Below are 57,671 nucleotides of genomic sequence, written 5' to 3' on the forward strand. Positions count from 1 at the left end.
GCCCTTGGGCGCACCGTTCATCAAACGAGCGGATCACATCGCCGAGCAGCTGCACGGACTGAATGGCGTTATAGGCGATGACCGGCTTGAACACATTTAATTGGAAGTTGCCTTGGCTCGCCGCAAAGCCGATCGTGGCGTCATTGCCGAACACTTGCACAGCGACCATCGTCATCGCTTCGCTTTGCGTTGGATTCACTTTCCCCGGCATGATCGAGCTTCCGGGTTCATTGGCTGGAATCGTGATCTCCCCGAGCCCGGAGCGCGGCCCGCTCGCCAGCCAGCGGATATCGTTGGCGATTTTCATCAAATCGGCGGCGAGCGCTTTCAACGCTCCGTGGACATACACGATCTCATCATGGCTTGTCAGCGCATGGAATTTATTGGTTGAAGAACGGAACGGATAGCCCGTCTGCGTTTTTAGCTGCTCGGCCACTTGCTCGCCAAATCCCGGCGGCGCATTGATTCCGGTGCCAACCGCCGTGCCGCCGATCGCCAAATCAAGCAGCTTCTCACTCGCCTCCATGATCATCGCCTTGCTTTTCTCAAGCATCGCCCGCCAACCGGAAATCTCCTGCCCAAATGTGAGCGGCGTCGCGTCTTGCAAGTGGGTGCGCCCGATTTTGATCGTCTTCCCATATTGGCGTTCTTTGGTCGCGAATGTCCCGATCAAGCCATCAAGCGCTGGCAGGAGGTGCGTTTGGATCTTCGTGAAGATCGCGATATGCATCACAGTTGGGAATGTGTCGTTCGAGCTTTGCGACATGTTCACATCATCGTTCGGGTGAATGCGCCCTTCCCCCTCATCCAGCAGCTCGCTCGCCCGTCTCGCCACGACTTCATTGACGTTCATGTTCGTCTGCGTCCCGCTTCCCGTCTGCCAGACGACGAGCGGAAAATGGTCATCCCATTGGCCCACCAAAATTTCCTCGCACGCGGCCACAATCGCCCGCTGCTTCGCTTCGCTCAGTTTCCCGGCTCGATGGTTGACGATGGCCGCCGCTTTTTTCAACTCGGCATAGGCGTAAATGAGTTCAAGCGGCATCGTTTCTTTGCCGATGCGGAAGTTTTGCCGGCTCCGCTCCGTCTGCGCCCCCCAGTATTTATCGGCCGGCACCCGCACCTCGCCGAGCGAGTCGCGTTCAATCCGTTTATTCATCGTGTTGTCCTCCCTCTAGAAATGTTGATTTATCAAGGCTTTTCGGCCCCTCAGGGGTGTCCAAAAAATATTTTTCGACAAAATCCCTTACATCCTTTTTCATTTTTGTGGATATCTTACAGACCTAGGGTGCGCTTCGCGGCCACGGCTGGGGATATTTTCCTTCCGCGGGAGGAAGCGTATTCGATGCACCCTTGGATCTCCGCGTCGCTGATGAGGACGAACCCTCCCATGTCTCCGGGCGTCTTGGGGCCAACATTCCCTCGTTCGGTCTCGTCATCAGGCGGAGGCCGGCCAAGCTCCTTTGGGGACTCAAGGTCGAATGGATCAGATCACGCCAGCTTCTCCGGTGTCATCCTGTTGTCCAACGATTCTTCCGTTCGCAGGGGGAGGCCTTAGGCCGCCCGGTGCACCTGGGACAAGACGTCCTGCTTCATTCGCTCGGCGTCAAAGGCTTGTTTCTTCGTACAAATCGCAAACAGCACATTCAACAGCTTTCGGCATAACGCGACGATGGACTGCTTTCCGGTCAGCGGATTGACGGGGCGCGTCGTGTAATAGTCGTGCAGCTCGCGAAACGCCTCGTTGTGCCGGATCAGCGGAATCATCGCCCGAAACAGCACCGATCGCAGCCGTTTCCGTCCCCGTTTGGAGATCTGCTTTTGCCCTTTGCGCTGGCCGGAGGAATTCTCCTTGAGCGTCAGGCCCGCCAACTTCACCAATTGACGCGGGTCCCGATAATGGGCGAAGCTGCCAATCTCCGCCAGCAGATCGATGATCGTGGCGTCTCCCAACCCGTCGACCGTTTTCAGCCATTGATACTCCATCGTCGTTTGAACCAACGCCTTCAACTCGGCGTCCAACGCGGCGATCTCAGCCTCCAATTGGCGGTATCGGCGGACGAGCGCGGCGATTTCAAACCGGGCCATCGTCGTCCCTTCCGTCACCCCAATCGAGTCCTTCGCGGCGTCGATCAACGCCTGAATTTTGGCCTTCTGCGGGCATTTCAGCCCTTCGCTTTGCCGGTGCACCTCGATGAGCTCCTCGGCGGATCGGCTGGCCATATCGGCCGGAAGCGGCGTCCACTCCAGCACCGAAAGCGCCGTTTTTCCCACGTCGCGAAACACCGTCCAAAACTCCGGAAAATACCGGTCGGTCCAGCGGATGATCGCGTTTTTCACCGCTGCCTGTTCCTTGCGGAGCTTCTCTTTGAGCGTGCTCCCGACGCGCAAATCGGCTTCGATCTCGTGCAACAGCCGGGGGACGAGGAATCGTCCGTCTTTCGCCAGTCTGGCGATGACCAGGGCGTCTTTGGCGTCATGTTTCGTCGGCAGGTTGTCATCGAGTTCTTTCGACCGGCACACATGCGCCGGGTTGACCATCACCAACGGGATCCCTTTTTCCTCGAGGAAGTAGGCCAGGTTCAACCAGTAGTGCCCGGTCGGTTCCACCGCGACGATCACCTGCGGCTTTCCGAACGCTTGCATCGCCTCCTGAATCGCTTCATACAGCTGGCGAAAGCCCTCTTTCGACTGGAAGATCGGGAACGATTTGCGAAGCACGCGCCCCCGGTCATCCACGAAGCAGGCGTAGTGGGTTCGTTTCGCGATATCGATGCCCACCACAAGCGTTTGTTCGGTTACTTGATCAATTTTATAGTTTTGTGTACAATGCATTTGAAGTCCTCCTTGGTATGGTGAGTGATGTGTTTGACACCCCTGCATCATACCAAGAGGGCTTTTTTTGATCAAGTCCCCGGAAAAGCTCCTAACGGGAATGCTCCTTTCAAATGTTGGGTGACACTTTCATTCTAGTAGGGGGTTCACCAGCAATGGCTATTTTATGCTTGTTTGAGTTTATCTAGCGCCGCGGGTTGTGATTTAATACTTGGAAATAAGTTGTTATAGCTGTTGCAGTACACAAAGAGCCACTCACTAACCAAATATAAAAAAAGATTTTTCCACCTGTTGTGGTAGAATCCATAAAAAAGCAACCAAGCAGGAATAAGCCTCCTCCTAAAATGAATAGAAAACAAGCAAATTTCTTATTCTGTGGTTTTAAGAAATAGTATCCAATAAGAATTAATAAGTATAAACTGCTTATTGCCATGATAATCGGAAAAAAGGGGTGAAATTTAGCGGAGTATACAAAGTAGTCAAGTTGTGAAATATGACTTTTACTATGTACTTGACCATACATCATTTGGGAAAACGGTGTTGAATGCTTCCATTCCCAAGGATTATCTAATATTGCACTGCCTTCATACCAAGCAGCTAGAGTAGAAAATAAAAGTAAAATAGCGGCTAATCCAAATTGAATAATAATCCACAAAACAACAATACCTCCCTTAATGTATATCAAGCTAGGCGTGTTGATTATCCAATAAAATCCAAAAGACAGAAGAGTGCCTTTGCTGTAGAAGATGAGTAACGATTCAAACAAACCCGGGCGGTGCTCTATAAACAAGCATAGCACACCTCCAAGTTTGATGCAAAAACTTGTTTCTGATGAAGAAATTCAACGGATGGCTGAAGTGGTTAGGGATCGTGATTTGGTCCGAAACTTTGCGTTGCGCAAGTTGATTCATTTGTTCTTGTTGGTTACGCATTAATGGTTTTGCCTATCCTCCTGTAGGAAATTGCATTGCTTGTCAAGCATATGTTCCTGGTGAAGAGTCAATTTTTAAATAAATGCTAATGTTGTGGAGATAAATGTTCAAAGATGAATGAAAGGATGAGAAAAATATGAGAATGATGAAAAAGATTCATCATATTATAATTACATTGGCGACTATTCTTTTGTTTATATTCGAATCAAACGCCGTAAATGCTCAAGTAAATGATCAAGCAATTAACCGAGATAAAGCTCCAAGAGTTGAAATTTATGATGAAAATAATAATCTTATCAAAACGATTAATCTTGAAGAGAAATCCATCGAAACAGATGACCCTAAAACAAAATCTATTATAGCAGAACAAACAGTAACTGCTCAGAGCATTAAAAAATACTCCTTTGGCAATACCACCTTTTCAAATTACGTTTGGATTAATGGTGGATACTATTTTTATAATCCTGGGATTTTTGAATTTGAACTAATTAATAGACCTGAGGCAGTTGCAGTAGAAGTTTATAAACTAGGTCAAGTATATACTGGTAAAGTTGTATGGAGAGATGTGGCTGGCTGGGCTGCACTTGATTGGAGAGACACTACACTGGTAAAGCATCCCGGTAGTTATGCATTTAGATTTAAAAATGACGGTTCTGGTACAGTACAAATTAAACATGGTAATTTAAAATATAATTATTAACCCGTGGTGCTATAGACATGCTTTTTCCGCACATACGCCATCCGTTTTTGTCATTCTTCCGCCGTCAGACGGCGGAAAACCAACCGTGGAACGTACAAGCGTTCATGTCCGATGTACACATGTTCCATGTTTTTGACGATGCACAAAGATCAAAATTCGTAACTTGATGGGTATGGGTGTGGACCTCTTTCTTCACTGGGATTTCGCGCCCGGACGCGAGCTGTTTCTCACGGAAGAACAGTAGAAAGAGATCAAGCGGCTCGTGCTCACCAAGACTCCCGCCGAACTGGGGTGGGATGTGGCTTCGGCGTGGAACACCAAACCCCAAACGAAGCCCATCATAAGGCGACCTGCCGGCTGCGTTCCCATCCGTCCTACGGAAAATACTTGCGCCAGTTGAAGGACGGAACCCTTCGCATCGACAAGCAGGCGGTTCGTGGCGCGGAAAAGTACGACGGCAAATATCTCATCCGGACATCTGACGACACCTTGTCTGCCGAAGATGTCGCCATCGGGTATAAGCAGCTGGTGAATATTGAGCAGGCCTTCCGAACATTGAAGTCTACATTGGAATTGCGACCTATGTATCATCGCTTGGAAGACCGCATTCGGGCGCATGTGCTGCTCAGTTGGCTGGCGCTCTTACTGGTTCGGATCGTAGAGATCCGAACTCATGAATCATGGCCAAAAGTAAGAGACGAATGTGAGCGTCTCATGCTTGGACATTTTTCTTCAAAAAAACGGAGACCTTTATCAACGAACCGAACTGACGGCCAAACAAGCGCAACTCTTTGCGGCTCTAGGGCTGGAGCCTCCTCCGAAGATCCTAGGCATCCATCCTCGCGCCTAGATACACGCCCAAAGTGTGCCCAAATGTCTCTCGTCCCTTTTGCATCAAGGGGCGAGAGGCATTTTGTTTGCCTAGTGACTGTCGGACTCGGGTCAAAGGGCGGCATCCCAACCGGATCATGGCGCTTATTCTAGAGGGCTGGTGAAAAACGACCGATTTCGCCGAACCCGTTGCTTTCGGCTGAAAGAGAAGCGTTGATTTTACAGGACTTCTCAATTTGAGAAGAGATTCCGTTTTCCGCGACCTTTCACTAAATCACCAGCCTTCTAGACAATGCCCGGATTCATCACGCTCGAATGGTGAAGGAGTTTTTGCGGGAAGAAGGACCATGTTTTCATTTCTTGTATCTCCCGCCCTACTCGCCGCAGCTCAACCCGATCGAGCGTTTGTGGAAATGGCTGAAGGATACGGTGTTCGCCAACGCCTTTCACAAAGACCGTCATGAGATCCTGCAAGCGGTTCAACGATTTGTTCATTCCATTCAGGAACGCCCGGAAGACGTGTTGCGACGCTTGGGGTGTGTTGCGTAATCGAGAAGTTAACTTTTCAAGGTGCATTTATATAGCTATTATAGCTATTTACAATATAACCGAAAAAAGTGCTCCGCAAACTCTTGACTGACTCAAAAGTAAAAAATGTGTTGACAAAAAAAGGTGATATATTGTAAGAGTCACTTTCGAGGAGGTAAGTTCCTCGAACGAAGAAAGGATAGCTCGTTCCTTGAAAACTGAACGAAACGAAGCGCAATAGAAAGGCTGAGGCGCCGCAATTTCGCCTAAAGGCAGTCCGCGTCCTGCGGGCGACGGCGAAATATCGCCATCCTGGCGATCTCGAAGCCAAATGTTCTTCACCCGCAGGGGTGCTTGCACCCCGAGGGGGAAGGTTATTTGGCAGAAGAGAGCTAGGCGCTGGAACTGGACAGCAAGAAAAGTGGAGGCCGCCCGCTTATCGGCGAGGTGCGCTGGAGGGCCTGCGAGGAGGCTGTCGCCGCCGCAGCAGGACCGAAGCGTCGCGAGCCGATGGCGGCCGGAACTAGACAGTGAAAAGCGCAGGCGAGCGGGTCGCCGCGACGGGCAAATGTTCTTCGCCTGCAGGGATGTTCACATCCCGAAGGCGAAGGTTATTTGACCCCGAGCGGCGGCGAGCCGGAGCTGGACAATGCGAAAAGCGCAGGCGAGCGGCTTCTTCCGACAGTTATCTAGTTTTGAAGGAATGAATTTCCTTCTTGACATTGTTTGTTTTTCAAGTTATAATAAATGATGTCAAAATCCAACCGCTTGCCTAGTGGCTATGGCGGAGGGGAAACACCCGTTCCCATCCCGAACACGGAAGTTAAGCCCTCCAGCGCCGATGGTAGTTGGGGCCAGCGCCCCTGCAAGAGTAGGTCGCTGCTAGGCAGGCAAAAAAATGAGGGAGCTGAATGGTTCTCTCATTATTTTTGCCTAATGGGAAATGAGTCATTTTGAATGACGCCATTTTCAATCCTCTCCCCCAAAATGTAAAGCGTGATCATCGTTTCCTAGACCCCCTTTTTCATAAAAGCGATAGGAAACGGAAACTCGCGTAAGGGTGTCCTGTACGGCATGGACACCCTCTTTTTTTATTTTTTTCGGAAAGGCAGGTATCTCCTTTTTTGGACTCGTGGGGGAGATTATTCGCTTTTTTTGATGACAATTTTCTTTTTCGGCTCGTCAGGGATGAGTCGATGCAGGTGGATGAACAACAGGCCGTTATGGTATGTTGCTTCGATGCGGTCCTCTTTGACGGCGAACGGCAGTGGGATTGTTTTTTGGAATTGGCCTTGGAAAAGGCCTTCTTCTACTAGCTCAAACCCTTTGAAGTTTAGATTAATGGTTGCCTTCACTTCCAACGTTTTGTATGATACATACACTTCTGCATCTTCGATTTTTTCGAGCCCCGGGAGGCTGATGACAACGAGCAGCTCGTTGTCTTTTTTGTAAATGTTCATACCGGATGATGGCTTGTTCGATGACGGCAGCAACGGCTGGATGCTTCCCCAAAAATCATTTTGAAAAAATTGCTGCCAATGTTTTGTCCAATCGGAAAACGGCGTAAACGGATTTTCTTTGGCCATCGTGTCTCTCCTCCTCCGCTCATTCATCATATGCCGCCTTCTTCGTTTGGTGATTCAAAAAACACGAACATTTGCTTTGATGAAATACTAAATGTTCGATTTTTCCTTGACACGCCGAAAAAAAACCTGCTACTATAAAGGTAACTTCATAGTGTATGAGAAGATCCCTCATATAATTTTGGGAATATGGCCCAAAAGTTTCTACCCAATCACCGTAAATGATTGGACTATGAGGGAAAGGATCGGTTTTGGCTTTTTTTCGATCAGCAACTGTCAAAGCCCGGAACGATGCTTTCCCTCGTTTACGGATGGGAACGCATGTTCTGGGTTTTGTTGTGCTAGCAAAAGGAGTGAAACGGTATGAGCCCGCTCGTTGGGGTGATCATGGGAAGCCATTCGGATTGGGAAACGATGAAACATGCTTGCGCCATTTTGGAGGAATTGGGTGTTCCGTTTGAGAAAAAAGTCGTATCGGCGCACCGGACGCCGGATGAGATGTTTCGGTATGCGGAGACAGCCGAGGAGCGCGGCATCCGCGTGATCATTGCCGGCGCTGGCGGGGCGGCTCATTTGCCGGGGATGATCGCGGCGAAAACGACGCTGCCGGTGATTGGGGTGCCCGTGCAGTCAAAAGCATTGAATGGACTTGATTCGTTATTGTCGATTGTGCAAATGCCAGGCGGGGTGCCGGTGGCGACGGTGGCGATCGGCAAGGCGGGGGCGACCAACGCCGGACTGCTCGCCGCATCGATTCTTGGACTGCTTGAGACACGCTATATGGAGGCGCTCAAAGCGCGGCGGGAAGCGATTCGCAAACAAATCGTAGAAAGCAGTGATCAATTTGACTAAGCAACGGATCGTTCCTGGGCAGACGATCGGCATCATCGGCGGGGGGCAGCTCGGGCGGATGATGGCTTTGGCGGCGCGCGAGATGGGTTTTCGCATTGCCGTGCTCGACCCAACGCCTGACTCCCCGTGCGGGCAAGTGGCCGATGTGGAGATTACGGCGCCTTATCATGATTTGGACGCCATCGCTGAACTGGCCTGCGTGAGCGATGTCATTACGTACGAATTTGAAAATATCGATGCGCGAGCGCTTGAGTGGCTGGAGGCAAACGCCTATGTCCCGCAAGGAAGCCGACTGCTTGCGGTGACGCAAGACCGGGCGCTGGAGAAAGCGGCGATCGTTGATGCCAGCTTGCCGGTGGCGCCCTATGTCGAAGTGAATGGAGCGGAGGAACTTGAACAGGCCGTTCAGACGATCGGTTTCCCGTGCGTCTTGAAAACGCGGCGCGGCGGCTACGACGGCAAAGGGCAATATGTGCTGCGCGGCGAAGGCGATCTAGCCAAAGCGGCTGATTTGCTTGGGCTTGGCCCATGCATTTTGGAAGGCTGGGTGCCGTTTGTGAAGGAAATGTCGGTCATTGTCGCCCGCAACCTCGATGGTGAGACGGCTGTTTTTCCAGTGGCGGAAAATGTTCATGTCGAGAACATTTTGCATCAAACGATCGTTCCGGCCCGAATTCCGGAAAGCGTGCAAGAGCGGGCCATTCGCTACGCGGAAGTGTTGGCCGCATCGTTTTCGCTCGTTGGGACGCTGGCGGTGGAAATGTTTTTGACTGCGGACGGGGATATTTATATTAATGAGCTGGCCCCTAGACCGCACAACTCCGGACATTATACAATCAATGCATGCGCGACGTCGCAGTTTGCCCAGCACATCCGCGCTGTTTGCAACTGGCCGCTCGGATCGACCGAATTGTTGAAGCCGGCGGTGATGGTCAATATTTTAGGCGAGCACGTCGAGCCGGTCATTCGGCATATCGGTGCGTTCGACGGGGGGACCTACGTCCATCTGTACGGCAAACACGAAGCGAAGCCGAAGCGGAAAATGGGGCATGTGACGGTGCTGGCAGACGATGTCGAGGCGGCGTTGGCGCGAATCGAATCGTGGCAAATTTGGCATGATCGGAGGCTGGAACGAGGATGATTGAACGTTACACAAGACCGGAAATGGGAGCGATTTGGACCGAGGAAAACCGCTTTAAGGCATGGCTTGAGGTGGAACTGCTCGCGTGCGAGGCGTGGGCCGAGCTTGGCGTCATCCCAAAAGAAGATGTCCGCCGCCTGCGTGAAAACGCGTCGTTTGACGTCAACCGCATTAAGGAAATCGAAGAAGAAACGCGCCACGATGTCGTCGCCTTCACCCGCGCCGTTTCTGAGACGCTTGGGGAAGAACGAAAATGGGTGCATTATGGTCTCACGTCGACCGATGTTGTCGATACGGCGCTCGGCTACTTGTTAAAGCAGGCGAACGCGATTTTGCGGCGTGATTTGGAAAACTTCATTCAAGTGCTGAAAGAGAAAGCGCGCGAACATAAATACACGGTCATGATGGGGCGCACGCACGGCGTTCATGCCGAACCGACGACGTTCGGGCTGAAGCTGGCGCTTTGGTATGCCGAGATGGTACGGAACTTGGAGCGGTTTGAACAAGCAGCCAAGATGGTGGAAGTAGGGAAAATTTCCGGCGCAGTCGGCACGTACGCCAACGTGGATCCGTTTGTGGAGCAGTATGTTTGTGAAAAACTCGGCTTGACGCCGGCGCCGATTTCGACGCAGACGCTGCAGCGCGACCGCCACGCTTACTATATGGCGACATTGGCCTTAATTGCGACATCGATTGAAAAATTTGCCGTCGAGATTCGCGGCTTGCAAAAAAGCGAAGTCCGCGAAGTCGAAGAGTTTTTTGCCAAAGGACAAAAAGGCTCATCAGCGATGCCGCATAAGCGCAATCCGATCGGTTCGGAAAACATGACCGGCATGGCGCGCGTCATCCGCGGGTATATGGTGACAGCGTACGAAAACGTGCCGCTTTGGCATGAACGCGACATTTCCCATTCGTCGGCCGAGCGCATCATTTTGCCGGATGCGACGATTGCGTTGAATTATATGTTGAACCGATTCGCGAATATCGTGAAACATTTGCTTGTGTACCCGGAAAACATGAAAAAAAATATGGAGCGCACGTTCGGGCTCATTTATTCACAGCGAGTCTTGCTTGCCTTGATCGACAAGGGGATGACGCGCGAGGAGGCGTACGATTTGGTGCAGCCGAAAGCGATGGAAGCGTGGGAGAGACAAGTGCCGTTCCGCTCGCTTCTTGAAGCGGATGAGCGGATCATGAGCCGGCTGACGAAAGAGGAACTCGATGATTGTTTTGATTATCGTCATCATTTGAAACATGTCGATACGATTTTTGCCCGCTTAGGGTTGGAGTGAGCGGCTGCCGGCTGGTCGAAGCCGGCCGGCTATACAAAAGATTTTCAATCTTCTGGATAAACGGAGGCGTTGATCGTGCCGACGAAACAACAGCTGTTATATGAAGGGAAAGCGAAAAAAATTTACGCGACTGACGAGCCAGATGTGCTTTGGGTCGAGTACAAAGACAGCGCAACGGCGTTTAACGGCGAAAAAAAGGCGACGATCGCCGGCAAAGGGCGGCTCAATAACGAGATTTCCAGCTTGTTGTTTTTGAAGCTGCGCGAAGCAGGCATTGCCAATCATTTTATTGAAAAGCTGTCGCCAACGGAACAATTGGTCCGGCGCGTGACGATCATCCCGCTTGAAGTCGTTGTCCGCAATGTGGTAGCGGGAAGTTTAGCCAAGCGGATCGGTCTAGAGGAAGGGACGCCGCTTGAGGCGCCGCTTGTTGAGTTTTATTACAAAAACGACGACCTTGGCGACCCGTTGTTGTTGGAAGATCATATCTTCATTTTAAAACTCGCCAGCCGCGAGGAAATCGCCGCGCTGAAGCAGGCCGCGCTGGCGGTGAATGACGTGCTGCGCCTCCATTTTGCCGAGCGGAACGTGCGGTTGATTGATTTTAAGCTTGAGTTCGGCCGTACAGCAGACGGAGCCATCCTCTTGGCGGATGAGATTTCACCGGACACGTGCCGGTTATGGGACGCAAAGACGAACGAAAAGCTCGACAAAGACGTGTTCCGCCGCGACTTGGGCAGTTTGACGGACGCATACGAAGTCATTTTACAACGGTTAGGGGGAGAATCGGCATGTACAAAGTAAAAGTGTATGTCACGTTGCGAGAGAGTGTGTTGGATCCGCAAGGGATCGCTGTAAAAGGGGCGCTGCACAGCTTATCGTATACGGAAGTGAAAGATGTACGAATCGGGAAGTTTATGGAGCTCGTGATTGAAGAGAGCGACCGCGACATCAACGAGCTCGTTCGCGAGATGTGTGAAAAACTGCTTGCCAACCCGGTGATTGAAGACTACCGCTATGAAATCGAGGAGGCCGTCGCCCGATGAAGTTTGCCGTCGTTGTGTTTCCGGGATCGAATTGCGATGTCGATATGTATCATGCGATCGCCGATGAACTTGGCGAAGAGGTCGAATACGTTTGGCATGACGAGGACGATCTAGACCGTTTTGACGCCATTTTGCTTCCAGGCGGCTTTTCGTACGGCGATTACTTGCGTTCGGGGGCGATCGCCCGCTTTTCGAAAGTAATGGCTGCCGTCAAACAGGCAGCTGACGCCGGAAAACCGGTGCTTGGGGTGTGCAACGGGTTTCAAATTTTGCTTGAAGCCGGCTTGCTTCCTGGGGCGATGCGCCGCAATCAAGGGTTGAAATTCATCTGCCGGCCGGTCCAGCTGACGGTGGAAAATCATGAAACGATGTTTACGTCTGCCTACGAAAAAGGCGAAGTCATTACAATTCCAATCGCCCATGGTGAAGGGAATTATTATTGCGATGAACAGACGCTCGAGCGCCTTGTCAAGAACCGGCAAATCGTGTTCCGTTACCATGGAGAAAATCCGAACGGCAGCTTGGCGGATATTGCCGGCATCGTCAATGAACAGGGCAATGTGCTCGGCATGATGCCGCATCCGGAGCGGGCGGTCGACGCCTTGCTCGGCAGCGCGGACGGATTGAAACTATTCCGATCGATCGTCAACTATTGGAGGGAGACGCATGTCGTTACTGCTTGAGCCGAGCGCGGCGATGATCAAAGAACAAAAGTTGTACCGTGAGATGGGGTTAACAGATGAAGAGTTTGCGCGCATTGAAGCGATTTTGGGGAGACTGCCGAACTACACGGAAACCGGCATTTTTGCCGTCATGTGGTCGGAGCATTGCAGCTACAAAAACTCGAAGCCGGTGCTGAAAAAATTCCCGACTGATGGTCCGCACGTGCTGCAAGGGCCGGGTGAGGGTGCGGGCATTGTCGATATTGGGGACGGGCTGGCGGTGGCGTTTAAAATCGAAAGCCATAACCATCCGTCAGCGATCGAGCCGTATCAAGGGGCGGCGACCGGGGTCGGCGGCATCATCCGCGACGTCTTTTCGATGGGGGCGCGGCCGATCGCGCTTTTGAACTCGCTTCGGTTTGGCGAACTGACGTCGCCGCGCGTCAAATATTTGTTTGAGCAGGTCGTCGCTGGCATTGCCGGGTACGGCAACTGCGTCGGCATCCCAACTGTCGGCGGCGAGGTGCAGTTCGACCCGGCGTATGAAGGCAACCCATTGGTCAACGCCATGTGCGTCGGGATCATCCGCCATGAGGACGTTCAGCGCGGCGTGGCGACCGGGGTCGGCAACACGGTCATGTACGTCGGGGCGAAAACGGGCCGCGACGGCATCCACGGGGCGACGTTTGCTTCGGAAGAGTTGAGCGAACAGTCGGAAGCAAAGCGTCCGGCCGTGCAAGTCGGCGACCCGTTTATGGAAAAACTGCTGCTTGAGGCGTGTCTTGAAGCAGTCAAGTCCGATGCGTTAGTCGGCATTCAAGATATGGGGGCGGCAGGACTCACGAGTTCATCCGCCGAGATGGCAAGCAAAGGCGGATTTGGCATTGAAATGAATTTGGATCTCGTCCCGCAGCGTGAGGCAGGCATGACGCCGTACGAAATGATGCTGTCCGAATCGCAGGAACGGATGTTGCTTGTTGTCAAGCAAGGTTGTGAAGACGAAATCGCCGCGATTTTTGCCAAATACGGCCTAGAGGCCAAAGCAATCGGAAAAGTAACCGATGACAAAATGCTTCGTCTGTTTTTCCGCGGCGAGGTGGCGGCGGAAATTCCAGTGGACGCCTTGGCGAAAGACGCGCCGGTGTATCATAAACCGTCTGCGGAGCCGGCTTATTACCGCGAGTTTCAAGCGATGCCGCCGTATATTCCGCACATCGAAGACTACAACCAAACATTGCTCGGGCTGCTCGCCCAGCCGACGATTGCGAGCAAAGAATGGGTGTACGACCAGTACGACTATATGGTGCGGACGAATACGGTCGTCGCCCCCGGATCGGACGCGGCGGTCGTGCGCATCCGCGGCACGAACAAGGCGCTCGCGCTGACGACGGATTGCAACTCGCGCTACTTGTATTTGGATCCAGAAACGGGCGGGAAAATCGCCGTCGCCGAGGCGGCGCGCAATGTCGTCTGCTCCGGAGCGAAGCCGCTCGCCATTACGGACTGCCTCAACTTTGGCAGCCCGGAAAAGCCGGAGATTTTCTGGCAGCTCGAAAAAGCAGTCGACGGGATGAGCGAAGCGTGCCGGGCGCTCGGGACGCCGGTCGTGAGCGGCAACGTCTCGCTGTACAATGAAACGAACGGCGAGGCCGTGTACCCAACCCCGGTCGTTGGCATGGTCGGTCTCATTGATGATCTTTCCCATATTACGACTCAGTCGTTTAAGCAAGCGGGCGACCTCATTTACGTGATCGGCGAGGCGAAGCCGGAGTTTGGCGGCAGCGAGTTGCAAAAATGGCTGGAAGGCCGCATTTTTGGAAAAGCACCGGAGATTGACTTAGAGGTGGAAGCAAGCCGCCAGCGCCAGCTGCTTGCAGCGATCCGCGCGGGGGTGGTGGCGTCAGCGCATGATATTGCCGAAGGAGGATTAGCCGTTGCGCTTGCTGAGTGTGTCATGGGTGCCTCGGGGCTTGGCGCCAAGGTGACGATCGGCGGTGACCTCGTCAGTGAACTGTTCAGCGAAACGCAATCACGCTTTGTTGTCTCGGTGAAAAAAGAGCAAAAAGAGGCGTTTGAGCAACTGGTTGAAGCGAAACAAATTGGCGAAGTGACAGACGATGGCGCATTCGTGGTGAACGGGGAGCACGGTGAGACGCTCATTCACCTTTCCGTTGCCAAGATGCGAAATGTCTGGAAAGGGGCTATTCCATGCTTGCTGAAATCAAAGGATTGAACGAGGAGTGCGGCATTTTCGGCATTTGGGGGCATGAAGACGCCGCCCGGCTCACATACTACGGGCTTCACAGCCTGCAACACCGTGGGCAGGAAGGGGCCGGCATCGTGGCGGCGCATAACGGGAGCTTATCCGGTCATAAAGGGCTGGGGCTGGTGACCGATGTGTTTCAAAGCGGCACGCTCGATGCACTCAAAGGGGCGGCGGCCATCGGTCATGTCCGCTATTCGACGGCGGGTGGGGGCGGCTATGAAAACGTGCAGCCGCTCTTGTTCCGCTCGCAAACCGGCGCGATGGCGTTGGCCCATAACGGCAACTTGACAAACGCCATCGAGTTGAAGCTCGCGCTTGAAGGACAAGGAAGCATTTTTCAGACGACATCGGATACGGAAGTGTTCGCCCATCTCATCCGCCGCAGCCAAGCGCCGACGTTTGTCGAGCAAATGAAAGAGGCGCTCAGTCAGATCGAAGGGGCGTTTGCGTTTTTGCTGCTGACGGAAAAGGCGCTCTATGCGGCGCTTGATCCGCACGGGTTTCGGCCGCTGTCGCTCGGCCGGCTCGGCTCGGCGTATGTCGTGGCGTCGGAAACGTGCGCGTTTGACGTCATCGGCGCCACATACGAGCGGGAAGTGGCGCCTGGGGAATTGCTCATCATCAGCCGCGAAGGGGTGCGTTCAGAACGGTTCGCTTCTAGGCAGCCGCGGTCGATTTGCAGCATGGAGTACATTTATTTCGCTCGTCCGGACAGCCATGTCGACGGCATCAATGTCCATACGGCCCGAAAAAACTTAGGAAAGCGGCTGGCTTTGGAAGCGCCAGCAGAGGCCGACATCGTCACCGGCGTGCCGGACTCAAGCATCTCTGTTGCCATCGGCTACGCTGAGGCGAGCGGCATTCCATACGAATTGGGGTTGATTAAAAACCGATATGTCGGCCGGACGTTCATCCAGCCGTCGCAGGCGTTGCGCGAGCAAGGAGTGAAAATGAAGCTGTCGCCGGTGCGCGGGGTTGTGGCCGGCAAACGGGTTGTGATGGTGGATGATTCGATCGTGCGCGGGACGACGAGCCGGCGCATCGTCTCGATGCTCCGCGAAGCGGGAGCGGTCGAAGTGCACGTGCGCATCAGCGCGCCGCCGATCACCCATCCTTGCTTTTACGGCATTGATACGTCGTCAAAGGAAGAATTGATCGCGGCGAATCGCACTGTTGAAGAGATTCGGCGCTTGATTGGCGCTGATTCCCTCGCCTTTATCAGCCAGGAAGGGATGCTTGAGGCCATCGGGCGTCCGGACGTCTCGCCGCAGCGCGGGCAATGTTTGGCGTGTTTCACTGGCCAATATCCGACCCGCCTCAGTCAAGCGGCGCGGCCATGTCTGACGATGAAATGATGGAGGAAGTATAACCGGTGCAGCTGACGAGTGTGGTGGCGCGTTTCCGCGAGAGAAACGCTGCGCAACAAGAGCGTCGCCTGGCGTCCTGAGCGTGATGGGCGGCGAAAAGGAGGAGTTGACGTGGCAAAGGCATACAAACAAGCAGGGGTCGACATCGAGGCTGGTTATCAGGCCGTCGCCCTCATGAAAGAGCACGTGCAAAAAACGATGCGTCCCGAAGTGCTGGGCGGGATCGGCGGGTTTGGCGGCTTGTTTGATCTATCCGCGCTTGGTTACCGCCAGCCGGTGCTCATCTCCGGCACGGACGGTGTCGGAACGAAGTTGAAACTAGCGTTTTTGCTTGACCGGCATGATACGATCGGCATCGACTGTGTCGCTATGTGTGTCAACGATATTATTGTCCAAGGGGCGGAGCCGCTCTTTTTCCTCGACTATATCGCTTGCGGCAAGGCGGTGCCGGAGAAAATCGCCGCCATCGTCAAAGGGGTGGCCGACGGCTGCGTCGAAGCCGGCTGCGCCTTGATCGGCGGGGAGACCGCGGAAATGCCAGGAATGTATGATGAAGATGAGTATGATTTGGCTGGGTTTGCGGTCGGCGTTGCGGAAAAAGAGCGACTCATAACCGGAGAGACGATTCAAGTGGGCGATGCGCTTGTCGGCCTGCCATCAAGCGGCCTTCACAGCAACGGCTATTCGCTTGTGCGCCGCATTGTGTTTGAACAAGCGAAATTGTCGCTTAATGAGATTTACGAGCCGCTTGATGTTCCGCTCGGCGAGGAGTTATTGAAGCCGACGCGCATTTATGCGAAACTGTTGCGCTCTGTGCGCGAGCGGTTTACGATCAAAGGGATGGCGCATATTACCGGCGGCGGGTTGATCGAAAACATTCCGCGCATGCTGCCGCCAGGAATCGGCGCGCGCATTCAGCTTGGTTCATGGCCGATTTTGCCGATTTTTGACTTGTTGCGCCAAAAAGGCGAGCTTGAGGAAGAAGAGATGTTTTCCGTCTTTAATATGGGCATCGGCCTTGTGCTCGCTGTCAGTCCGGAAACGGCGGCGCCTCTTGTTGAGTGGCTTTCGGAACGAGGCGAACCGGCGTACATCATCGGCGAAGTGGCCGAAGGAGCGGGCGTGTCGTTTGCTGGAGGGGGCCGGGCATGAAGCGGCTGGCGGTGTTCGCCTCAGGAAGCGGCACGAACTTTCAAGCGATCGTGGACGCGGCCAAGCGCGGCGAGGTGCCCGCGGAAGTAGCGCTTTTGGTCTGCGACCGCCCAGGTGCGAAAGTCATTGAACGAGCGGCGCGCGAAAACGTGCCGGCGTTTGTGTTTTCTCCAAAAGACTACCCGTCCAAAGCGGCGTTTGAGAGCGAGATTTTGCGTGAGCTAAAGGAACGCCAAATCGACTGGATTGCGTTGGCCGGCTATATGCGCTTGATCGGGCCGACTTTGCTTTCCGCCTATGAAGGGAAAATCGTCAACATTCATCCGTCGCTGCTGCCGGCGTTTCCGGGCAAGGATGCGATCGGCCAAGCGTATCGGGCTGGCGTTTTGGAAACAGGGGTCACCGTTCATTACGTTGATGAAGGGATGGACACCGGGCCGGTCATCGCCCAGCGCGTTGTTCCGATCGTGCCGGGCGAGCCGATCGAGGCGCTTGAGGCGCGCATCCATCAAGTCGAACACGAGCTGTACCCGACGGTGTTGCGCATGCTGCTAGGGGAAAAGGAACAACAGGAAGAAAGGATCGAGAACGATGGCAGTGAAACGAGCATTGATCAGCGTGTCCAATAAGGAAGGCATCATTCCGTTTGCGAAGCAGCTGGCTGAACTTGGCATTGATATCATTTCGACCGGTGGGACAAAACGAGCGCTTGAAGACGCCGGCGTTCCCGTCATTTCGATTTCCGATGTCACCGGCTTTCCGGAAATTTTGGACGGGCGCGTCAAAACATTGCATCCGGCCATTCACGGCGGCATTTTGGCGGTGCGCAGCGATGAGCGCCACCAAGCAGCGCTTAAAGAGCACGGCATTCGCCCGATCGATTTGGTCGTCGTCAACTTGTATCCGTTCCAACAAACGATCGCCAAACCGGATGTGACGCTCGCCGAGGCGATTGAAAACATCGATATCGGCGGCCCGACGATGGTGCGGGCGGCGGCGAAAAACTATGCTGATGTCGCGATTGTCGTCGATCCAGCCGACTATCCGATAGTGATTGAAGAACTGAAAATGACCGGTTCGATCCAAGCAAAAACGCGGCAACAACTGGCGGCGAAAGCGTTCCGCCATACGGCGGCGTATGACGCGATGATTGCGGAGTATTTGACAAACCTCACCGGAGAGAACTATCCGGAAACGCTCACGGTCACGTATACGAAAAAACAATCATTGCGCTATGGCGAGAATCCGCATCAATCGGCAGCGTTTTATGCCAAGCCGCTCGGTGCGGCGTTCTCGATTGCCAACGCGACACAGCTGCATGGCAAAGAGTTGTCGTACAACAACATTAACGACGCCAATGCGGCGATCAACCTCATTCGCGAATTTCAAGAGCCGGCTGTGGCCGCCATCAAACATATGAACCCATGCGGCGTCGGCGTCGGCGCGACGCTTCTTGAGGCGTTTACGAAAGCGTATGAAGCGGATCCAGTCTCGATTTTCGGCGGCATTATTGCGGTCAACCGTGAAGTGGACAAAGAAACAGCCGAACGGATGCACGACATCTTTTTGGAAATCGTCATCGCTCCGTCATTCAGCGACGAGGCGCTTGCCATTTTGACGAAAAAGAAAAACATCCGTCTGTTGACGCTTGATTTTACCGGGCCGGACGTCAAGGAAAACATGCTCGTTTCCGTCAATGGCGGCTTGCTCGTCCAAGAGGCCGATACGTTCACGCTTGAAGACGCCGAATGGAATGTCGTAACGAAGCGCGAGCCGACCGAGGCTGAGCGCGAACAGCTTCGGTTTGCTTGGAAGGTTGTCAAACATGTGAAATCGAATGCGATTGTACTGGCCAAAAACGGGATGACGGTCGGCGTTGGCACCGGGCAAATGAACCGGGTCGGCGCGGCCAAAATTGCGATTGAACAGGCTGGGGAACAGGCGGTTGGCGCCGTGTTGGCGTCCGATGCGTTCTTCCCGATGGACGATACGGTCGAGGCGGCGGCGAAAGCCGGCATTACCGCGATCATTCAGCCGGGCGGCTCGATTCGCGACGCCGACTCGATCCGCAAAGCGGATGAATACGGCATCGCCATGGTCTTCACCGGCGTGCGCCACTTTAAACATTAAGTGTGGCAAAGGAGAGGGAGACGATGAATGTACTGGTCATCGGACGAGGCGGGCGCGAGCACGCCATCGCCTGGAAAGCGGCGCAAAGCCCGCTTGTTGGCAAGCTGTATGTAGCGCCGGGAAACCCGGGCATCGCGGACGTGGCGGAACTGATTCCTATTGATGAGCTCGATATTGAGGCATTGGTGCAGTTTGCGAAACAACAGGCGATCGATTTGACGATCGTCGGGCCGGAAGCGCCGCTTGCTTCCGGCATTGTTGACCGTTTTATGGCCGAGGGGCTTCGCATTTTCGGCCCAAGCCAGAGGGCGGCGCTCATCGAAGGAAGCAAGGCGTTTGCCAAAGAGCTGATGAAGAAATACGGCATCCCAACGGCGGACCATGCGACCTTTACGTCATACGAAGAAGCGAAAGCGTACATTGAACAAAAAGGCGCGCCGATCGTCGTGAAAGCGGACGGATTGGCCGCCGGAAAAGGCGTCACCGTCGCCCAAACGGTGGAAGACGCGCTTGCCGCGGCGAAGGCAGCGCTTGTCGACGGACAATTCGGCACAGCCGGCAGTCAAGTTGTCATTGAGGAGTATTTAGAAGGGGAAGAATTTTCGTTTATGGCGTTCGTTAACGGCGAGAAGGTGTATCCGCTCTCCATCGCCCAAGACCATAAGCGGGCGTATGACGGAGACGAAGGACCGAACACCGGCGGCATGGGAGCCTACTCGCCGGTGCCGCAAATCTCGGCGGAGACGGTGGAAACAGCGCTGGAGACGATCTTGCGTCCGGCCGCCAAAGCGTTAGTGGCTGAAGGCCGGCCGTTTACCGGCGTGCTGTATGCCGGGCTGATCGAAACAGCAACGGGGCCGAAAGTGATCGAATTCAACGCCCGTTTTGGCGACCCAGAGGCACAAGTCGTGCTACCGCGGCTGAAGACCGATTTGGTGGAAGCGGTACTAGCGGTGATGGATGGAAAAGAGTTGGAGCTTGAATGGACGGACGAGGCGGTGCTTGGCGTCGTGCTGGCAGCGAAAGGTTACCCCGGCGCGTACGAGCGCGGGGCCGAAATCCGCGGGTTGGACCGAATTTCCCCTGATGCGTTGTTGTTCCATGCTGGCACCAAACGAGAAGGCGGCGCATGGTACACCAATGGCGGACGCGTTCTCCTGTTAGCGGCCAAAGGGGAGACGCTTGCCGAAGCGAAGGAAAGAGCGTACGAGCAATTGGCCGCGATCGACTGTGACGGCTTATTTTACCGCCGCGATATCGGCCGGCGCGCTATCGAACGCGCCTCCGCCGCATATACACGTATGAAAGGGCGATAATGCCGCCGATTAACGCGGCCAATACGAACGACATATCGGTCATATACTCGAGCAGCAAGGTGGTTCACTCCTTTGTAGTCGAAGGTGTCCCAAGTATGGGACACCTTTTTTGATGATGTTTGGCTAGTCCACAATGCCAAGCCGCGAATCATGTTGCTTTCTTCTCTTTCGTTGACAGTCTGCACTCTTCACGGGCCGCTTCGATACCGAAGCAGCACGCATCACTCACGATGCGAAAAATGTTGCCGAATGACGGTGGGATGGAGGATATTGGAAAAAGCGGTGCGCAACGTCGAACGGATGTCCTCCCTCATGTCGGATTGACGACCGCTTCCTTTTCCTCTTCAAGCAGCTGTCGGCGCTGCATATTGTCAAACAGAGCGGTCATCGGACAAAAACGGGTGATCCCTTCTCCGACTTTCATCGCTCCAAGCAAAGCGGCCCACAAATAGGATGTGCACCAAGGCCGCCGAGCCAGGCGGGCGGTGGCCCAGGCGATGACAGTCAGGCCAACCGTGATGCGAATCAATGCGTTCACAATGCCGATATTCGCCATCGGTCTGTCCCCTCCTTAATATTTTTTATTGTGAAAGTCGCTTTTGTGCGTTAAAATGGTTGTATGGAACGATTAGGAAACAAGGGACGGGGTATCAATGGGCGAACAACGTTACCGATGGAAAGGCAGCGAACTGCGTGCACAAGCAGCGGTGATTGATGGCAAACAATCGCCGACGAAAGTATTGGTGAATGCGACGTATTTGCACTCGTATTTTCGTGAATGGGTAAAAGGAAACATATGGATCCATGGAGATCGCATCGTGTATGCCGGAGAGCGTCTTCCTGATCAGGTCGACGAGGCGTGTGAAATCGTCGACTGCCGTGGATATGTGCTCGTTCCCGGCTACATCGAGCCGCATGTCCATCCATTTCAATTATATAATCCCCATTCATTTGCCCGTTATGCAGCGGCGCACGGAACAACAACACTCCTCAACGATAACTTGTTTTTGCTTTTGCAGCTCGATGATGAAGAAGCGCTTTTCTTTTTACAAGAAATGAATGCGCTTCCAACGTCGATGTATTGGTGGTGCCGATTTGATGGGCAAACGGAGCTCGAGCGCGAAGAGGAACAAGTGTCCAATGCTCGGATCAAGCGCTGGCTTGACCAAGAGGCGGTGCTTCAAGGCGGTGAGTTGACCTCATGGCCAAAAGTGGCGAGCGGCGATGACATCATCTTGTACTGGATGCAAGAAGCGCATCGGCGACGCCGCAAAATTGAAGGGCATTTTCCGGGGGCGTCGGAAAAGACGCTTGTCAAAATGGCGCTCTTTGGCGCAGATGGCGATCATGAGGCAATGACGGGAAAGGAAGTGCGCATGCGCCTTTGGCACGGCTATACCGTCGCGCTTCGGCATTCCTCGATTCGCCCCGATTTGCCGGTGCTGCTTGAAGAGATGAAAGCGCTTGGCATCCGGCATTATGATAAATGCTTGTTGACGACGGATGGCTCGCCGCCATCGTTTTATGAGAATGGAGTGATCGATTGGCTGATCCGCATCGCGATCGAGCATGGCGTGCCGGTGATCGATGCCTATGCGATGGCGACGATCAACGCCGCCCGCCACTACGGCATCGAGCATCTTCACGGCAGCATTGCCACCGGCCGCATCGCTCATATCAACTTTTTGCGCTCGGCTCACGATCCGACGCCGGCGCAAGTGCTCGCCAAAGGCGAATGGGTGAAGCGCGATGGAGAAGCGCCGCCTCTCTGGCCAGATCTGGAATGGGGGCAGTTTGGCATTCGGCCGTTATCGTTGCCATGGGAGGTGGACTGGGATGATTTGCAGTTTTCGATGCCGATGGGACTGCGCATGGAAAACGCCGTCATTTTAAAACCGTATTCCGTGTCGATTGATACGTCGCGCGATCGTTTAGGTCATGATCATGATGAATGTTTTTTAGTGCTGCTTGACCGAAACGGGCGCTGGCGCGTCAATACGATGTTGAAAGGTTTTTCATCGGCGCTTGGCGGGCTGGCAAGTTCTTATTCGAACACCGGGGATTTGATTTTGATCGGCAAGCATAAGGAAGATATGATGCTCGCCTTCCGGCGGATGAAGGAGATCGGCGGCGGCATTGTGCTCGCTGAGGACGGAGAGATTTTGTTTGAGCTCTCGCTTCCTTTAGGCGGCATGATGTCCTCCTTAGAGGTGGATGAATTGATCAACGAAGAAAAAACGTTCGTCCGTTTGCTGCGTGAGCGCGGATATCCATTCGAAGACCCGGTGTATTCGCTGCTGTTTTTACAGTCAACCCACCTGCCGTATGTGCGTGTCACGCAACGCGGGATTTATGATGTCATGCACAAAACGGTACTCTTTCCTTCGATAATGCGGTAAAATAAAAAAGAAAAGGTTGTGTGTCCATTGAAACATTGGCTGTTCGCTGTCAGTTGCGCGGTATTGTTGTTAGGCGGCTGCACGACCAAAAGCGAGCCGAAGCACGCCGAACCGGCTCCTCGGCAGGAGCAGCCGTCCAAGCCTCGGGCGGAGGAACAACAAACGTTCCCGCTGACGGGGCTGCCGGCGAAAGGGAACATCCATCAGCGGGTCGTCGGCGTGATGATCAACAACCACCCGAAGGCGCGCCCACAGTCGGGATTAAGCAAGGCGGACATCGTGTATGAGGTGCTCGCCGAGGGCGATATCACCCGTTTGTTGGCGTTGTATCAAAGCGAATTGCCGGAGCGGGTCGGACCGGTGCGAAGCGCGCGTGATTACTATATTGACTTGAGTGAAGGCTACCATGCACTGTATGTATGCCATGGCTGGAGTCCGGAGGCGAAAGCGCGTCTTGAGGGAGGCGGAATCGACTATTTGAACGGATTGTTTTATGACGGCACATTGTTTCAGCGCGTCCCGTTCCGCAAGGCGCCGCACAACTCGTACATTACGTTTGCCAACATTGAAAAAGGGGCGGAACAAAACGGGTATGCTTGGACGGATAACGTTCCCCCGCTATCGTTTCGCACCGATGAGCCGAGCGGCAAGAAGGTCGGGACGGTTCACATCGCCTATTCGCATCGCGCCTATGCCCAGGTCGAATACCAATATGTTTCGGAACAAAAGGGGTATTACCGGTACAGCGGCGGCGAGCAAACGATCGATTATGATACGCATAAGCCGGTTGTCGTGCAAAACGTCATGATCATCGCCGCCCACCATCAAGTGGTTGACAGCCACGGGCGGCGCGACATCGACCTCGTCTCCGGCGGCAAGGGGTACTTGCTGCAGGGCGGCGTCATGCAGCTGATCGAATGGAAAAACGTCGACGGCCGGCTGCTGCCGTACCATAACGGGGCTCCGATCGGATTCGTGCCGGGAAAAACGTGGATCAATATCGTGCCGGAACTGGCGATCGTCCAGTGGAAATCATAACCGCCTTGTCTGTTGCAAGGCAAAGGGGCGGTGGATTCGCAGATTGGTTGGCTACAACATTTTTCCCGCCAAAACGCAAGGAGGAAGCAGCTATGCAAATTGACAAACTGCGCGGCAGAGAGTTGGATCAACTGTTTAAAGCGATTTTATCGCTGCGCGATTTAGAAGAGTGTTACCGTTTTTTTGATGATTTATGCACCGTGAATGAAATCCAGGCGCTCGCCCAGCGGCTCGAGGTCGCCCGCATGCTGCGCGAAGGATATACGTATCACAAAATCGAAACGGAAACCGGAGCGAGCACGGCGACGATTTCGCGCGTCAAGCGCTGCCTCAACTACGGCAATGATGCTTACGCCATGGCGCTCGATCGCATTAAAGAGAAGCAACAGCAAGAAGAGAAAGAAGCCAACGAAGCGGTCACAGACTGACGCGGCAAGGAGATTCCTTCCATTTGCAAAGGAACTCCTTTTCTTTTTGCGGATTTGTTATAATGGAACAATGGAGAAATGAGTGGAGGGTTGCCGCTATGGAGGAGATTCGCGCTTGGCGCCATGTGTTTAAACTCGACCCGAATAAACCGATTGATGACGAGCGCCTTGAGCGCCTTTGCGAGTCGGGAACGGATGCCGTCATCGTCGGCGGAACCGACGGGGTGACCATCGACAACGTGCTTGATTTATTGGCTCGCATCCGCCGTTTTTCGGTGCCATGCGCGCTCGAAGTCACCGACGTCGAAGCGCTGACGCCGGGATTTGACGTATATTTGGTTCCGATCGTGTTAAACAGCCGGCAGGCGGAGTGGATCATCGGCCGTCATCACGAGGCGGTGAAACAATACGGCGATGTCATGAACTGGGATGAGATTTTCGCGGAAGGTTACTGCATTTTAAATCCAGCCTGCAAAGCGGCCGAGCTAGCCGAGGCCGACGCGGCGCTCACCGATGATGATGTCGTGGCGTACGCCCGCCTCGCCGCACATTTGTACAGGTTGCCGATTTTTTACCTTGAGTATAGCGGCGTCTATGGCGATCCGTCTTTAGTGGAAAAAGTGAAACAAGTGCTTGATCAGACGCAGCTGTTTTATGGCGGAGGGATCATAACGCCTGAGCAGGCGGAGCATATGGCGCGTTATGCCGATACGGTGGTCGTCGGCAACGCGATTTACGACGCGTTCGAACAGGCGTTGGCGACGGTGGCGGCGGTGAAGCAGATGGCTGGTCAACGCAGCGGCGATGACGGAAAATAGAACATATGTTTTATTGGTGGTGGACATGATGAATTTTTTATCGGAAAAGCTGCTTGCGCATTTAAACAAAGAGCAGCAAGAAGCCGTTAAAACGACAGAAGGCCCATTGCTCATCATGGCGGGAGCGGGCAGCGGAAAAACGCGCGTGCTGACGCACCGGATCGCCTATTTGATGGCGGAAAAACAGGTGGCGCCGTGGAATATTTTAGCCATTACGTTTACGAACAAAGCGGCGCGTGAAATGAAGGAGCGGGTGCAGGCGCTCTTAGGCGGGGCGGCGGAAGACGTGTGGATTTCGACGTTCCATTCGATGTGCGTCCGCATGCTGCGCCGCGACATTGACCGCATCGGCATCAATCGCAATTTTTCCATCCTTGACCCGACGGATCAGCTTTCGGTCATCAAAGCGATTTTGAAAGACAAAAATATCGATCCAAAAAAATTTGAGCCGCGGACGATTTTAGCGACGATCAGCGGGGCGAAAAACGATTTGCTCACGCCCGAGCAATTCGCGAAGCGGGCGTCGACGTACTACGAAAAGATCGTCGGCGACGTGTATCAAGAGTATCAACAGCGCCTTCTCCGCAATCATTCGCTCGATTTCGACGATTTGATCATGACGACGATCCACTTGTTTGACCGCGTGCCGGATGTGCTTCAATATTACCAGTATAAGTTCCAGTACATCCATATCGATGAGTACCAGGATACGAACCGCGCTCAATATACGCTGGTGAAAAAGCTCGCAGAACGGTTCCAAAATATTTGCGCCGTCGGCGATGCCGACCAGTCGATTTACCGGTGGCGCGGGGCGGACATTCGCAACATTTTATCGTTTGAGCGCGACTACCCGAACGCGAAAGTCATTTTGCTTGAACAAAACTACCGCTCGACGAAACGCATTTTGCAAGCGGCAAATGAAGTCATTGCGCATAACGTCAATCGAAAGCCAAAGCGGTTGTGGACGGAAAACCCGGAAGGGAAGCCGATCGTCTATTATGAAGCGATGAACGAAGTGGACGAAGCGCAATTTGTCGCCCGCCGCATTCAAGAGGCGGTTGAGAGCGGGGAGCGCCGCTACCGCGATTTTGCCGTGCTTTATCGGACGAACGCCCAGTCGCGCGTCATCGAGGAAATGTTTTTAAAAGCGAACATTCCGTACCAAATCGTCGGCGGCTTAAAGTTCTATGACCGGAAAGAAATTAAAGACATTCTCGCTTACTTGCGCGTCATCGCCAACCCCGATGACGATTTGAGCTTGCTTCGCATCATCAACGTGCCAAAGCGCGGCATCGGCGCCTCTACGATCGACAAACTTGTCCGCTATGCGGCCGAGCATGAGCTGTCCTTGTTTGAAGCGCTCGGCGAGCTGGAGATGATCGGCTTCAGCACGAAGACGGCCGGGGCGCTCGCCGCGTTTCGCGGACAGCTTGAGCAATGGACGCAGCTGCAAGAATACGTTCCGGTGACGGAACTTGTGGAGGAAGTGCTCGACCAATCGGGCTACCGCGAGATGCTCAAGGCGGAACGGACGATTGAAGCGCAAAGCCGGCTTGAGAACTTGGACGAGTTTTTGTCGGTGACGAAGCATTTCGAAAATGTAAGCGACGATAAATCGCTCGTCGCCTTTTTAACCGACTTGGCGCTCATTTCTGATTTGGACGAGCTGAATGGGACAGATCAGGCGGCCGAGGGCGATGCCGTTGTCTTCATGACGCTGCACGCCGCCAAAGGGCTTGAGTTTCCGGTCGTGTTTTTGATTGGCATGGAAGAAGGCATTTTTCCGCATCTTCGTTCACTGGAGAATGAGGATGAAATGGAAGAAGAGCGGCGGCTGGCGTATGTCGGCATCACTCGGGCCGAGGAAGAGCTCGTATTGACGAACGCGCAAATGCGGACGCTGTTTGGCAACATCCAAATGAACCGGCCGTCGCGCTTTTTAGATGAGATTCCCGCGCATTTGCTGGAGACAGTCTCGCGCGGGAAACCGTCTGTTTCCCGTTCAGCGTCCGCTCGCTTGCAGGCAGGCGGCGCCATCGGGGTGTGGAAAGTCGGCGACCGGGCGAACCATCGGAAATGGGGAATCGGTACGGTTGTCAGTGTCCGTGGCGAAGGTGACGACCAAGAACTCGATATCGCCTTCCCGAGCCCGATCGGCATGAAACGTCTGCTCGCTAAATTTGCGCCGATTGAGAAAGTATAGAAAGGAGAACGGGTGAACGTATGGACCGCCAACAAGCCGAACGGCGCGCGGCCGAGCTGCGCGAACTGCTGCACCGCTATGGCTACGAATATTATGTGCTCGACCGGCCGTCCGTCCCGGACGCCGAGTATGACCGGCTCATGCAAGAGTTGATGGCCATCGAGGAACAGTATCCGGAATTGAAAACGAGCGACTCGCCGACCCAGCGCATCGGCGGCCCTCCGCTTGAGGCGTTTCGCAAAGTGACGCATGTTGTTCCCATGATGAGTCTCGCGAACGCGTTTGACGAAGGGGATTTGCGTGATTTTGACCGCCGCGTCCGCCAAGAGGTCGGCGAAGCAGCGTACGTATGCGAGTTGAAAATCGATGGCCTCGCCGTCTCCGTCCGCTATGAAGACGGTTATTTCGTCCAAGGGGCGACGCGCGGCGACGGAACGACCGGCGAGGACATTACGGAAAATTTGAGAACGATCCGTTCACTGCCGCTTCGGCTGAAGGAGCCGGTGTCGCTGGAGGCGCGCGGCGAGGCGTTCATGCCGAAAGCGTCGTTTTTGCGCTTGAATGAGGAGCGAAAAGCCCGAGGCGAGGAGCTGTTTGCCAACCCGCGCAACGCTGCGGCTGGCTCGCTCCGCCAGCTCGACCCGAAAGTGGCGGCGTCGCGCCAGCTCGATTTGTACGTTTATGGTTTGGCCAATGCCGAAGAGCTTGGCATTGAGTCGCACAGCGAGGCGCTCCACTACTTACAGGCGCTTGGGTTTAAAGTGAATCCCGAGCGGCGGCGCTGCGCCAACATCGATGAGGTGATCGCCTTCGTCAACGAGTGGCACGAAAAACGGCCGCAGCTGCCGTACGAGATCGACGGCATCGTCATTAAAGTCGACTCGTTCGCCCAACAGCGGGAGCTTGGTGCGACGGCAAAAAGCCCGCGCTGGGCGATCGCCTACAAATTCCCAGCCGAGGAAGTGGTGACGACGCTCATCGGCATTGAGGTGAACGTCGGCCGCACGGGCGTCGTCACTCCGACAGCGATTCTTGAGCCGGTCCGCGTCGCCGGCACGACCGTGCAGCGCGCCACTCTTCATAATGAAGATTTTATACGGGAAAAAGACATTCGCATCGGAGATGCGGTCATCATTAAAAAAGCGGGCGACATCATCCCGGAAGTGGTCGGCGTCGTCGTCGACCGGCGCGACGGGGATGAAACGCCGTTTGTGATGCCGACGCATTGTCCGGAATGCGAAAGCGAGCTCGTCCGCCTAGATGGAGAAGTGGCGCTCCGTTGCTTAAACCCGAAATGCCCGGCCCAGTTGCGCGAACGGCTCATCCATTTTGCCTCAAGAGCAGCGATGAACATTGAAGGGTTGGGCGAAAAAGTCGTCACCCAACTGTTTAACGCTGGCCTCGTCCACGATGTCGCCGATTTGTACCGGCTGACGAAAGAACAGCTCATCGGTTTGGAACGGATGGGCGAAAAGTCAGCAACCAACTTGCTTGCAGCGATTGAGGCATCGAAGCAAAACTCGCTCGAGCGGTTGCTGTTCGGCCTTGGCATCCGCTACGTCGGAGCGAAAGCCGCCCAACTTTTGGCTGAGCATTTTGAAACGATGGAGCGGCTGGAAAAAGCGACGAAAGAGGAATTGATGGCCGTGCCGGAAATTGGCGAGAAAATGGCGGACTCGATCATCGCCTTCTTTTCCCAGCCAGAAGCGGCCGAGCTGCTCCATGAGCTGCGGCTTTACGGCGTCAACATGGCATACAAAGGGCCGAAGCGGGCGGCTGAAGCGCCTGCTGACTCCGCCTTCGCCGGCAAAACGGTCGTCTTGACCGGCAAACTCGCGTCGATGTCGCGCAATGAGGCAAAAGAAGAGATTGAACGGCTCGGCGGGCGCGTCACCGGCAGCGTCAGCCGCAGCACCGACATCGTCATCGCCGGTGAGGACGCCGGATCGAAGCTGGAGAAAGCCCAGCAGCTTGGCATTGAGATTTGGGACGAATCACGATTTTTGCAAGAGATCAGCAGGGGGAAACGATGAAACGAATCTCACCACTTCGCAGTTTGGTTGCCTGCCGTTGGACGAATCGGGCCCGAAAGCGGTTGGCCGCTGTCGGCCTCGCTTCGATTTGTTTGTTGTCTGCGTGTGCGCCGAAGTTTGACAAAGGTGAGGAAGTCGTGCAAGACAAAGGCAGCAAACAGCAAGAAGCCGTCATCCCGAAATACAACATTGCCGACTCGTATTACCGCGTCATCCTTCCGTTCAAACCGTCCGGGGCCCGTGGGGAGGTCGTCAATGATTTAAATACGCGCCTTGATGTCGACGAATTTGAGACGGGGCTCATGCGCTTGGCCACTGAGCAGTTTCCGTCGGATGAGTACTTGTTCCAAGAGGGGCAATATTTAGATAGCGAGACGGTCGGAAAATGGCTCGCTCGCAAGAAGACGACTCGCCAGCTGAAGGAAGAGAAAATGAAGCCGGAAGACAACCTCGGCTTAAACCCACCGATCAGCGATACGGGAACAAACGAACAAAAAAACAAACAAAGCCCGATTTATTTGGCGAGCATTTTGGAACATGATTATTTGGTGAAGATCGACAACGACAAAGTAAAGCTCGGCGGCATTGCCATCGGCCTGGCGTTAAACTCCGTCCACTATTATTCGACCGAGCAAGGCTATCCGCGCGAGGTCAAAATCAAAGACGATGTCATCGAACGGGAAGGAAAGCGGATCGCCGCCGAGGTGCTGAAGCGGCTGCGGAGCATGAAAGGGCTCGGCAGTGTGCCGATTACGATCGCTTTATACAAACAAGCGCCCCGTTCATCTGTTGTTCCAGGCCACTTTTTCGCCGTCGCCCATGTCGATGGGGGGGACAGCACGATCGATGAGTGGGAGGCGGTGAACGAGGAATATTATTTATTCCCGTCCGATGAGGCGGAAGAGAACCATCGCGACGACTGGCTGAAGTTCAACAATTTTAAATCAGACGTCGAAGACTTTTTCCCGAACTACACGGGCATCGTCGGCAGAGGGTTGTACGTCAACGACCAACTTCAGAAGTTAACGATCAACATTACGATGCCGTTTTACGGCAAAGCGGAAGTGATCGGCTTTACCCAATACGTGACCGGCTTGGTGATGGAAAAATTCCCGGACTACATCACCGTTAACGTCTACATCGCCTCGGCCGGCCAGCCGGAAAGCCTCATCGTGCGCCAGGCGAAAGCAGACGAGCCGTTTGTGCATATTTATCAATGACAACGTGCCGCATCCCCTCTGGACGAGCCAGAGGGGATGTTTTTCGTTGACGCACTTGTTTCGAATAGAAAGGCAGGCTAAAAGGCCGCATAGCGCAACACGGTTGAGACCCTCTTTTTAGAGGAAAGGGCTGAATGGGGATGGAAAAGCAGGACTCCCGCCCGTCTCCCATCGTCGCGGACAAACATGGAACGAACCGCTTGAAACCGAGATTTGTCGGATGAGAGGCAGATTGTTAAAATGATACCTAGAAGGCCGGTGAAAAACGGCTGTCACGAGCAAATCAGCGGCATTTCGCCAAAAAAGAAGGCTGATTTCGCAAGGTTTTTCTAATTGAGAAATAGCTGGAACTAGCAGCATTTTGTACTAAATCACCAGCCTCCTAGAGACGTGGCAGCTATGGCTGCCTTTGTTCGAAATGCTGGACTATCCGGTCTGTTTTCAAACTGCACAAGTAAAGGTGTGTCATCAATCATGAAAGCCATTTGTGTCTTTTGCGGATCAAGTTATGGACAAAGCCAGAAATATAAGGAAGCGGCGAAAGCGCTCGGAACGTTTTTAGCCCGAAGCGGCATGACGCTCATTTATGGCGGCGGAAAACGCGGCTTGATGGGGGAAGTCGCGGAGGCGGCGCTTCGTCATCAAGGGCGCGTGGTTGGGGTCATTCCGCAATTTTTGAAGGATCGGGAAGTGGCCCATGACGGATTGAGCGAACTGTTGGTCGTCGATACGATGCATACGCGCAAAGCGAAAATGTATGAGTCGGCCGACGGGTTTATCGCCCTGCCAGGAGGGTACGGGACGTATGAAGAGCTGTTTGAAGTGCTCTCATGGTCGCGCGTCGGCCTCCACCAAAAACCGATCGGCCTGCTCAACGTGGACGGGTTTTTCGACCCCCTTCTTCATTTGCTTCGGCATACGGTCGAAAACGGATTTGCCGCGCCGGAAGATCTCGGACTTATAGTCAGCGCCGGAGATGTTCCGACGCTGTATGAGCGGATGAAGACGTTCCGCCATCATCGCTGTTCTTGAACATGAAGGAGAGGGTTGCCGCTTCGTCGGTAGATCCTGCTAATCTGGCAAATTGTTCACTTCATAAGCGGCGCGGATGCCGGATTCAATGGCGCCTTGAATCCATCCGTGGTGGGTGGAAGCGTGTTCCCCGGCAAAATGCACCCTTCCTTCGGGAGTCGCGATATACGGCGACAGCTCCGTCACTTGGTTCGGCTTCATCATCGTGAAGGCGCCGCCGGAGTATGGATAGCGCACCCAGCTATGGCTTGTTCCGGTTTCAAATTCACGGTAGACTTGTTTTCCATGGATGACGGCTAAGTTTTTTAACGTATATTCAAGCCGCTCTTCATCGCCTAAGCTGTCCCAGGGAATGGTGTCATCTTCCCACGTATAGCTCGCCAATACGACACCTGGTCCTTTGGTGCCAATGCCTTGGCTTGGATATTGCGTATACGTAATCGGTAGGTCGGAAACGGTTTTTCCACCGAACATTCCTTCCTTTTCCCAAAATCGTGTTTTAAACTGGATGCCGGTTTTGGTTGAACCAGCATAATGAAGTTCACGAATGGCCTTCCATTTGTTTTCGGAAAACGAATGGCGGGGTTCGATGTCGACAAACTGCAAAATCGAAAACGGGATGGTGACGATCACCCGATCCGCCGTGATTTGAAATGGTTGAAGAATTTTCGTATGGATCGCATGGATGGTGACGCCGTTTTCGTGCTGGACGATTTTTTGCACTTTATGGCTAAAGAGAATCTCGTCCTTCAGCTGCGGCAAAAACGCCTTTGGAAGCCGATCGTTTCCGCCGACAATTTCATAAAAGCGAATATTCGGCGTAAACAGCACCATGAGTTCACGCAACATCTCAAGAAACGAAAGTTCAGGGAATCCTTCTAACGAGAGAACGGCTTTGATCATATCGATGGCTCCCACGGACAGCGGTAGACCGAATGGGTTGTAGCGCAAATAGGCGTCCAGCGAGTAGCGGTCAAGTTGTTCAATGACAATCGGCCAATGTTTTTCCGGATTTTGTTCGATGAATTGAATGACCGGACGAATCGCCATTTGCAATAATTGGGAAGCGGTTTTGCCTCGTTCATGCGGGGCGACCGGAAAGCCAAAGAGGTCGGGATGCCGCTCATATTCACCAAGGCGCGCTTTCACGCCACGAAAATACAGAATGTCGCGCGGAGTGCTGTTGATAAATGGGTAAAGCGGCAAGTTGAATTTTTTGATATATTCCAATGTCAATTGATGGGTGTGTGGGATGCGCATGGCGCCGGCTTCAAGATACTGATCGTCGCGAAAGTTGGAGCGGAGCGTGTAGATTCGGCCGCCGACCCGCTCGGACGCTTCAAGAATCGTGATGTGATGCCCGGCTTGCTTCAGCAATGACGCTGCGACAAGTCCGGCCATTCCGGCGCCGATGATGACGATGTGTCGAGGCGCCGCGGTTTTCTTTAAGCCGTTTCGAATGATCGAGATCATCGTTTCCATCGAAAGTTTTGGAGAAACATACGGGTGGGACACGGTTGGACTCCCCCTTTGCCGTTTTCACCGCGCGAGGATGAAGGTGCGGTTATTCCATCTTATTCCGCGGCAAAGGGGAGTATGTGAGAATAGGAATGCCCGTCACGGCTTGGAAACGATATACGTCGCGCCATCGATTTCAATGCGGCGCTGCTCCTGTACACCCACAAGCCGGCACAAAAAAGGGCGCGTTGACGGTCGATGGTCGGCTTCATAAAAACGAAGGGCAATGCCGCCGACGGCTAGTTCAGCGTACGCCCCTGCCTCATCGCGCCCAAAGCGAGGGACAGGAAGGCCAAACAGCCGCCGATACGCGTCGATGGCGCGGCGAAGGTCAAGCGTATAGACGCCGATGGACGACAAAGAAGAAGCCCCGATTTGATGGTGCATGAGCGGCGCCAGCTCGTTCATCCGCACGTCATCACCGTCGCCCCATTGGATGAAAAACGGATAGCGAAATGCACCGTCTGTGTCGTCTTCGATAAACAGCATCGACCATGTCAGCCGCTTGCCGTCATCGCGCTCGCGGCTGCCAGGGAGCGGACCGATTGGGGTAAACCCGTTTCGTTTGAGATGTGCCGCCACCGCTCCGATGTTGTTCGTGCGGAAGGCAAATTGGGAGAAGCCGTTTCCTTCTTGGCGGTCGGCGACAAGCTGGGCGATGAGCGGATTTCCGCATGTTTTCGCCGTCTGCTCATCGGCGATGCCGATCCACTCAATGTAGCGCAAATGCTCGAAGTAGCATAATGCGTTATACGTTCCCCATGACGGATGGCGGCCGCCGTGGATGGCTGTAAACCCCCATTGTTCAAACGCCGTTTTCGCTTGCTCCGGTCGTTCGGTTAAGTGGACGAGATGGTCAAACGCGACATTCATGGCGGCGACCTCCTCCTAGATGGAATAGATCAGCGGAACAACATTTCTTTGAGCTTGTAGATGATGCGTTCGTTATCGACGGTGCGGTGGGCGATAAAATTCAAGTCCAGCTTGATATCTTCAATTTTGGCGGTCAATTGTTCGTAGCGGGAGTCCATTTTTTGTTCGAGGCGATCCACCGTTTGTTTCAATGAGGCAAATTCCTGGTGAAGCTGGTGGACGTCAGCGGCGAGAGCTTCCAGCTTCGCGTCTGTTTCATCTTGGCGGTGGAGAAGAGCAGCCACGATGCCGTTCAATTCCTTTTGCCCGGCGCGAAGCGAATCTTGTTCTTGACGCAGACGCTGTTGTTCCAAACGGATTTCCTGCTGCTCTTTTCGGATTTCTTGTTGTTCTCTCCGAATTTCTTGTTGTTCTTTTCGAATTTCTTCTTGCTCCTGGCGAATGGCGATTTGTTCCCGCTCGAGCCGCTCTTGGCCTTCCACGAGCTTTTGCAGCGTCCCGTCCATCGCGTTCAAGCGGTCAAGCACTTGGGCGAGCAAAGCGTCACTCATCGTCATTATTCCCCCTTTTTTGTCCGTTATGGCCATTATAGTACATATGTTCGTTTTCGTCAACGGGCAACTAGGCAAAAGAGGGCCAGACGGTTGCTTTATTTCCTGAACGTTTGGTATCATCATAGTATTGTGGAAGGTCGACCATGTCGGAGGTGAATACAATGTCGCGAATTTCGATTGAACAAGTGAAACATGTCGCCGATTTGGCGCGGTTGGCGATTACGGATGAAGAGGCCGAGATGTTTACGAAACAGCTTGATGCGATTATTACGTTTGCCGAGCAGCTGAATGAATTGGACACCGAGAACGTTCCGCCGACTTCGCACGTGCTTGATATGAGAAACGTGATGCGCGAGGATATTCCAGAACCGGGGCTGCCGCGCGAGGAAGTGTTGAAAAACGCGCCGGATCAGCAAGACGGCCAGTTCCGTGTGCCGGCCATTTTAGAGTAAGGAGGGGGATTTATGTCGCTTTTTGACCATTCCGTGTCAGAATTACATACGTTGCTGCAGAAAAAAGAAGTGTCGATTTCCGATTTAGTCGACGAATCGTACCGCCGCATCGGCGAAGTGGAAGAGAAAGTGCAAGCGTTTTTAACATTAAATGAAGAACAGGCGCGGGCGAAAGCGAAAGAGTTGGATGACCAGCTCGCCAAAGGCGAAGAAACGAACCCGCTGTTCGGCTTGCCGATCGGCATTAAAGACAACATCGTCACAAAAGGATTGCGCACGACATGCGCCAGCAAAATTTTGTACAACTTTGACCCGATTTACCACGCTACTGTCATGGAGCGGTTGAATGCCGCAGGGGCGATCACGATCGGGAAGTTGAACATGGACGAGTTCGCCATGGGCTCGTCGACGGAAAACTCCGGGTTTCAGCTGACGCGCAACCCGTGGGACTTGGAGCGCGTTCCGGGCGGCTCGAGCGGCGGTTCGGCGGCGGCGGTGGCGGCCGGCGAAGTGCCGTTTGCGCTCGGATCGGATACGGGCGGTTCGATCCGCCAGCCGGCGGCGTTTTGCGGGGTTGTTGGCTTGAAGCCGACGTACGGACGCGTCTCGCGCTTTGGCCTCGTCGCGTTTGCCTCGTCGCTTGACCAAATCGGCCCGATTACGCGCACGGTCGAAGACAACGCCTACTTATTGCAGGCGATAGCGGGTGTCGATCCGATGGATTCGACATCGGCAAATGTTCCGGTGCCGAACTATGTGGAGGCGTTGACCGGGGACATCAAAGGATTGAAAATCGCCGTGCCGAAAGAATATTTAGGCGAGGGCGTCGATGAAGGCGTGCGCCAGTCGGTGCTTGCGGCGCTTGCCGTGCTTGAGAAGCTTGGTGCGGCGTGGGAAGAAGTGTCGCTGCCGCATTCGAAATATGCGCTCGCGACGTACTATTTGCTCGCTTCGTCCGAGGCATCAGCGAACTTGGCTCGCTTTGACGGCGTCCGCTACGGCTACCGGACGGACAACGCGAAAAACTTGATCGATATGTATAAACTGACGCGAAGCGAAGGGTTTGGGGCGGAGGTCAAGCGCCGCATTATGCTCGGGACGTTCGCGTTAAGCTCGGGCTATTACGATGCGTATTACAAAAAAGCGCAAAAAGTGCGGACATTGATCAAACGAGATTTTGAGAACGTCTTTGAACAATATGACGTCATCATCGGCCCGACGACACCGACCCCGGCGTTTAAAATCGGTGAGAAAACGAACGATCCGCTGACGATGTACATGAACGACATTTTAACGATTCCAGTCAACTTGGCAGGCGTGCCGGCGATTTCCGTGCCGTGCGGCTTTGTCGATGGCTTGCCGGTCGGCTTGCAAATCATCGGCAAGCACTTTGATGAAAGCACTGTCTACCGCGTCGCCCACGCTTTTGAACAAGCGACCGACTACCATAAGCAAAAACCGGTGTTGTAAGGGGGGTTAGGTGATGAACTTTGAAACGGTCATCGGACTTGAGGTGCACGTCGAGCTGAAAACGAAATCGAAAATTTTCTCCAGCAGCCCGAACGCGTTCGGCGCGCCCCCGAACACGCAAACGAACGTCATCGACTTAGGGTATCCGGGCGTGCTGCCGGTGTTGAACCGGCAGGCGGTCGAGTTTGCGATGAAAGCGGCGATGGCGTTAAACTGCGAAATCGCGACCGAGACGAAATTCGACCGCAAAAACTACTTTTATCCGGACAACCCGAAAGCGTACCAAATTTCGCAATACGATCAGCCGCTCGGCAAAAATGGCTGGATTGAAATTGAAGTGAATGGGAAAAAGAAAAAAATCGGCATCACCCGCATTCACTTGGAAGAAGACGCCGGCAAGCTGACACATACGGGCGACGGCTATTCGCTCGTTGATTTTAACCGCCAAGGGACGCCGCTCATCGAGATCGTCTCGGAACCAGACATCCGCTCGCCGGAAGAGGCGTACGCCTACTTGGAAAAATTAAAGGCGATCATCCAATACACAGGCGTCTCCGACTGCAAAATGGAAGAAGGATCGCTCCGCTGCGACGCCAACATTTCGCTCCGCCCGATCGGATCGGACAAGTTCGGCACGAAAACGGAGTTGAAAAACTTAAACTCGTTCAACTTCGTCCGCATGGGGCTCGAGTATGAGGCGAAGCGGCAGGAGAAAATTTTGCTCTCCGGCGGCGTCATCCGCCAAGAAACGCGGCGCTTTGACGAAGCGACGAAAACGACCGTCCTCATGCGCGTCAAAGAAGGATCGGAAGACTACCGCTACTTCCCGGAGCCGGACTTGGTCATGCTCTATATTGACGACGAATGGAAAGAGCGCGTCCGCGCCTCGATTCCGGAGCTGCCGGACGCCCGCCGGAAGCGGTATATCGAGGAGTGGGGCTTGCCGGAATACGACGCCAAAGTGCTGACGCTGACCAAAGAAATGGCGGATTTCTTCGAAGCAACGGTCGCAAACGGCGCCGATCCGAAACTGGCGTCGAACTGGCTCATGGTCGAAGTATCCGGGTACTTAAACGCCGAGCAAAAAGAGCTGCATGACATCGCCTTGACGCCGGAAAGCTTGGCTGGGATGATCAAACTCATCCAAAACGGCACGATTTCGTCGAAAATCGCGAAAAAAGTGTTCAAAGAACTCGTCGAACACGGCGGCGACCCGGAGAGAATCGTCAAAGAAAAAGGGCTCGTGCAAATTTCCGATGAAGGAGCGCTGCGCAAAATTGTGCTCGAAGTGCTCGACGCCAACCCGCAGTCGGTCGAAGACTATAAAAACGGCAAAGACCGCGCGCTTGGCTTCCTTGTCGGGCAAGTGATGAAAGCGACAAAAGGACAAGCGAATCCGCCGCTTGTCAATAAGCTGTTAGTAGAGGAAATTGGAAAACGATAATGAAACAATAGGAGGCCTGCCCACCGGCAGGCTCTGTTTTCAATAAAAATTTTTGCACTATTAAAAAAATACAATTGACAAACGTTGTGATCGAATGATAGATTTTTTATAAGAAAAAACCAATTGATTTAGTAGGATATGAAATCTCGAAGGATCAAAGAGGGGAGAGGAAACGATGAGCAATGAACAAACCTTCCGCCCGGAGACGCTCGCCATCCACGCCGGGCAAAAACCGGATGCGGAAACGGGCGCGCGGGCGGTGCCGATTTACCAAACAAGCTCGTATGTATTCCGCGACAGCGAGCATGCGGCCAATTTGTTTGGTTTGAAAGAGGAAGGATACATTTACACCCGAATCATGAACCCGACAAACGATGTGCTCGAAAAGCGGATCGCGGCGCTTGAAGGCGGCATTGGGGCGCTCGCGCTGTCATCGGGGCAGGCGGCGGTGTTTTATTCGATCATCAACATCGCCTCGGCGGGCGATGAAATCGTCTCGTCTTCGTCCATTTACGGCGGAACGTACAACTTGTTCGCCCATACGCTGCGCAAGTTCGGCATTACGGTGAAGTTTGTCGATCAGTCCGACCCCGAAAACTTTGAGCGGGCGATCACCGACAAAACGAAAGCCTTGTTTGCGGAAACGATCGGCAACCCGAAAAACGATGTGCTCGACATCGAAGCGGTGGCCGACATCGCCCATCGCCATGCCATTCCGCTCATTGTCGACAACACGGTGGCCAGTCCATACTTATTGCGGCCGATTGAATTCGGCGCCGATATCGTCGTCCACTCAGCGACAAAGTTCATCGGCGGGCACGGCAATTCGATCGGCGGTGTGATTGTGGACAGCGGCAAGTTTGACTGGAAAGGGAGCGGCAAGTTTCCGGAGTTTACTGAGCCAGACCCGAGCTACCACGGTTTGGTGTATGTGGACGCCGTCGGCGAAGCGGCGTACATCACGAAAGCGCGCATCCAGCTCTTGCGCGATTTAGGAGCGGCGTTGTCGCCGTTTAACGCGTTTTTGCTTTTGCAAGGGTTGGAGACGCTCCATTTGCGGATGCAGCGCCATAGCGAAAACGCACTTGCCGTCGCCAAGTTTTTAGAAGAGGAAGAAGCAGTCGAATCGGTCAACTACCCAGGGCTTCCGAGCCATCAGTCGCATGAACTGGCGAAAAAATATTTGCCAAACGGGCAAGGAGCGATCGTCACGTTTGAAATCAAAGGCGGCGTCGAAGCCGGCAAAAAACTGATTGACTCGGTCAAACTGTTCTCTCATTTGGCCAACATCGGCGATTCGAAATCGCTCATCATCCACCCGGCCAGCACAACGCACGAGCAGCTGAGCCCGGACGAACAGCTGTCCGCCGGCGTCACCCCAGGCCTTGTGCGTCTGTCCGTCGGCACAGAAGCGATCGACGACATTTTGGACGACTTGCGCCAAGCCATTCGCCAAAGCCAGACGGTGGGGGTGAAGTAGAAGCAGCGAAGCGGATATAGGAAACATTTAGAAAATATAAAGAGTGTCCTAAGCGAAAAAACAGGGCGCTCTTTTTTGATTTGCGGAGCAAACCGTTCTTCTCCTTCCCATTGTTCACGGCTTTCACTTTTGCGCAATTCCGGCACGCAAAGCAGCATCCTGAGAGCTGGCTGGCAACGATCGTGCGGAGGCCAGCGAATACACGACGGGCAGCGGGCATCACCCCCGCTTCCTTGATCGAAACCGCATCGCCTTGGCCCGAGATCTTTCTTACGCGTATGATAGCATTTAAGTTGCATATAGTGATGCTAGTTGAACGCAGCGTTCCACTAGCATCACGGGTCAATGATTTTGTATAAGCATGGATAAAATCTTCTGTTGTCAAACGAACAGATGAAATCATTTCATGCATATTGTCTCCTTATTCGAATGGGAAGATGGAGGGAACGAATAACAAGATCAAGCTGATAAAACGTCGGGGATACGGATACCGAAATATCCAGCGTTTTGCACTGCGGGTTCGGCTAGAAACAGCTAACATACTTTCATGACAGGTGCAAGTACATCTTTTGGTGATGAGCTATACCAATACATTAGAAAAATCTTAGAATTTCGATCTATTCTAAATGTGAAAAGGAGCTTTTTAGCTTTACATTAACTGCTTGGTGAAAAAAGTGGGATCTATGATGTCTTACATCTTTCATCAAGTAGTTAATGATAAATATCAACATATGGAAAGGAGGGAATGAAGAATGGCAAAGTTGGATGATTTCGATTTGGACATTGTTGTCAAAAAACAGGACAACATTGTACAACCTAATATTACAAGTAAATCTCTTTGTACCCCGGGTTGCATCACAGGCATCTTAATGTGCTTAACGCAAAATTCTTGTGTATCTTGTAACTCTTGCATTCGATGCTAATAACTTATAATTCTTAATTGGAAAACAGAAGAGTTAGAAAATTATAGGGTATGCTGGGGTTCTCCCTCGTTTTCAAGGCGATACGGAATTAGCAAGCGCCAATAAAGCGACAAACAGTAAAAGTAAAGTGGAAAATTCGGTTGTGGGTGCCGATTATAAAGCAAACATGTGGATTCAGCAAGGTTCCACGAAAGTGTCGCCAACCGCGCTGAATGTAACCGATAATGACACGCGTTATTTCACTGTCGACCAAAGTGCTGTTGGTAAAAAAGTTTCATTAATGGCGGAAAATGCATCCTTCACTTACGTTACAGTTGATATCGCGGGCAAATTTTATCCCGACAATTGATCGATTTTATAGATATGTTCAGTCAACTTGGACAAGAGAGAGGTTTTCTTCGTCAGGGTCGGTCTTCTTCAATTTCACTGAAGAAGACCGGCCTTAAACAGAAGAATTAGGAGATGATCGTATGTATATGGAATTGCTTAAACTTCTGAAAAATAAGAACCTTTATATCAGCGCAGCTTGCCTATTGCTGCTTGTGATCGGCGCCGTCGTGTTGGGGGTGAAAGATTATCGTGAAAATGTGGAGCTGTTTGAACGAATTTACCACCACAATCCTAATGTTTCCGCCTTGGCATCGCCTCACCTTGAATGGGTTGGTCTAGGGGGCTTCCGCTTTAATGTACTTTCATCTCTATATTACTTCCTTTTTCCACTATTGTTGTCGATTCCATTGGCCGATTCGATTGATCGTGAGCGAAAGAGCGGAAATGTTCATTATCAATTGACACGGATGGGAAGAGGGGCTTATTACCGAAGGAAATTTGTGTTTACCTATATCAGCGCTTTCTTCTTGTTCCTTCTTCCTCTTGTGCTGGGAGTTGTGCTGGTGAATCTTTTGACGAACCATTGGGATTATTCGAGCTTTTCCCAGGCATATCGGCAATTGGTCAATGGCACGTTGCCGTTGCCGGACAATTCGTTTGAAGGGGAAAAGAAAACCCTTTTTTCTCCTTTATTGGAGATCTCTCCTTATTGGTATATTCTTGCGTATTATATCATTGGCGGGTTGTTTGCCGGCGGTTACGTCTGCCTTGGTTTAGGATTTTCCTTGTTGTTGAAAAATCGGTATTTGATTACTTTGATGCCACAAATCATTTATATGGTTTGTTGGGCGGCGCTGACGATCACCAACCAGCTGGGATGGGATCCGTTTAATTTCTTAATCCCTTCACAACCAGTGGAAGGATTGTCCTATTGGAAAATCGCCATCGTGTTTGTCCTCCAATTGTTGATTGCGGCAGCGGTATTTTCATATGGAGTGAAGAAAAGTGAAGATGTTCTCTAGACAGAACGTTTTTTTCGTCTGGCAAGATTTGATGTTACAGCGAGCCGCTCTCAAGATGATTTTAAGTGTCATGGCTTTGTTAATGGTGGCGGGCATCTTGCCGCTAGGAATGGTGGTGGTGGGGAAGTGGCACAGCCTCAAAGATTTTATCTTGCTCTATCGGTATGAATTTTTTCATCTCCCTGCTTTTTTATTTCTTTTAGGTTCCGCGCTTCAAACGAATGCGTGGATCGTCTTAAGAAGATACCGCACGCGAAGGGAAATCGGGCTGCATAAGGCGTTGCTGGTCATTGTGCTGGCTGGGGGCGTCTCTCTCTGGGTTGCCGCAGTAGGAGGATTATGTACAACGTTTGCGAAATACATCATCCATCCCAATATGCAAAACGCCCATGCGGCTTTTTTGTACGTGCCGCATAGTGGGGATAAAAGCTCGTTTCTCTATTTTCTTGTTATGTATTTTTTCGTCACCGCTATATACGGATTGTTGTTTGTCGCATTCATTGATTTTGGGGGGAACCGCTTTTTCGCCTTCGCTGCCGTCATCATACTGGCTGTGTTGGATATGTTCACTGTACACATGCTCCCTTATTTGTTTTACATAAGTGAACAGGCGGCTCCTGTTTGGACCATCCTCGTTCTCATTGTGGTGATGCTGCTGCTGGTCTGTACCATTTGCCTTTTGTCAAGCCGAAAAAACTATTATGTTCAGGATGATCTTTTATGAAACCGATGCATTTGGAGTTTACCCTGATCAAAATGGATATCAAAAGAATGGTCATCACCTGCCTCCTGTTCCCACTGTTGGGCACTTTGATGTCCAGCTGGTCAGAGGCGTTTTCTTCCCAATGCCTATCGGAGTTGTTCGCCCGCTTATTCGGAGCGGTGACGATCTCGAATTGGATGTATTGGCTGATGATTTGCTTTGGCTATGTGGTGTTGCTCCAAATCGTTTGGAAAAAGCGGGATAAATATTTTGAACTGTAGATGAGCATTTTTCATTACAATAATTTCCATGATTAGAGAGACAAACAGGGTACCCCTTACGCGATACGGAGCTGTTTTTTGATCACATCAATGGGAATATCTTGCTTCGCAGCGTCATAAATGAACTCGACGACGCTGTGGTCTTTCCGCGACCGAAGAAGCTCCAGCCCGGCGGAGAGGTTTTGTCGGGATTCGGCGATGCTATACACGCAGGAGAGCAGCACCACCGCCCAATACCGTTTCACCGCCCGAATGTGGCGAACGCGGTATCCATCAAGCTTCAGTTGATCTTTCGCCTGCCGGAAAAAGCACTCGATCGTCCAACGCTGAGCATAGTAACGCAAGATGTCTTCGTCCCCGAGCTCCCGATCGGTGCTCAAGACGACATGGAGATGTTCCGGCGCCATCGGCTGATCCGCCTTCCAAGCCAGCAGCACCACCGCGTCATCGAGGCCATGGATCGCCCCCTCATAGCGATACACGCGATAACGCTCCTGACCCACCGTGACGAGGCGGGTGTCTTCGGACTCGACATAGCGGGCGAACTGCTTGGCTTGGATGGCGATGCCTTTCGGGTAGAGAATCCGGTTCGTCTTGAGCATGGCGATGACATGGAATCCCTGTTTCAAGCAGGCTTCAATGAGCTTTTTGGACGGATACCACGAATCCATGAGCACATACACCGGCTGAGCCCGCTTCACTTTGAGCGAAGAAAGCATCTCGATGGCCAGGTCGATCTTGCTTTTTCCCGCTTTCTTGTCATACAGGCGGAACGCAAACGGAAACGCTTGTGTCAAGGTGTGCACCATCAGCCAAACGAGCGAATGCCCCCAAACCGATTGATGATCTTTATGCGAGTAGTGCCAGTCGCACCCTTGAATGGCGTGCGTTGCCCGTGACGAAGGCTTCGTTTTTTGGCAAATCGTATCATCAATCGAGACAAAAAGAGGCTGATTCTTTCGCTCGACCAGGCGCTCGATTCGGCGGAGGATCCACTCTTGAAGCTTCCCAAGCAGCCTTTCCTCATCCCAAGGGCTTTTCGTGAAAAAGTGACTGAGCGTCGTTCGATGATTCGGATGAAAGCTCCAGTGATGAATATCGGTCAATGTTCCCGAGAATCCCTTGGTGGTCAAGGCATCGACGATATGAATGAGATGCTTGATGACCGGTTTGGAAAGCTGCAGCGTCAACCCCAAAGTGAAGAAAAACTTGTGGATTCCTTGGTGATGTGCTAATCTATTCATGAGACATGAACCTCCTTGTGTGAATGGGTTTTGTGCACATCTATTTTACCCAAGGAGTCCGGTTCATGTCTCCTTTTTTGTTTGGTTGTCAATTTATGTTAGTGAATTTGCTCATCTACAGTTTTGAACATAAACTGTTCATTTTGTTGAGGGATACGACGTCGTATACAATGGCTAGGCTGCTGGCAGGTGTTCTGTTTACATTGGGATATGTCATGTCAGCGTTTTTGATCACTGGCGGCTTCGGTCTCTTTGTGTCGCATATGGCGTTTTCGTTTGACCGTTCGTTAGTGGTCATGTTTATTTGCATCGTTGTGAATTTGTATTGGCATGCCAGTGTGTGGATGTTGTTGAACGTGTATGCCACTTATCATTTGGCGAATGTTGTTATTCTCTCTTTGTTTTTTGTAGGTGTCAAGATGCCAACGCCTTTTGTTCCTTTGTACTACAGCATGGCGGATCTCGTGCGGAGCAGCTCGATGTTCTGGTCGGCGTTGATCGTGGAGCTCTTGTCGATCGTTGTGTTCGGGTATTGGACGATCAAGAGAGTGAAGAACGCGGATTATATGTAGGAGGTTTTCAATTATGAAGGCGATCGTCTTATCCAATGTTTCCAAAACGATAAAAGCAAGGGAAGTTTTGCGCAATATCAACTTAGAGTTGGAAAGAGGAAAGATTTATGGATTTGTCGGGCCGAACGGGTCGGGAAAAACGATGTTATTCCGAGTCATCAGCGGGCTCGTCAAACCGTCCAGCGGCACGGTGGCGGTATTTGGCCAGACGTTGCACCAAGATGTATCATTTCCGAGCGATATTTCTGTTTTGTTGGAAAAACCAGGTTTCCTTGAACAATACTCAGGATTCGATAATTTGCATTTTTTAGCCATGATTCAGAACAAAATCGGCGAACGTGAGGTAAAAGAGGCAATCGAGCGGGTAGGGTTGGATCCGCATGATAAAAGGCCGGTGAAAGCGTACTCTCTTGGAATGAGACAAAGACTGGCCATCGCACAATGCATCATGGAGAAACCGCAGCTGATGCTGCTCGATGAACCGATGAATGCTTTGGATGAAAAATCGGTGGACCAAGTGTACCAAATTCGGGAGGAAAACAAAAGAGGCTGCACCATTTTGTTGACATCTCACAACAAGGTGGACATCCAGTCATTATGCCATGAAGTATATTCGATGAATGAAGGGGTGATTACGGGTATGACCCATATTACGGCAGAATGACTGTCATGTGTGTAATGTCGAAATTCGCGAGGGGGTGGCCATCTTGAACAACCAAACTATGCGAAGGTGCCGCTTCCGTGTTTGTTGGACAATCAAAAGATGGTTTTATGGAGTGAACCAATAGCTCCCTGCATCTGAGGAGGAGGCTGGGAGCTTCAGTGCAGCAGCTCTTTCTTCCTGAAGCCAAATTCGAATCCCCCCTCCCTTGCTTTTGAACGCGCTGTCATGAAAAGACAAAGATGCTGTCTGTTGGGCTGAGGCCATGGCTCCTTTTACACTCCCACTATCATTGGGAAGGATTCATCACCGTAATGTATACGTGGCAAGTGGGGGTTCCCCCGTTTCGACATGCATCAAAATAGTTCGATTTGCTGATTTTTCCTTGCAGAAGGGAGTATGATATGTTTTGAAATAGTCCAGTACTATATACCGGCACATTAGAAAAATCTTAGAATTTCAATCTATTCTAAATGTGAAAAAAGAAGTTTTTATATAGATGCAACGAAATCGTTTAACATATCCTTGACGGAAAAGTGGCTCATCCATTTTTGACTGTCGAAGGCAAGCCACAGGCTTGCCTTCGTCACGCTAAGGCGTGACGGAAGACCGAACAACGACTCGCTTCACAGACCCATTCATGGGTCTGGAAGCGGTGTTGTTCGGTCACTCGACAGTCGGATGAAATGACCGGTAAAAACGAAAATGTTAAAGCTTTAAATTGCATCTATATAGCTTGCTGCGGAAGATTGAGGGGTTATTTATGACAAATGTCACCCGCATGGTGCTAGATCAACTCCGCCAAACGGAGCCTATGTAATGAAGCAACGCTCATATGAGATTACCCCATGATATGGGGATAGAATAGGTTAAAATGCTATTCAACTGTATGGGAGATCAAAAGATGAATAACAAGAAAATTTTGGTCGTTGATGATGATGAAGATATTTGTTTGACAATCAAACAATATTTGGAGCTTCATCATTATCAGGTGGAAACAGTCCACAGCGGTGCGGAAGCATTGAAAATGATCAGCGGCGATGTTGACTTGATTATATTGGATATTATGATGGAAGGCATTGACGGAATGGAATTGTGTCGAATGATTCGTGATCGAGTCGATTGCCCCATTCTATTTGTTAGTGCAAAAACGCTGGAGGAAGATAAGGTTCAAGCTTTGTCGATCGGTGGGGATGATTACATCACCAAGCCGTTCAGCTTAAAGGAGTTAAAGGCGAGAATTGATTCCCATTTAAGAAGGGAAGAACGGATTCGTTCGAACGAGAGATATCTTTTGAGTTCTAAAAATATGACGATTGATCTTTTGGCTAACGAAGTCTTTTGTAAAGGAAGGAAATTGCCGTTAACAAAAAAAGAATATGAGATTGTGAAGTTGTTGATGCTGAATCAAAAGGTCGTTTTCTCCAAAGAAAGAATATTTGAACGAGTATGGGGGATTGACTCCGATAGCCAGTTAGACGCGGTTACAGAAAGCATCAAAAATATTCGAAAAAAAATCAAGGCCGTCGATCCAGAAACCTCTTATATTCAAACATTATATGGGCTCGGCTATAAATGGGATGTGAGCAATGAAAAACGATAAAACAATTAAACGAGATTTTTACTTGTTGGTTGTGAAGGTAGTGTTGGCAACAGTGATCTCTTCGGCCGTTACCTATTTATGCGTAATCTATTTGATTATGACATTAACTACGAACCATGTGGTGAAACCGACCAATTATTTCGTGAAAGATTTGGATTTGATTGAGAAAAAGGTAAAAGAAAACGAAGAGGCTATTTTCAAGGGGAGACTCATTCCCATCCATCGTTACAGCGAAAAGATAAAAGGAGAAGTTGTAGACATCAGCGGTAAGCATCTGTATGGTGATCAAGGAATTATAGATGATCAAGTGGATATTAGTAAAGCGATCAACCGTGACATTGTAAAAGGAAGCTATGTGTATCGGTTCATTCCCATTCAACATGATAACGCCATTCAAGCGGTGTATGTGTTGAAAGCGCCTTTTGGGTTTATCATTAACAATCAAAATCGCTTCGGAGCCGTGCTGATTTATGCTGTGCTGCTTATTTCTCCGTTGATCTTTTTTATTGTTTATTTGATTTTCTTTACATCTAGGCTGTACAAATCATTGTTCCATAATGTCAAATTGTTGCTTCAGGCTTCTGATCACATTGCAAGCGGGGATTTTGATTTTCAAGTCTCAGGGTTGAAAAGAAAAGAATTTATGAAAATCCAGGATTCCTTTAATACCATGATCAGTGCGCTGAAAGAAATGGTGGAACGTTTAGCAAAGACCGATGACGAACGAAAAATGATGGTATCATCGATCGCGCATGATATCCGAACCCCGTTGACGGTCATCCAAGGACAAATGGATTTGATTCAAGATTTGCGAAAGTTGGGCGACTTTGATGTCACTCCCCATTTAGAGATTATTCGCAAAAATTGTGAGAAGATGACCATGTTGACCGATAATTTGTCGTTGCTCTATAAAGTGGAGAATGACCACTTCTCACTGAATGCAAAAGAAGTGGATTTAAGGCAAATCCTTGATGAGAAAAAACGAGAGATCTCCACAATGGTTTATCATCAAAAATCGATAAATATTTGCTTTGATGTGAATTTGCAAAAATCATGTTACATCCTTGATGAAGGGATGTTAATGAGAGTGTTGGACAATATTTTATACAACAGCTTGAGGTTTACCAAAAGCGGAGAAATAAAGTTGGAAGTGCATGATGAAAAAGAGGGGGATGAGCGTAAAATCTATTTTCGCTGTTCCGATACGGGAACAGGGTTTAAAGAAAGCGATACGTCGTTGTTGTTCCAGCCTTTTTACCAAGATCGGCAGTATAAAAATCATGTTGGATTAGGGCTGTATATTGCTAAACGAATTGTCAATCATCATGGCGGCGAAATTTGGGCATACAACAATGAAAAAGGCGGAGCGACGGTTGAATTTTATATTAAGGAGCTATCGGATTGATTACCCAATCTTATGGGCTTTCCACCATTATAGAGAGTTGAGAATTCAGCTAGGGAGGAATTTCGATTTCCCTAGCTGACAGTCTCTGTGCCTTTATTTTCTTTTCGCAATGAGAAATTGGTGGTTCACCGTAACAGCCACTTCTTCGTCCGGGTTTACGCCTTTGATGCTGTATACCCAACCAAAGTTCAAGTGAGTTCGTTTTTCATCCGTTTGATCGGGAATGATTTCGATCTTTCGCAGTTCTTTTTTACTCAAGATTTGATGATGCTCATTGATGGTGATCGTCTCTGCTACTTTCCCGATTGGCTTGTTCAGTTGATGTCGATCTACTCTTGCTGCCTGAATGATGTACGTTCGGCCTTGATAGTGAATTTCTTGCAAATTGTCTTTGTTCAACTCGTATTTTGGCAATTTCCGATCGATCTCCATATTTTTTGTTGCTGTCTTTTTTAAGTCGCTGACAAGTGAACAACCTCCTATAAAGAGGATTCCGACCAACATGAGGAGTAAGAGGAAGTTTTTCATAGTTGCTCTAAGACCTCCTTGTTTAACATCCCGTTGAGAGGGAGAAGTGAACTTTCATTCATGTGGTTTATTTCCTTCCCAGCGATGAAACCAGATCGAACCAATGATGGTTACGATGATGAACCCTAGAAGGGCATAGGCCGTTCCTTCCCATAATGATAGCGAATAGGAATTTAACAACTGCCCCCCCAAGGTTTGCTTTACTTCGGGCATCATCAAAATCGGAAATTGTGAGAGACGAACAGCCCAAGACCAAGGAATATAGCTCCATATGTGATCGCCTAAGGAAGTTGCCCCAATAAGGGCGGAAATGAGAAATCCGCCGCTTCCTACTGCGATCGAGGCTCCCATTCCAAAGGCAAAGCTGATGAACAGATGCATGGAAAAAAGGATCAGTGAGCCCACGATGGAGAGCAGGGCTCCTTGCAAAAATAAGTGAACATGAATGGGCGCGACGTTGAGTACGTATTTCATTCCAAAGAGCATAACCATCGTCGCCAGCAAGATATCCGCGAATGTAATGAAAACGAGCAGCGTGAGTTTGCCAACATACCATTTGATTTTGGATACAGGACCGGTCAAGATGTTCATAAAACTTCCTGCTTTTTCTTCTTGATAGGACATCAGCCCAGTCAGTAGGGAGATGATGATCGGCAAGGAAACGGCCATCACTTCAAAAAATCCTTGATAGATTTTCACCTGCCAAAACATGGGGGTGCGGTAGTGCGAAAAATACCATACCATAAAGAGCGAATAAATGATTGGCGTGATGATGATCATCATCCGAATCGCTGTGCGTTTCGTTTTGATCCATTCGGATGACAGTATGCGAAGAAACGACATGTCAATGCACTTCCTTTCGCGCAAACCAAGCGGCGGTTAGAAAAGATAACAACAGAAAAATGGCAAGGGCGATGGCTAGGCCTGTCGGAATGACAGAAGGATCCAATAGTGGATTCCCTTTTTCCAAAGGAACGCCGTTCGGATGGACCCCAACGATCGGGCACATCATCCTCATTCCCCAGCTCCATGGAATGAACAGCCAGTAAGGCTGTGCGGTCATGACTACCCCGAAGGCGAGGCCGATGACACTGACCATGATCGAGGCCGCCATCCCGAACCGCTCGGCAATAAATAATCCGATCGGGATATAGGCTAAAGAGGTCAACCAAATGACCAAGCTGGCGAATACGACCACCGTCGCTGATGAGAGGCTGTTGGGCAAAAACCATTTCAATAAAACAAGCAGGACGATCAGCTCGATGGTTGAGAGCAGCATATAATAGGCGATGACGGCGATTTTGCTCCACCATAGACGCACAATGCTAATGTCGAGACAACGCAACGCTTTATCGTTTCCTGACTTTTTCTCCCTTGACACTGAAAGGGAAGCGATCAAGGCCGTTCCAATTGGAACAAAAATCAACGGCCACCAATTAAATACCGTGTATTCAAAATAATGGCGCGTTGAATTCATGGTTGGCATGGTGATCATGGCATACAGGACAAAGAAAAGCGGAGCGATGAATACAAGCTTTTTGGCAAACGTCCGCTTGTATTTTAAGCGTTCTGACTGGAACATATTGAGCATGACTCCCATCCTCCTTCATTGCTCGTTCACTACATCGATAAAGAGTTTTTCAAGATCTTGGCTTTCGTCGATTTTGCCCTGATATTTGAGTTTCCCGTTTTGAATAATGCCAATGTAATCGGCTAATTGTTTGACTTCTGACAAAATATGGCTGGATAGGATGACGGTGATTCCGTTTTCGGCAAACGATTTAATGAGTTTTCGCAAGTCCTGTATGCCTAATGGATCCAATCCGTTTGTTGGTTCATCGAGAATGAGCAGTTTCGGATCATTTAAAAGAGCTTTGGCAATTCCTAGCCTTTGCTTCATGCCAAGGGAGAATTGAGATGCTTTCTTTTTCCCCGTATTTTCTAAGCCGACGATGTTCAAAACTTCTTGGATTCGCGAGTCGGGCAAATGAAGCAATTTGGCGTGAACAAGCAAGTTTTCATGAGCGGTTAAATTGCCGTAAAGAGCCGGGGATTCGATCAGTGCGCCGATATCTTTCAGGTCTTTTCTGCTCCAAGGATGGCCGTTGATCATGATTTCCCCTTTCGTCGGACGCAACAGCCCTGTCAGCATTTTTAAAAGAGTTGATTTTCCGGCTCCATTTGGTCCGAGCAATCCATAAATCGTATGTTTCTTGACTTTCATGGATACATCATCGACCGCGAGTTGTTTCCCAAATGCTTTGCTTATATGACGGGTTTCTAACATATACTCTTCCATGTTCATTCTCCTTTCATAATGGGAACATGCTAGGCGGTTCTTGACTGGCATAAGCGCAAGAATAGGACTGTTAGATCCGTGCTATTCTCATATTAATGACTCAATCTAATGTTTTTATAAGAAAAGAACACATGGATGATGTTTTTTACAGATTGGCATCCAGCGACAGTCTGGTGTATCATTTGCTCTCGCGGCGATGAGCGCCCTCTTCTCCCTGATCCTGAAAAATGCTCGAGAATGGTGAATACTCCGAGTTCGAGATTGTTCAGACAAGCGGCGTGTTGACGGTCTACGCGTCGGCTCCCGCTGCTTAGGTTGTTCGGGACGGAATGCGTCAAGGAAAAGGGGAAGGCGTCAACATGATGCTGATTTGAAGAAGGAATTTGCTCAATCATGTTGAAATTTACCTATTTGGAAATATTTATTTTGCACAAGGACGGCCATGACGCGTTAACATAGGGGATATTTTTGATTTTTCGCTCTTCTTAACGAAGTGTTCGTGATGTCCAATCGAGATCATTAGTGATTTTCAATCGTTTCATGTTATTGCCGCTCCTTTTGGGATGTTTAGGAACAGTATAATTAGAGCGGAGATCACTTATATGAACGTTAATGTTTTAATGTGCACCTATATAGTTAAGGTATATAAGCTGTAATAAAGAATTTCCACGGTTTTGTATTAATGTTCAAGCCGTAACACGGTAGTCTATAATGCGAGTATGCCGAGAGTCTGGTGGATAAACACTTTTTTGAATTAAGTGTGTTAAGACACAGAAGGAATATCAAAATATAGGTATAGAAAGGGTTGAGGAATTTGAAGATTAAAGATGTATTTGGGGATTTGCCTACACTTACTACTGAACGTTTAATATTAAGAAAATTAACGTTAGATGATGCATATGACTTATTTGATTATGCGTCAAATTCGGAAAACTGTAAATATTTACCTTGGAGACCTCATCATACCATTGAAGATTCAATTCAATTTTTAGAATTTGTCATTAAGTCTTATAAAGAAGGTAGTTTAGCTCCGTGGGGAATCGTTTCAAAAGCAGACAATAAAATGATCGGGACAATTGATATAGTTAAATGGTTACCCAATCATCATAAAGCTGAGATAGGTTTTGTTTTATCGTATAAGTATTGGGGGAAGGGATTAGCAGTTGAAGCGGCTAATAAAATCATTGAATTTGGTTTTGACAAGATGGAATTAAACAGAATTGAGGCATTTGCTATGATTGAAAATGTTCAATCTTTAAGAGTTTTACAAAAGTTAGGGATGCAATTTGAAGGGGTTATAAGAGAACATTGGTATATTAAAGGGAAATTTAGAGATATGGCTATATACTCTATTCTAAAACGAGATTATTTTAAATCAAGGGACGGGTTGCAAAACGCATAACTGATGAATAAAGGGACACAAAAAATCCACTCTTATTGGGAATTATATACAGTTACTAAAAAACTTCAAAGGGGTGACACTATCAAGAGTTCCAATTCTTTTCCGTGAAAATGCACGCGTCTTGATGGGTCATTTTCATGCCCGGGTAGGAGGGCAAAACGTTGCCCATGAGACTCTTCCGTGAAAATGCGCGTGCCTGGATTGGTCATTTTCATGCTTGGGTGAAGAGCAAAACGTGCTCATGGGAGCTTTCCATAGAAAAATCCCTTCCATAGTCAACGCAATAAGTGGACTTTCTTTTTTCTGTCTACTATAAGGGTATTGTATCCATTTTTGTTATAGGATACCTTCTTCAAGACGGCTTTCATCTTAGGAAGTATTGCGTCAGCGCCACTGTGTTTGTTGGTTGCCTGAAGCGTATTGAAGAAGTCAACAACTGATGGTCTCTCACAGCCCTTTCGGCGTCACTTTCTTTTCCACTTTGCGCAGCAGCCAGTCAAACACAATCGCCAAAATGGCGGCTGGGATGGCGCCGGTTAAAATCAAGTTTTTGTCGGCGATGCGCAAGCCGCGGTCGATCAAGTCGCCAAGTCCGCCAGCACCGATGAAGGTCGCTAAGGCGGCGACGCCGATCGTCAGCACCGTCGCCGTGCGTACGCCAGCCATAATGACGGGGAGAGAGAGGGGAAGCTCGACCATCCATAAAATTTGCCTCGATGTCATCCCCATCCCCCGGCCAGCGTCAACGAGCGCCGGGTCGACACCAAGAATGCCGGTGTACGTATTGCGCAAAATCGGCAGCAAGGCATACAGCGTCAAGGCGATGATGGCAGGCAGCTTGCCGATGCCGAAAAGCGGAAGCATAAACCCAAGCAAGGCTAAGCTTGGAATCGTCTGAATAATGGCGGCCACGCCGATGATCGGCTCGGCGAGTTTGCGATATCGGGTCAGCGCGATGCCAAGCGGCACGGCTATGACGATCGCAATGCTCATAGCGATGGCGGATAAGAGCACATGTTCTTGAAAGGCGATCCAAATATCGTTCTTTCGTTCGATAAACGTCTGCAATAATTCCATTGTCTCCCTCCTTGGCGGAAAAGCGGCAGCGGGTGGCTGCCGCTTGGTCATGGGCTGAGACCGAAAACTTGACAAGGTTTTGGTTCACTAGCGGAACGAATCCCATCGGCAAGCCCGCTTGGAGCGGCCTTGTCTTTTCGAAATGAGACGTGTGATTCAGGCGGGCCGACGGCCGCGGCAAAGTTTCTGGCCAGATGACAAGAAACGGGGCGGCATCGTTTTTTCAAGCCCCCATTCGCCCGTCTTCGTTGGCATTAGGCATGTTGCTGGAACGTCCACTCCGCGAGCGCGCGCATCATGCTCGAGCGCGTGATCCCGCCGACGAGCTGGTCGCCGTCCAACACCGGAATGATACGCACATCCGGGTCTTGGAACAGAGCGGCGACGTTGGTGACGTCCGCTTCTTTCGCCAACGTCGTCACATCGTAGTCGGCGATGTCGGCGACTAATAAATGTTCTTCTTGATAGCGCTTCTCGATTTGTTTCAACGTGACGATGCCGAGAAAGGCCTGCTTTTTATCGACGACGATCAAACTGTCGACCTTTTTCGCTTTCATCAATCGGAACGCTTCGGCCAGCCCGCGGCGCGGCGAGATCGTCGCGACGTCAACCGACATTAAATCTTCCGCCGTCGGCACGGCCGTCTGGCGGGTCCGCAGCCGGTCTTCGCCGATAAACTCACGGACGAACGAGTTCGCCGGCCGCCGAAGCATTTGGTCCGGCGTCGCAAATTGGACGATTTCCCCGTCCTTCATCAAGGCGATCCGATCCGCGATTTTAATCGCCTCATCCATATCATGAGTGACAAAGACAATCGTTTTGTGAATCTCCTCTTGCAGGCGGACGATGTCATCTTGCAGCTGCTCGCGGCTGATCGGGTCGAGAGCGCTGAACGGCTCATCCATTAAGATAATGTCTGGTTCGGCGGCCAAGGCGCGGACGACGCCGACGCGCTGCTGCTGGCCGCCGCTGAGCTCTGACGGGTAGCGGTGTTTGAACGTCGCCGGATCCAATCCGACGAGCTCGAGCAATTCGTCAACCCGTTTTTCATAGGCGTGTTTTTCCCATTTTTTCAACTTTGGCACGAGCGCGATGTTTTCCGCGATCGTCATGTGCGGAAACAGGCCGATTTGCTGGATGACGTAGCCGATGTTGCGCCGCAGCTCAACCGGGTCAAGTTGGGAAATGTCTTGCCCATCGATGTACACTTTGCCTGATGTCGGCTCGATCAACCGATTGATCATCCGCATTGTCGTCGTTTTCCCGCATCCGCTCGGCCCAATTAAGGCGACAAGCTCTCCTTTGCGGACTTCGAGGTTGATATTTTTTAAGGCGACAAAGCCGTCCTCATACTGTTTCGTGACGTTTTCAAACCGAATCATCGACATTCCTCGCTTTCTAGTCGATCAGTCCTTCCGCTTTTAAGAAATCAAGCGCCACCTCACGCGGCTGTTTTCCTTCCAAGTTCACTTGGCCGTTTAGTTCCATCATTTTTTCATCGGTCAAAATGTTGGCCAACTTGTTCAGTTTCTTCTCAAGACCCGGATTGGCGTCCAGCACTTCTTGGCGGATAATCGGCACAGCGTGGTACGGCGGGAAGTACTGTTTGTCATCTTTCAATACGACCAAATCATATTTTTTTATCCGGGCATCGGTCGTGTAGGCGGTGATGACGTCAATTTCGCTGTTTTTCGCCGCTTCATACTGCAAGTCCGGATCGATCGTCACTTTTTTCTTGAACTGAAACCCGTACGTATCGACAAGCCCGTCATAGCCGTCGCTTCGCTCAAAAAACTCGGCGTCTGACCCAAATGTGAGGGAAGACGAATGTTTCGCCAAATCGGAGTACGTTTTCACCCCGAGCTTTTCCGCGAGGTCTCTCCGCATGGCCAAGGCGTAGGTGTTGTTAAACCCGAGTGGTTTGAGCCAAGCGATGTTGTATTTTTCCTTATACAACTTCTTCGTTTCGTTGTAAATTTGTTCGGGCGTCTTTGCAGGATCGTACGGCTGTTTTAAAATGTTCAAATACCCGGTTCCGGTGTACTCGACATACATGTCGACATCCCCGTTTTCGATGGCTTGCTGGAGCATGAACGCACCGCCTAAACTGTCTTTCACTTCCACATCCAAATCCGTATTGGCTTTCACATATTCCGCCAACAAATGGGTCAAAATGACTTGTTCGGTAAACTTCTTTCCGCTAATGACGATTTTTCCTTTCGCATCACTCGTTCCGCTGCAGGCGGCTAGTCCAAATACAAGCCCGACAGCGAGCAAAGACATCATCCATTTTCGCAACACAATTCCTCCTTTTTTGGCTACTATCACACAAATGAGGGAAAGAAAAAAAGGCGGCAACAAGACGCGGAGGGGATGAAAAAGCGTCACAAACAAAGGATACCGTAATTTGGGTGCGGCTGGCAAATTTAGTATCGTCCGGTATGTTTGCCTCTCGCCTGCTCTCGCGGCGATGAGCGTTCTCTCCTCCTTGATCCTGAAAAATGCTCGGGAATGCTTGCGAATCCTCCGTAATGCTCCGAATTCGAGATGTTCGAATAAAGTTCTTGTGCATCCATCGATGCGCCAGCCAGGCATGACCCGCGCCGTTCATCGAGAGTGCGGGGTGATGCTCCCGCTTGCCGCGAGAAGGCCGGTGCCTTGGCAAATGGTCAAGGTGAAGGCTAATCGATAAACACTCGAACAAAAAAGGCAGCTCACGGCTGCCTAGTGAAAAGAGAATCAGTGTGGAACGTTTCTCTATGGGGAACGTGTTACGCATGAACAAGGCGATGAAGGGCGCTTTCCGTTTTGAAGACGCGGGCGTTCAAGACGTGCAGTCCCGCTTCATGTTCGGCGAGGGCAGGCAGCACTTTGTCTTCAAGGATGGATGTGATACGGGTGAGGTCGCCTTTCATATGATGGAGGTCGTGCGCCATCGCCTCATATTTGGCGGCCAGCACTTCTTGCCCGTGGCGGAGCGCTTCGGCGATCGCCTTCGTTTCGTTCGTGCGCTCATCAAGCAGGTCGATTCGCTGTGCAAGCGTGTTCGTCTGTTCGTTCAGTTGGGCGACTTGGTGTTCGACAGTGCCCATGCGTTCGTTCAGTTGGGCGACTTGGTGTTCGACGGTGCCCATGCGTTCGTTCAGTTGGGCGACTTGGTGTTCGACGGTGCCCATGCGTTCGTTCAGTTGGGCGACTTGGTGTTCGACAGTGCCCATGCGTTCGTTCAGTTGGACGACTTGGTGCTCGAGGTTGCTTGTCCGCTCGTTCAGCTGAGTGAATTGTTGCTCAAGGGCGCTCGTCCGCTCATTGAGCTGGGCCATTTGCGCTTCGAGAGCGCCCGTTCGTTCATTAAGGTTGGCCGCCAGCACTTCAAGGGCACCCGTTCTTTCATTGAGATTGGCCACTTGTCCCTCCAAGGCGCCAACCCGCTGCTCGAGCGACTCGACCGCCGTGCGCGTCGCTTTCACTTCATGCAAAATTTCCCGCAGCAACGCTTCCATTCGTTTCACCTCCTTTTCCCCTCTATTTTACAAAAAACGCGCGCTGATGGCGAGAAAAAATAGGAAAACGGTTTTTGCTAGAAAAAGAGCGGAGAGAATCGTTACAATAAACATAGGAAAAAACCGAAGCAAAGGTGGACGGAGATGGACGCCACGTGGCTAAAGCCCATTGTCGAAACAAAATATTTATCGACGGAAAACGCGCACCGCTATCGGGCGATTTTGCGCTATTTCTACATTCAGCACGAGCGGATGCGCCAATATTTGTTTCCTGAAGAAGTGTACACCTTTTTAAAGCAGCACGAGGAATTTGCCGATTACACCGAGGAAGAGCTGCAACAAGACCTCGACCAGCTCGTCAAATGGAACAACTTGATCGCCCGTCAAGAGACGGCGCATGTGCGGACGATTGAAGAGTTTAAGAAAAAGCGGTTTCGCTACCAATGCAGTCCGTACACAGTGGAGATCGAACGGATGATCCGCACGCTTGAGCAGCTTGGGGATTCATTTGGGGGGTCGCTCG

The 57,671-nt window shown here is 51.4% G+C and carries 54 protein-coding genes, 1 rRNA gene, 3 pseudogenes and 1 riboswitch (2 of these 59 running past the window's edge); of the genes and pseudogenes, 41 read left to right on the forward strand and 17 right to left on the reverse strand.

Annotation, left to right across the window (positions count from 1 at the left end):
- From fumC to GYMC52_RS01505, 3 genes are all read right to left on the reverse strand, one after another.
- Window positions 1-1,159: the 5' portion of a class II fumarate hydratase gene (gene fumC / locus GYMC52_RS01495; RefSeq protein WP_013522811.1), read on the reverse strand. Its footprint begins 212 nt before the window's first position; only the first 1,159 of its 1,371 coding nucleotides appear in the window; it begins with the start codon at window positions 1,157-1,159; its stop codon lies beyond the left edge, outside the window.
- A gap of 395 nt (window positions 1,160-1,554) precedes the next feature.
- Entirely contained in the window at window positions 1,555-2,835 is a 1,281-nt protein-coding gene (locus tag GYMC52_RS01500) for an IS110 family transposase (RefSeq protein ID WP_013522812.1), read from the reverse strand.
- Window positions 2,836-3,019: 184 nt separating this feature from the next.
- Window positions 3,020-3,490, reverse strand: coding sequence for a YjdJ family protein (locus tag GYMC52_RS01505; RefSeq protein ID WP_041468649.1), 471 nt, complete (start codon window positions 3,488-3,490; stop codon window positions 3,020-3,022).
- Window positions 3,491-3,617: 127 nt separating this feature from the next.
- On the opposite strand from GYMC52_RS01505, the pseudogene GYMC52_RS19130 reads away from it, so the two are divergent.
- The 5 genes and pseudogenes from GYMC52_RS19130 to rrf all read left to right on the forward strand — a co-directional run.
- Window positions 3,618-3,758: pseudogene (locus tag GYMC52_RS19130) on the forward strand (IS4 family transposase); the annotation flags it as partial.
- Window positions 3,759-3,903: 145 nt separating this feature from the next.
- Entirely contained in the window at window positions 3,904-4,467 is a 564-nt protein-coding gene (locus GYMC52_RS01510; protein WP_013144123.1) for a hypothetical protein, read from the forward strand.
- 318 nt (window positions 4,468-4,785) lie between these two features.
- A pseudogene (locus tag GYMC52_RS18320) lies at window positions 4,786-5,317 on the forward strand (IS1634 family transposase); the annotation flags it as partial.
- A 254-nt stretch (window positions 5,318-5,571) separates the two neighbouring features.
- Window positions 5,572-5,847, forward strand: coding sequence for a transposase (locus GYMC52_RS01520; RefSeq protein ID WP_255347861.1), 276 nt, complete (start codon window positions 5,572-5,574; stop codon window positions 5,845-5,847).
- A gap of 750 nt (window positions 5,848-6,597) precedes the next feature.
- Window positions 6,598-6,714 (forward strand): 5S ribosomal RNA (rrf, locus tag GYMC52_RS01525).
- A gap of 254 nt (window positions 6,715-6,968) precedes the next feature.
- Here the strand turns inward: rrf and GYMC52_RS01530 are convergent.
- Window positions 6,969-7,412 (reverse strand): Hsp20/alpha crystallin family protein, encoded by a 444-nt coding sequence (locus tag GYMC52_RS01530; RefSeq protein ID WP_013144124.1) that lies wholly within the window; start codon window positions 7,410-7,412, stop codon window positions 6,969-6,971.
- A gap of 148 nt (window positions 7,413-7,560) precedes the next feature.
- Window positions 7,561-7,662, forward strand: a riboswitch (purine riboswitch).
- Between the two features lie 110 nt (window positions 7,663-7,772).
- Here GYMC52_RS01530 and purE point away from each other — a divergent pair.
- The 12 genes from purE (at window position 7,773) to purD (ending at window position 20,633) form a co-directional block, all read left to right on the forward strand.
- Window positions 7,773-8,261 carry a 5-(carboxyamino)imidazole ribonucleotide mutase gene (purE, locus tag GYMC52_RS01535; RefSeq protein WP_013522815.1) on the forward strand — a complete coding sequence of 163 codons (489 nt, stop codon included), beginning with the start codon at window positions 7,773-7,775 and terminating at the stop codon, window positions 8,259-8,261.
- A complete protein-coding gene (purK, locus tag GYMC52_RS01540; protein ID WP_013522816.1) occupies window positions 8,254-9,402 on the forward strand; it encodes a 5-(carboxyamino)imidazole ribonucleotide synthase in 1,149 nt (382 codons plus the stop codon). Before purE ends, purK begins: the two co-directional genes overlap by 8 nt.
- The gene (purB, locus tag GYMC52_RS01545) at window positions 9,399-10,694 is read left to right on the forward strand and encodes an adenylosuccinate lyase (RefSeq protein ID WP_013144127.1); all 1,296 of its coding nucleotides are present in this window, start codon (window positions 9,399-9,401) and stop codon (window positions 10,692-10,694) included. Before purK ends, purB begins: the two co-directional genes overlap by 4 nt.
- 75 nt (window positions 10,695-10,769) lie before the next feature.
- Window positions 10,770-11,498: a phosphoribosylaminoimidazolesuccinocarboxamide synthase gene (gene purC, locus GYMC52_RS01550; RefSeq protein ID WP_013522817.1), complete on the forward strand. Its 729-nt coding sequence runs from the start codon at window positions 10,770-10,772 to the stop codon at window positions 11,496-11,498.
- Complete coding sequence (gene purS / locus GYMC52_RS01555) at window positions 11,486-11,740, forward strand: phosphoribosylformylglycinamidine synthase subunit PurS (RefSeq protein WP_013522818.1); 255 nt, start codon at window positions 11,486-11,488, stop codon at window positions 11,738-11,740. The genes purC and purS overlap by 13 nt, the downstream gene beginning before the upstream one ends.
- Window positions 11,737-12,423, forward strand: coding sequence for a phosphoribosylformylglycinamidine synthase subunit PurQ (gene purQ, locus GYMC52_RS01560; protein WP_013522819.1), 687 nt, complete (start codon window positions 11,737-11,739; stop codon window positions 12,421-12,423). Before purS ends, purQ begins: the two co-directional genes overlap by 4 nt.
- On the forward strand, window positions 12,407-14,635 hold the full coding sequence (gene purL, locus GYMC52_RS01565) for a phosphoribosylformylglycinamidine synthase subunit PurL (RefSeq protein ID WP_013144130.1): 2,229 nt from the start codon (window positions 12,407-12,409) through the stop codon (window positions 14,633-14,635). Before purQ ends, purL begins: the two co-directional genes overlap by 17 nt.
- Window positions 14,611-16,023, forward strand: coding sequence for an amidophosphoribosyltransferase (gene purF / locus GYMC52_RS01570; RefSeq protein ID WP_013522820.1), 1,413 nt, complete (start codon window positions 14,611-14,613; stop codon window positions 16,021-16,023). The genes purL and purF overlap by 25 nt, the downstream gene beginning before the upstream one ends.
- A gap of 123 nt (window positions 16,024-16,146) precedes the next feature.
- Window positions 16,147-17,187 carry a phosphoribosylformylglycinamidine cyclo-ligase gene (purM, locus tag GYMC52_RS01575; protein ID WP_013522821.1) on the forward strand — a complete coding sequence of 347 codons (1,041 nt, stop codon included), beginning with the start codon at window positions 16,147-16,149 and terminating at the stop codon, window positions 17,185-17,187.
- A complete protein-coding gene (purN, locus tag GYMC52_RS01580) occupies window positions 17,184-17,816 on the forward strand; it encodes a phosphoribosylglycinamide formyltransferase (protein WP_013522822.1) in 633 nt (210 codons plus the stop codon). The genes purM and purN overlap by 4 nt, the downstream gene beginning before the upstream one ends.
- Window positions 17,779-19,317: a bifunctional phosphoribosylaminoimidazolecarboxamide formyltransferase/IMP cyclohydrolase gene (gene purH, locus GYMC52_RS01585; RefSeq protein WP_013522823.1), complete on the forward strand. Its 1,539-nt coding sequence runs from the start codon at window positions 17,779-17,781 to the stop codon at window positions 19,315-19,317. The genes purN and purH overlap by 38 nt, the downstream gene beginning before the upstream one ends.
- 23 nt (window positions 19,318-19,340) lie before the next feature.
- Window positions 19,341-20,633 (forward strand): phosphoribosylamine--glycine ligase, encoded by a 1,293-nt coding sequence (gene purD / locus GYMC52_RS01590; RefSeq protein WP_013522824.1) that lies wholly within the window; start codon window positions 19,341-19,343, stop codon window positions 20,631-20,633.
- A gap of 310 nt (window positions 20,634-20,943) precedes the next feature.
- Here the strand turns inward: purD and GYMC52_RS01595 are convergent, their stop codons facing one another.
- Window positions 20,944-21,189, reverse strand: a complete 246-nt coding sequence (locus GYMC52_RS01595) for a YgaP family membrane protein (protein ID WP_013522825.1) — start codon at window positions 21,187-21,189, stop codon at window positions 20,944-20,946.
- Between the two features lie 97 nt (window positions 21,190-21,286).
- On the opposite strand from GYMC52_RS01595, the gene GYMC52_RS01600 reads away from it, so the two are divergent.
- From GYMC52_RS01600 to GYMC52_RS01635, 8 genes are all read left to right on the forward strand, one after another.
- On the forward strand, window positions 21,287-23,032 hold the full coding sequence (locus tag GYMC52_RS01600) for an adenine deaminase C-terminal domain-containing protein (RefSeq protein ID WP_013522826.1): 1,746 nt from the start codon (window positions 21,287-21,289) through the stop codon (window positions 23,030-23,032).
- 27 nt (window positions 23,033-23,059) lie between these two features.
- A complete protein-coding gene (locus tag GYMC52_RS01605; protein ID WP_013522827.1) occupies window positions 23,060-24,070 on the forward strand; it encodes a DUF3048 domain-containing protein in 1,011 nt (336 codons plus the stop codon).
- A gap of 92 nt (window positions 24,071-24,162) precedes the next feature.
- Window positions 24,163-24,498 carry a YerC/YecD family TrpR-related protein gene (locus GYMC52_RS01610; RefSeq protein WP_013522828.1) on the forward strand — a complete coding sequence of 112 codons (336 nt, stop codon included), beginning with the start codon at window positions 24,163-24,165 and terminating at the stop codon, window positions 24,496-24,498.
- Window positions 24,499-24,596: 98 nt separating this feature from the next.
- Complete coding sequence (locus GYMC52_RS01615) at window positions 24,597-25,316, forward strand: heptaprenylglyceryl phosphate synthase (protein WP_013522829.1); 720 nt, start codon at window positions 24,597-24,599, stop codon at window positions 25,314-25,316.
- Between the two features lie 28 nt (window positions 25,317-25,344).
- Window positions 25,345-27,519, forward strand: a complete 2,175-nt coding sequence (gene pcrA / locus GYMC52_RS01620) for a DNA helicase PcrA (RefSeq protein ID WP_013522830.1) — start codon at window positions 25,345-25,347, stop codon at window positions 27,517-27,519.
- 20 nt (window positions 27,520-27,539) lie between these two features.
- Window positions 27,540-29,552, forward strand: coding sequence for an NAD-dependent DNA ligase LigA (gene ligA / locus GYMC52_RS01625; protein ID WP_013522831.1), 2,013 nt, complete (start codon window positions 27,540-27,542; stop codon window positions 29,550-29,552).
- The gene (locus GYMC52_RS01630) at window positions 29,549-30,772 is read left to right on the forward strand and encodes a CamS family sex pheromone protein (RefSeq protein ID WP_013522832.1); all 1,224 of its coding nucleotides are present in this window, start codon (window positions 29,549-29,551) and stop codon (window positions 30,770-30,772) included. Before ligA ends, GYMC52_RS01630 begins: the two co-directional genes overlap by 4 nt.
- A 474-nt stretch (window positions 30,773-31,246) precedes the next feature.
- Window positions 31,247-31,804, forward strand: a complete 558-nt coding sequence (locus GYMC52_RS01635; protein WP_013522833.1) for a TIGR00730 family Rossman fold protein — start codon at window positions 31,247-31,249, stop codon at window positions 31,802-31,804.
- Between the two features lie 39 nt (window positions 31,805-31,843).
- Here the strand turns inward: GYMC52_RS01635 and GYMC52_RS01640 are convergent, their stop codons facing one another.
- The 3 genes from GYMC52_RS01640 to GYMC52_RS01650 all read right to left on the reverse strand — a co-directional run bounded on the left by GYMC52_RS01640 (window position 31,844) and on the right by GYMC52_RS01650 (window position 34,752).
- A complete protein-coding gene (locus GYMC52_RS01640; protein ID WP_013522834.1) occupies window positions 31,844-33,319 on the reverse strand; it encodes a flavin monoamine oxidase family protein in 1,476 nt (491 codons plus the stop codon).
- 102 nt (window positions 33,320-33,421) lie between these two features.
- Window positions 33,422-34,195, reverse strand: a complete 774-nt coding sequence (locus tag GYMC52_RS01645; RefSeq protein ID WP_013522835.1) for a VOC family protein — start codon at window positions 34,193-34,195, stop codon at window positions 33,422-33,424.
- 29 nt (window positions 34,196-34,224) lie between these two features.
- Window positions 34,225-34,752: a hypothetical protein gene (locus tag GYMC52_RS01650; protein ID WP_041469323.1), complete on the reverse strand. Its 528-nt coding sequence runs from the start codon at window positions 34,750-34,752 to the stop codon at window positions 34,225-34,227.
- A 158-nt stretch (window positions 34,753-34,910) separates the two neighbouring features.
- On the opposite strand from GYMC52_RS01650, the gene gatC reads away from it, so the two are divergent.
- The 10 genes and pseudogenes from gatC to GYMC52_RS01690 all read left to right on the forward strand — a co-directional run bounded on the left by gatC (window position 34,911) and on the right by GYMC52_RS01690 (window position 42,854).
- Window positions 34,911-35,201: an Asp-tRNA(Asn)/Glu-tRNA(Gln) amidotransferase subunit GatC gene (gene gatC / locus GYMC52_RS01655; protein ID WP_011229790.1), complete on the forward strand. Its 291-nt coding sequence runs from the start codon at window positions 34,911-34,913 to the stop codon at window positions 35,199-35,201.
- A 12-nt stretch (window positions 35,202-35,213) separates the two neighbouring features.
- On the forward strand, window positions 35,214-36,671 hold the full coding sequence (gatA, locus tag GYMC52_RS01660; protein WP_013522837.1) for an Asp-tRNA(Asn)/Glu-tRNA(Gln) amidotransferase subunit GatA: 1,458 nt from the start codon (window positions 35,214-35,216) through the stop codon (window positions 36,669-36,671).
- Between the two features lie 13 nt (window positions 36,672-36,684).
- Window positions 36,685-38,115 (forward strand): Asp-tRNA(Asn)/Glu-tRNA(Gln) amidotransferase subunit GatB, encoded by a 1,431-nt coding sequence (gene gatB, locus GYMC52_RS01665; protein ID WP_013522838.1) that lies wholly within the window; start codon window positions 36,685-36,687, stop codon window positions 38,113-38,115.
- Window positions 38,116-38,290: 175 nt separating this feature from the next.
- On the forward strand, window positions 38,291-39,595 hold the full coding sequence (locus GYMC52_RS01670) for a homocysteine synthase (RefSeq protein ID WP_013522839.1): 1,305 nt from the start codon (window positions 38,291-38,293) through the stop codon (window positions 39,593-39,595).
- A 365-nt stretch (window positions 39,596-39,960) separates the two neighbouring features.
- Window positions 39,961-40,146 (forward strand): annotated as a pseudogene (locus GYMC52_RS18325) (transposase); the annotation flags it as partial.
- 201 nt (window positions 40,147-40,347) lie between these two features.
- Window positions 40,348-40,518 (forward strand): gallidermin/nisin family lantibiotic, encoded by a 171-nt coding sequence (locus tag GYMC52_RS18330; RefSeq protein WP_011229795.1) that lies wholly within the window; start codon window positions 40,348-40,350, stop codon window positions 40,516-40,518.
- 142 nt (window positions 40,519-40,660) lie between these two features.
- Window positions 40,661-40,867, forward strand: coding sequence for a hypothetical protein (locus tag GYMC52_RS01675; protein ID WP_230982728.1), 207 nt, complete (start codon window positions 40,661-40,663; stop codon window positions 40,865-40,867).
- A 121-nt stretch (window positions 40,868-40,988) separates the two neighbouring features.
- Window positions 40,989-41,870, forward strand: a complete 882-nt coding sequence (locus GYMC52_RS01680; RefSeq protein ID WP_013522841.1) for an NADH dehydrogenase — start codon at window positions 40,989-40,991, stop codon at window positions 41,868-41,870.
- Window positions 41,854-42,594 (forward strand): hypothetical protein, encoded by a 741-nt coding sequence (locus tag GYMC52_RS01685; protein ID WP_013522842.1) that lies wholly within the window; start codon window positions 41,854-41,856, stop codon window positions 42,592-42,594. The genes GYMC52_RS01680 and GYMC52_RS01685 overlap by 17 nt, the downstream gene beginning before the upstream one ends.
- On the forward strand, window positions 42,591-42,854 hold the full coding sequence (locus GYMC52_RS01690) for a hypothetical protein (RefSeq protein ID WP_013522843.1): 264 nt from the start codon (window positions 42,591-42,593) through the stop codon (window positions 42,852-42,854). Before GYMC52_RS01685 ends, GYMC52_RS01690 begins: the two co-directional genes overlap by 4 nt.
- A 56-nt stretch (window positions 42,855-42,910) precedes the next feature.
- Here the strand turns inward: GYMC52_RS01690 and GYMC52_RS01695 are convergent, their stop codons facing one another.
- Window positions 42,911-44,098 carry an IS701 family transposase gene (locus GYMC52_RS01695; RefSeq protein ID WP_013522844.1) on the reverse strand — a complete coding sequence of 396 codons (1,188 nt, stop codon included), beginning with the start codon at window positions 44,096-44,098 and terminating at the stop codon, window positions 42,911-42,913.
- A 65-nt stretch (window positions 44,099-44,163) separates the two neighbouring features.
- Between GYMC52_RS01695 and GYMC52_RS01700 the strand changes: the two genes are divergently transcribed.
- The 4 genes from GYMC52_RS01700 to GYMC52_RS01715 all read left to right on the forward strand — a co-directional run bounded on the left by GYMC52_RS01700 (window position 44,164) and on the right by GYMC52_RS01715 (window position 48,339).
- Window positions 44,164-44,670: a hypothetical protein gene (locus GYMC52_RS01700; RefSeq protein WP_013522845.1), complete on the forward strand. Its 507-nt coding sequence runs from the start codon at window positions 44,164-44,166 to the stop codon at window positions 44,668-44,670.
- 13 nt (window positions 44,671-44,683) lie between these two features.
- Complete coding sequence (locus GYMC52_RS01705; protein WP_013522846.1) at window positions 44,684-45,334, forward strand: ABC transporter ATP-binding protein; 651 nt, start codon at window positions 44,684-44,686, stop codon at window positions 45,332-45,334.
- A 901-nt stretch (window positions 45,335-46,235) separates the two neighbouring features.
- Window positions 46,236-46,934 (forward strand): response regulator transcription factor, encoded by a 699-nt coding sequence (locus GYMC52_RS01710; protein WP_013522847.1) that lies wholly within the window; start codon window positions 46,236-46,238, stop codon window positions 46,932-46,934.
- On the forward strand, window positions 46,921-48,339 hold the full coding sequence (locus GYMC52_RS01715; protein ID WP_013522848.1) for a sensor histidine kinase: 1,419 nt from the start codon (window positions 46,921-46,923) through the stop codon (window positions 48,337-48,339). The genes GYMC52_RS01710 and GYMC52_RS01715 overlap by 14 nt, the downstream gene beginning before the upstream one ends.
- Before the next feature lie 93 nt (window positions 48,340-48,432).
- Here GYMC52_RS01715 and GYMC52_RS01720 read toward each other — a convergent pair whose 3' ends face one another.
- Genes GYMC52_RS01720 through GYMC52_RS01735 form a run of 4 tightly spaced genes read right to left on the reverse strand, consistent with a single transcriptional unit; the run spans window position 48,433 to window position 51,166 of the window.
- On the reverse strand, window positions 48,433-48,867 hold the full coding sequence (locus GYMC52_RS01720) for a NisI/SpaI family lantibiotic immunity lipoprotein (RefSeq protein ID WP_013522849.1): 435 nt from the start codon (window positions 48,865-48,867) through the stop codon (window positions 48,433-48,435).
- A 54-nt stretch (window positions 48,868-48,921) separates the two neighbouring features.
- A complete protein-coding gene (locus tag GYMC52_RS01725) occupies window positions 48,922-49,710 on the reverse strand; it encodes a lantibiotic immunity ABC transporter MutG family permease subunit (protein ID WP_013522850.1) in 789 nt (262 codons plus the stop codon).
- A 1-nt stretch (window position 49,711) separates the two neighbouring features.
- Entirely contained in the window at window positions 49,712-50,458 is a 747-nt protein-coding gene (locus GYMC52_RS01730; protein WP_013522851.1) for a lantibiotic immunity ABC transporter MutE/EpiE family permease subunit, read from the reverse strand.
- Between the two features lie 15 nt (window positions 50,459-50,473).
- A complete protein-coding gene (locus tag GYMC52_RS01735; RefSeq protein ID WP_013522852.1) occupies window positions 50,474-51,166 on the reverse strand; it encodes a lantibiotic protection ABC transporter ATP-binding protein in 693 nt (230 codons plus the stop codon).
- Between the two features lie 814 nt (window positions 51,167-51,980).
- Between GYMC52_RS01735 and GYMC52_RS01740 the strand changes: the two genes are divergently transcribed.
- Window positions 51,981-52,568 carry a GNAT family N-acetyltransferase gene (locus GYMC52_RS01740; protein WP_013522853.1) on the forward strand — a complete coding sequence of 196 codons (588 nt, stop codon included), beginning with the start codon at window positions 51,981-51,983 and terminating at the stop codon, window positions 52,566-52,568.
- Between the two features lie 447 nt (window positions 52,569-53,015).
- On the opposite strand, the gene GYMC52_RS01745 is transcribed toward GYMC52_RS01740, so the two are convergent.
- The 4 genes from GYMC52_RS01745 to GYMC52_RS01760 all read right to left on the reverse strand — a co-directional run bounded on the left by GYMC52_RS01745 (window position 53,016) and on the right by GYMC52_RS01760 (window position 57,148).
- A complete protein-coding gene (locus GYMC52_RS01745) occupies window positions 53,016-53,645 on the reverse strand; it encodes an ABC transporter permease (RefSeq protein WP_013522854.1) in 630 nt (209 codons plus the stop codon).
- 254 nt (window positions 53,646-53,899) lie between these two features.
- Window positions 53,900-55,027 carry a betaine/proline/choline family ABC transporter ATP-binding protein gene (locus GYMC52_RS01750; protein ID WP_013522855.1) on the reverse strand — a complete coding sequence of 376 codons (1,128 nt, stop codon included), beginning with the start codon at window positions 55,025-55,027 and terminating at the stop codon, window positions 53,900-53,902.
- A gap of 16 nt (window positions 55,028-55,043) precedes the next feature.
- On the reverse strand, window positions 55,044-55,946 hold the full coding sequence (locus GYMC52_RS01755; protein WP_013522856.1) for a glycine betaine ABC transporter substrate-binding protein: 903 nt from the start codon (window positions 55,944-55,946) through the stop codon (window positions 55,044-55,046).
- A gap of 470 nt (window positions 55,947-56,416) precedes the next feature.
- On the reverse strand, window positions 56,417-57,148 hold the full coding sequence (locus GYMC52_RS01760) for a coiled-coil protein (protein WP_013522857.1): 732 nt from the start codon (window positions 57,146-57,148) through the stop codon (window positions 56,417-56,419).
- A 144-nt stretch (window positions 57,149-57,292) separates the two neighbouring features.
- Between GYMC52_RS01760 and GYMC52_RS01765 the strand changes: the two genes are divergently transcribed.
- A protein-coding gene (locus GYMC52_RS01765; protein WP_013522858.1) for a TIGR02677 family protein crosses the window boundary here: on the forward strand, window positions 57,293-57,671 show its 5' end (the start). The gene runs 1,112 nt beyond the window's last position; only the first 379 of its 1,491 coding nucleotides appear in the window; the start codon lies at window positions 57,293-57,295; its stop codon lies off the right edge, out of view.

The organism is Geobacillus sp. Y412MC52 (assembly GCF_000174795.2).
Lineage (GTDB): Bacteria > Bacillota > Bacilli > Bacillales > Anoxybacillaceae > Geobacillus > Geobacillus thermoleovorans.

Coding starts and splice junctions, on each gene's coding strand:
- purL (WP_013144130.1), top strand. CDS start 12,407: ATGTCGTTACTGCTTGAGCCGAGCGCGGCGATGATCAAAGAACAAAAG.
- purB (WP_013144127.1), top strand. CDS start 9,399: ATGATTGAACGTTACACAAGACCGGAAATGGGAGCGATTTGGACCGAG.
- GYMC52_RS01725 (WP_013522850.1), bottom strand. CDS start 49,710: ATGTCGTTTCTTCGCATACTGTCATCCGAATGGATCAAAACGAAACGC.
- GYMC52_RS01710 (WP_013522847.1), top strand. CDS start 46,236: ATGAATAACAAGAAAATTTTGGTCGTTGATGATGATGAAGATATTTGT.
- gatA (WP_013522837.1), top strand. CDS start 35,214: ATGTCGCTTTTTGACCATTCCGTGTCAGAATTACATACGTTGCTGCAG.
- GYMC52_RS01735 (WP_013522852.1), bottom strand. CDS start 51,166: ATGGAAGAGTATATGTTAGAAACCCGTCATATAAGCAAAGCATTTGGG.
- GYMC52_RS01645 (WP_013522835.1), bottom strand. CDS start 34,195: ATGAATGTCGCGTTTGACCATCTCGTCCACTTAACCGAACGACCGGAG.
- GYMC52_RS01700 (WP_013522845.1), top strand. CDS start 44,164: ATGTCTCCTTTTTTGTTTGGTTGTCAATTTATGTTAGTGAATTTGCTC.
- GYMC52_RS01680 (WP_013522841.1), top strand. CDS start 40,989: ATGTATATGGAATTGCTTAAACTTCTGAAAAATAAGAACCTTTATATC.
- GYMC52_RS01600 (WP_013522826.1), top strand. CDS start 21,287: ATGGGCGAACAACGTTACCGATGGAAAGGCAGCGAACTGCGTGCACAA.
- purD (WP_013522824.1), top strand. CDS start 19,341: ATGAATGTACTGGTCATCGGACGAGGCGGGCGCGAGCACGCCATCGCC.
- GYMC52_RS01510 (WP_013144123.1), top strand. CDS start 3,904: ATGAGAATGATGAAAAAGATTCATCATATTATAATTACATTGGCGACT.
- purN (WP_013522822.1), top strand. CDS start 17,184: ATGAAGCGGCTGGCGGTGTTCGCCTCAGGAAGCGGCACGAACTTTCAA.
- GYMC52_RS01695 (WP_013522844.1), bottom strand. CDS start 44,098: ATGAATAGATTAGCACATCACCAAGGAATCCACAAGTTTTTCTTCACT.
- GYMC52_RS01730 (WP_013522851.1), bottom strand. CDS start 50,458: ATGCTCAATATGTTCCAGTCAGAACGCTTAAAATACAAGCGGACGTTT.
- GYMC52_RS01595 (WP_013522825.1), bottom strand. CDS start 21,189: ATGGCGAATATCGGCATTGTGAACGCATTGATTCGCATCACGGTTGGC.
- purE (WP_013522815.1), top strand. CDS start 7,773: ATGAGCCCGCTCGTTGGGGTGATCATGGGAAGCCATTCGGATTGGGAA.
- GYMC52_RS01610 (WP_013522828.1), top strand. CDS start 24,163: ATGCAAATTGACAAACTGCGCGGCAGAGAGTTGGATCAACTGTTTAAA.
- GYMC52_RS01760 (WP_013522857.1), bottom strand. CDS start 57,148: ATGGAAGCGTTGCTGCGGGAAATTTTGCATGAAGTGAAAGCGACGCGC.
- GYMC52_RS01635 (WP_013522833.1), top strand. CDS start 31,247: ATGAAAGCCATTTGTGTCTTTTGCGGATCAAGTTATGGACAAAGCCAG.
- GYMC52_RS01715 (WP_013522848.1), top strand. CDS start 46,921: ATGAAAAACGATAAAACAATTAAACGAGATTTTTACTTGTTGGTTGTG.
- purS (WP_013522818.1), top strand. CDS start 11,486: ATGTACAAAGTAAAAGTGTATGTCACGTTGCGAGAGAGTGTGTTGGAT.
- pcrA (WP_013522830.1), top strand. CDS start 25,345: ATGAATTTTTTATCGGAAAAGCTGCTTGCGCATTTAAACAAAGAGCAG.
- GYMC52_RS18330 (WP_011229795.1), top strand. CDS start 40,348: ATGGCAAAGTTGGATGATTTCGATTTGGACATTGTTGTCAAAAAACAG.
- gatC (WP_011229790.1), top strand. CDS start 34,911: ATGTCGCGAATTTCGATTGAACAAGTGAAACATGTCGCCGATTTGGCG.
- purF (WP_013522820.1), top strand. CDS start 14,611: ATGCTTGCTGAAATCAAAGGATTGAACGAGGAGTGCGGCATTTTCGGC.
- purQ (WP_013522819.1), top strand. CDS start 11,737: ATGAAGTTTGCCGTCGTTGTGTTTCCGGGATCGAATTGCGATGTCGAT.
- GYMC52_RS01750 (WP_013522855.1), bottom strand. CDS start 55,027: ATGATTCGGTTTGAAAACGTCACGAAACAGTATGAGGACGGCTTTGTC.
- ligA (WP_013522831.1), top strand. CDS start 27,540: ATGGACCGCCAACAAGCCGAACGGCGCGCGGCCGAGCTGCGCGAACTG.
- GYMC52_RS01720 (WP_013522849.1), bottom strand. CDS start 48,867: ATGAAAAACTTCCTCTTACTCCTCATGTTGGTCGGAATCCTCTTTATA.
- GYMC52_RS01690 (WP_013522843.1), top strand. CDS start 42,591: ATGAAACCGATGCATTTGGAGTTTACCCTGATCAAAATGGATATCAAA.
- GYMC52_RS01530 (WP_013144124.1), bottom strand. CDS start 7,412: ATGGCCAAAGAAAATCCGTTTACGCCGTTTTCCGATTGGACAAAACAT.
- GYMC52_RS01650 (WP_041469323.1), bottom strand. CDS start 34,752: ATGACGATGAGTGACGCTTTGCTCGCCCAAGTGCTTGACCGCTTGAAC.
- GYMC52_RS01670 (WP_013522839.1), top strand. CDS start 38,291: ATGAGCAATGAACAAACCTTCCGCCCGGAGACGCTCGCCATCCACGCC.
- GYMC52_RS01615 (WP_013522829.1), top strand. CDS start 24,597: ATGGAGGAGATTCGCGCTTGGCGCCATGTGTTTAAACTCGACCCGAAT.
- purH (WP_013522823.1), top strand. CDS start 17,779: ATGGCAGTGAAACGAGCATTGATCAGCGTGTCCAATAAGGAAGGCATC.
- GYMC52_RS01745 (WP_013522854.1), bottom strand. CDS start 53,645: ATGGAATTATTGCAGACGTTTATCGAACGAAAGAACGATATTTGGATC.
- GYMC52_RS01705 (WP_013522846.1), top strand. CDS start 44,684: ATGAAGGCGATCGTCTTATCCAATGTTTCCAAAACGATAAAAGCAAGG.
- GYMC52_RS01500 (WP_013522812.1), bottom strand. CDS start 2,835: ATGCATTGTACACAAAACTATAAAATTGATCAAGTAACCGAACAAACG.
- GYMC52_RS01630 (WP_013522832.1), top strand. CDS start 29,549: ATGAAACGAATCTCACCACTTCGCAGTTTGGTTGCCTGCCGTTGGACG.
- gatB (WP_013522838.1), top strand. CDS start 36,685: ATGAACTTTGAAACGGTCATCGGACTTGAGGTGCACGTCGAGCTGAAA.